Origin of the sequence: Pseudomonas taeanensis MS-3 (assembly GCF_000498575.2) — a bacterium.
Classification (GTDB): Bacteria; Pseudomonadota; Gammaproteobacteria; order Pseudomonadales; family Pseudomonadaceae; genus Aquipseudomonas; species Aquipseudomonas taeanensis.
Genome location: NZ_AWSQ01000002.1, coordinates 918,811 through 976,481, shown reverse-complemented (window position 1 = coordinate 976,481; position 57,671 = coordinate 918,811). Strand labels below are relative to the sequence as shown.

The window sequence follows — 57,671 nt, the reverse complement described above, 5'->3', positions numbered from 1 at the left end:
ACAGCTTCGATAGCTCTCTCCGCAAATGCAGCTGCTGCTGGATCACTTGTATAGTTAGCGTAAGATAACAGGCCACTAAGTCCAAATATGTGACCATTAAGAACCTTATAGCTTTCAATAGAAGAATGTGCAACCTCTTCGATCCATAGCCCGCGCCCATCACTTGTTGTCATCCCCCCCACTTCCATCGGCAAACTTAATTTATTTAAAACCCTCTTTGCAAACTCTAAATATTTACTATCTTTGGTCACATAGTGCGCACGAGAAAGCACACCGAGCACCCGCCCTGACGTCATCCCCGAATACCAGCCCGAGGGAGCAGCATAATGATGATTTTCAAATGGATAAGGCCAGTAACTTCCTTGACTATCCGACTCAGAGGAAGAAATAAGATAATCCACCTGCTTAATAAATTTATCCTTTAGTCCTTCATCCCTACTGATCAGATAATCCCGGTAAAGCGCATTAGCATATGAGGCAACAAATGTTGGATTATTATACTTCCCTAAACCATTATAGCGACTACCATAGTCAAAGTATAAAATGCCATCCTCTCCAATACCATAGGGTGGCGAAGCGTATTCAGATGCACTCGCAAAAGGCGTGAAGGGATCGGGCTCAGGCTCAGAAGCAGATAGCGCCCGCTCAACATGGGAAAATTGAAAAACGAAAACAATCAAAACAAAAACAATTGACTTTAGCCATAACGGCTTTAAACCCAAACTAACAGTCATATACGCCACCCCTAAATTAATCACAAATACTTATGTATACAGAGAAAAGCTTTTTCTCCTCAGCGGACCAATTATACTTCCTACGCACGGCAGCCTGACCATTCTCGCCCATATTTTTTGCAATTGCGGGATTCTCAATAAAATAATCGATTGCACGAGCAATCGCCATGGGGTTTGAAGGATCAACGCACTGACCGCAATCATTTCCGCTTATTATATCCTTCCATAGAGGGAAGTCCGAGCATATGACGGGCACACCAGCACTCATATACTCAAACATTTTATTAGGCTGAGCATCGATATGATTGGGAAGGGGTAAGAAAGTAACTATTCCAGCTACAGAGCGATCCAATATATCACGCACACCTTCACGACTAACAAAGCCAAGCTCATCCACTTTACTCCAAGCTGATTGTGCCTTTAGCTCACACTCAACAGCCTGTTCAGAGAAGCACCCCCCCAACTGCAGTCTTGCGTCACTTTTTATAGCCGCCATTGCTTGGACAACTTGACGAATCCCCCTAATACTGGCAATACCACCAATATAACAAACCTCATTTCTTTTCCGAGACCAATCTACCTCCCCAACAACCAACTCGCCTAGCAAGGGAAAATTATTGATATCTACTGAATTTTTGTTAATTGCAAGAAATTTATCCCGAATATACGGCGTAGCGGTAACGACAGCATCGAATCGTTTGCAAGCCCAAGCCTCATAAACCCCAAACACCCAGGAAAGTATAATCCTAAGTGGTTTATTCAAGTACGGCTTACTCAGCAACTGCTTCGGCACATCTTCATGTGCATCGAAAATCACATGTTTACCCATGCGTTTTAACTTCAACCCAGAGGGGATAAGTTCTGGATCGTGAAAGTGATAGATATCCGCATCGATAGAAATTGCTTTATTTAAAACCCGAGCAGTCACGTTTCGGATTCGGTCAATCCTTCCCTTTGCGGGACCTACGTCATGGATACGTACTCCATCCCGCGCTTCGTCACCTTTACCATCGGCGACTACCAATGCTGTCTCGTAGCCTGCATTGGCGAGGGAGCGGCATTCCTTGAGAAAAATCCGAGTGTCGTAACGAGAGTGGACTGACGTGAGATGGCAAACTTTCATTGATAACTCGCAAGCAAAGGACGCTATCGAAATTCATGAACGGGATTGGATCAGGAGTAAATCCGGATTCGTCGCCCGGTAATACGGGCCAGCATTGACTGCATACCCTTGAGCAACCGATAGCGACCTTCCCACGTTGGGAATTCGTTGTGCCTATGTACGGGAGCTTTCAGCAGTTCATCGAACTGGCTGCGCGTAATCCGCAGTTTTTTGCAAAAGTAGGCGATATCAATCTCAAGTTCGTCGGCGTCGTAAAGCGGTTCGGCAAGCTTGGCCATCGCCTCATCCCGGGTCATTTGCCCCGAAACGATGAGGCTCGATAGGTGCGGGCGCCGTTTGTCATAGCCAAATTTTTCGGGAAGATAGTAATTCTGAAACACCTTGGTGAACTGTGATTCGCCGTGCTTGCGCGCATAAGGCTTGTATCCAACGGTTCGTTGCAACTCCTCAAGAGCCTTGGTTTTGTCGTAAGGCATATAGTTCAATGGGCGGACGGTGCGCATCTTCTTAACAAACGGGTACCAGATGTAATACTCGAAGAAGCTGATCGTCTTATAGCTGTGCAGCTTGCGCTCACCATATTTCCGCTGAATCGCTTTGAGATTGATCGCATCCATGGCACTGCCATGCCAAGCTTTCGGGAATATCCCCTCGGTTGCGAGATTACCGCCAGAGAGGATGTAGCGAATCCCATTTTTGGTGGCAAAGTGGTAGAGGCTCGCGAAGAAGATGTGATCCTGAGGTACGTCCTGGTTGGCGATACCCGCACGCAGATACGCCAGGTGCAGATCGCGCATGTCTTCCCAGTCCACGACGTGGGTATGCAGGTCGTAATTGCAGTGCTTGACGAGTGCCTCGATATTGGCCACCGCAAGTTCGCTGTTCCACCCGGCGTCGACGTGGACGACGAGAGGACGCAAGCCCCATTCGTGAATCTTGATCGCTAGATAGGAGCTATCAACGCCTCCACTCAAGCCAAGGATGCAGTCGTACTCCTGGTCGCGACCTGCAGCCTTGATCTGCTCGACAGTAGCGGCCCAACGCGCAGCACCTTCCTCATTGGGAAACCAGTTCTGGAGGGTGACAGTGTCGAATTCGATACAGTGATTGCAAACGCCGTCTGCATCGAAGGTGATTTCTGGATCAGAAGTATCCATCACGCATCGGCTGCATATTTGGGCTTTGGTGGTAAGCGTTCGCATAGTAGGTTACCCAGAGTTTATTCGGTAGAAATGAGTGGGGAAGACTTGTCAGGGTTCGACGAGCCTATGATGGGAGCAGGAGCGCGCATTGGTTCGTTCGCCGGCGCCTGAAAAAACCACAAGCATGACAAGCATACCAATGCCAGAAGATACCAGCGCGGTTGTAGCCGCTTGCTCGGTGAGCAAAATTGCGTAGGAGAAACCGAGATACACCAAGGCGGGATTTTGCCTGCATGCATAGGTTGCGTCGAGCAGAGCAAAGACGCACGCAACAAGCAGGATTGTGAGTGCATACATGGGAATGCCTCCCGCTGCGAGTTGGTAGATAAATGCGTTGGTGTTGGCGTTCAAGCCAGGGAAGCCGAGAAACCCTTCACCGACGAGGAAAGTGATGGGGTCCGGTGAGCTTATGCCCTGCAGCGGCAGCCAAGCAGGCGTTGAGCCCAACGTCATAAATTCGAAATACGCAGAGCTCAGCCAAGCAGGGACACTAAACGCACGACGAATAAAATAGTCGCCAACAAGGGAGTAACCGAAAAAAAAGTACTCAAAAAGAAACAATATGAATGCCGTGAACAAGAGAATGTAGATCGTCCTCACCATTGCATGGACTTTCCCCCTACGTGCAGAGTAACCAATTACCGAAGCGACGGCGATGAATAGAAGTGGTGCCTTGAGACCAAGAAGATAGAAAAAAGTAAGTCCACAACACAGGGAAAAAGCTAACAACCAAGCCCGCCGTTGCCAACCTGCGACAAAGGCTAAGAAAGGCGCGAAGCCGTTTACAATCGCAGCATTCAAATATGCCAAAGGCGTACCGGCAGAGAAAACATCTCTGCCTTGAATTCTGCGTTCATAGGACGTTGCCAGGTCAAAACCGGCCGAGGCTGTCGGGCTCGATAACGCGAGGAACATGCCTGTAACGCAGAGGAAGGCTAGTAGAAAAACAAGTGCCTTTTGGGTGATTAATCCCGGGACTCTCAGAGGCGGGATAACCACGCTCACTATACGAACTACAAAGAATGGCCCAGCGAGGGCAGAGAAAAAAAGCATGAAGTCCTGAAGCGATACCGGATTTCGGATCGGAAAAAGTGTTACATATGGTAAAAGTACAAATAACCCATACAGAAGGGTAAAGAAATCCGATGGCCTTCGGATTGCCGCCGGCATTAACATGCCTATGAAAAATATCGCCGTTATCAACGCTATTACGTAAGGCAAGTCGATAGAAAACGTACGATACCCCATATATTCGTTCGTTTCGGCCAGCTGAAAGTTGTAAGCCATGAGAAGGCCAGCGGCTAGGAGAAAGAGGCAACTCAAAGCACCTCCACGAGCGAATGATGATGACATTTAATTAATAGTCCGTACTAGAAGTCGATGTTCTTAGGATAATTAATTAGCACAGCTCGGTGCTTGCCGTGAAATACAAACATACTCCCCGCGGCGACTGCTGAGGCACCGCCCTCACTAACCGCCTGTGAAAGATGCTCTACGGTGCCGGCGCCGCCACAGACCACGACAGGGACATTCACCTTCTGCGTGATACTGCGGATGAGTTGCACGTCATAGCCCGCCATCATGCCGTCGCGATCCACATTGTTGAGGAATATCTCACCTACACCTGCCGAAATCAGGTTCTGTATGTGCTCATCGAGACCGATCTTGGCATCGATAGTCGCTGACTTAGTGACCACACGATACCCGCCGAACAGGGTCTTCTTGATATCCACAGCGCCGACGACCGCCTGGCTGCCAAACATATCTACGGCTTCGCGAATGACATCCGTTGATTCGATCGCGGCCGTATTGATGACGACCTTCTCGATCCCTGAGCGAATCAGCCGACGTACCTGCTCGAGGTTGCGGATACCACCGCCATAGGCCATCGGCATAAAGGCCTCGCCAGCCATTTCCTCGATCAGCGCATAGTTGGGTTCCCGACCTTCGCGCGATGCATCGATATCGAGGACGACGATCTCATCGACCTCCTTGTCACTGAAAATTCGCATCGCGTTGATTGGGTCGCCGACGTATACCGGCTCCTTGAACTTCCGGGTCTTCACTAGTCCGTTACCGCGAATGAGCAAGCAAGGAATGACACGTGCACGGTACATTCAATCACCTTTCACAAACGAAGCGAGAAGTTGCTTGCCAAAGCGATGGCTCTTCTCGGGGTGGAATTGAACACCTGAGATGTTCCCGCGCGATACGCCCGCTGCGAAGTCAATACCGTAGTGCGCGAGCAGAAGAATGTCATCAGGATCGGCCGGCTCCATGTAGTAGCTATGCACGAAGTAGAAGCGCGCCTCGGCCTCCATGTTCCGAGTCAGGCGATGACTAACTGAGCTCGGCCGCACCTGGTTCCAGCCCATGTGAGGTACGCGCAGATTGGGAATCTCTGGGAAGCGGCGAACACGCATGTCAAGCCAGCCAAGTCCTCGCTCTGTTCCCTCGGCACTTTCGCTGCCAAGCATCTGCGCGCCAACGCAAATACCCAGCAATGGCGTACCTTGTTCGAGTACCTTGCGCTCCAGCACGGGTATCAGTCCGCTTGCACGGAGGTTCTGCATACAGGCATCGAACGAACCATTGCCCGGCAGGATGATACGCTCGGCGTGCTCGACCTCTTCCGGTTGAGCAGTGATCGTGCATCGGACCCCGAGTCGCAGCAGCATGTTGGCCACTGCGGCGATATTTCCGATGTCGTAGTCGATGATTGCAATCAACTTCTTACTCCCAGGCTGAAACGATACGACATTGCAAGATAGATAACGTAGAGCATGCTGTATCCAGCACTGTATGTCTGCAGCGCAAGCTGATGATTACTCGGAATGCTCAGGCTGGTGACGGTCATGCCTAACAAGGCGATCTGCCAGAACAAATCCACATGTTGTTTGCCCGCGATGTAAACCATGTAGCTCAGCGGGCTGGCAATAAATCGCAGAGCGAAAAGGGGTAGCAACCAAACGGCGATCGTGCCGGCACCACGCCAATCTTCGCCGAAAGCCAGCGCAAACAGCGATTCACTAGCCAAGACCATTACTGCGCAGAAGGCAAGCGAGCCAAACGCCAGCACCTTGAAGGTTCGGAGGTAGTCGCTACGGCATTCACCGCGCTCCCGGAAACTGGTGGCAGCATGGCGCTTGAAAACATCGAGCACCGATTTACCGAGCAGGCCGATTGGTGCACCCAATATCCGCATGGTCATGGCCAAGAGTCCGGCGGTTTCCGCACCGAATCGACTGGCCACGATCAGGAGCGGCAACTGGGCCGCTGCCGTATTGATCGCATCTGCAGGCAATGACAACAACGGAAAACGGCGTTGACGGCTCCAGAAACTTCGGATCGTCCCGATGGATTGACCGACGGGAAAGGTGCCGGCAGGCATCAGGTAAGCTGAACAAGCGAGTCCGACAATTACGCCCAGAAGGTGTGCAATGGCGAGCGTGTCGGCGGACGCGTGGAATACCCCCGCGATGATCTGAATCAACGTAACCGCCCCTGCCTGCGCGATGCGCATCAGCGACAGTTGACGATAGCTACCTTCTGCTGCAGCCCAGGATTGCCAGGTTTGTGCGGCAGCGATAGCCAGTGCAGTCGGCACCGACGCGACAATCAACACAGATGGAAAATCATCGATCACGCCAGGCGCAAACACCGCTCCTATAGCGAGCAAGATGGCGGCAGCGCAGGCCACCAGGCATGCTGTGGCCAACGTAGAAACGACGGCGAGCCGGCGTGGTTCCCCGTCAACCTCGACCGCTAGAGCCGTTTCAAAACGACCAGTCAACACCACGCCAAGCAGCAGCACTATACCGAGCCAGGCCGAGAACACGCCAAACTCGGCTGGCGCGTATAGCCGAGCAATTACCAGCGACCCGATAATCGGAATAATCTGGGCTAGGGCAGTACCCGTCAGCACCGAAGCCACGCTTTTCCAGTAGCTACTCATTAGCCAAGGCCTGATGTAAACGGCTATTCAAGAAGGCTGTTGATGCTTGCGCAGAGAGCCTAAACAAACGAAAAGGTACTCCCACAATTAGTGGTGTAATTACCTGCAACTTTTCGCCCCATCCATTATTTCAATCAGCCGCGCTACAATCATATGTATCTGATCTGTAGAAATATAAGGGTGCATTGGCAGGCTCATCACTCGGTTGGCAACGGCATCCCCAACAGGAAGACTCGCATGCGCGTCACTGACCGCTGGCTGGCGGTTGAGGGGAATGGGGTAATGAACAGCCGTCGGAACACGAACAAGCTTCAGACGTTCCTGAACCAATTCACGATTTCCCAACTGGATGGTGAACTGTGCCCATGCACTCTGGTTGTGCACCTCAATGAAGGGCGCGACGATACCGGCTTCATCCAGAAGAGTGACGTAACTGCTTGCGACCTGCTGCCGCAGCTGGATTTCCTCCTCGAAGATTTCCAACTTCGGCAGCAAAATCGCCGCCTGCAACGTATCAAGCCGGCTATTCACACCAACCCGAATATGGTGATAACGGCGATCCTGACCGTGCCGAGCAATCTGCCGCAGAACTTTTGCCAGTTCGTCGTCGTTGGTGAAAATCGCACCCCCATCGCCATAGCAGCCTAGAGGCTTGCTGGGGAAGAAACTTGTGCAGGCAATGGTAGTCAGGTTGCAAGAGCGCTTGCCCTTGTAGGTGGCACCGAAACTCTGCGCGGCATCCTCTATCACCGGAATACCATACTTGGAGGCAATAGCGTTGATCGCATCGAAGTCAGCACATTGGCCATACAGCGACACCGGGATGATCGCCTTGGTACGCGGGGTAATGGCCGCCTCAAGCAGTTGCGGGTCGAGGTTGTAGGTGCGCGGATCAATGTCTACATAGACTGGCTTGGCACCGAGCAAGGCCACGGTTTCAGCGGTGGCGATGTAGGTGAATCCTGGCGTGATGACTTCATCGCCGGGACCTATCCCTAGAGCCATTTGCGCAATTTGCAGTGCATCGGTGCCGTTGGCGCAAGTGATGCAATACTTGGCACCGACGAAGGAGGCAAGCTTTTCTTCCAGTTCGGCCACTTCCGGGCCGAGGATGTACTGGCCATGGGCTAATACGCGCTGAATACCAGCGTCGATCTTGTCCTTGATACGGACTTGTTGGGTTTTGAGGTCGATGAACTCGATCATTTATTGCGCATCCACTTTGTTCAGGGTTGTGCCATTCAATACATAACGAGAACCAGTGTGCTGGCAGGCAACTTCGCCCTCCCCGGCCACCGGCAAGGTCAGTTGCTCGCCGAACTCGCTCATCCAACCAATCTGGCGTGCCGGTACACCCACCATCAGGGCATAGGCTGGTACGTCCTTATTGACTACCGCACCTGCACCGACGAAGGCGAACTCACCGATGGTTACACCGCAAACGATGGTGCAGTTGGCGCCCAAGGTGGCGCCTTTCTTTACCAGGGTGTCACGGTACTGATCCTTGCGTTCGACCAGTGAGCGCGGGTTGTACACATTGGTAAACACCATACTTGGCCCACAGAACACGCCCTCTTCGAGAGTGACGTTGTCGTACACCGAGACGTTGTTCTGCACCTTGCAGTTATCACCGATCACGACTTTGTTGCCGACGAAGACGTTTTGACCGAGGGACACGCCCTTGCCGATGCGCGCGCCGCCACAGACGTGGACAAAGTGCCAAACACGTGAGCCTTCGCCGACCTGGGCGCCATCATCGATGATGGAGCTGGAGTGCTGATAATAAGACATGATTTAAGACCTACAAGTTAATTGTCAATCTTCAGTAAATTTTTCTGAAAAAAACTAGCCGCATACTGCCCGTATCGACGCGCCCCCGACTCGTTCAGATGATGATTATCGAGGTATATCAAAAGATTATTTTCAAACGGTGCACTTGCAAAAAACTCGCTTTCAGAAAAATCTAAAAATTGAGCACTGGATACATCATGAACAGCCGCTTCAATTTTTGAATTTGCAGATTTCCATTCGTTGTTCTGAGTTACCTGCACTGGTAGTCCGAGCGCAATAAAACGATGAATACGAAGAAAATTGGTGTCAAACATCGGGATTTGTGCCAAAACAAAAACTCTTTTGTTTTGCTCTGCAGCCGCCTCAATAAACCGAGAAAAAGCTAGCATAAATTCATCGCTTTGGGTTTGATACTGCCACATTCCAGCGAGAACAATTACGTCGGCCTCTGCCATGAGCGCGTCAACCGTCTCTATCTGAGAGCGACAACTATCTTGAGCCCACAGCGGAAGGCGCTCTACATCGAAACCGGTTATCGGCACACAACTACTTGCCGTAATCACACGGAACGCCATTTCATTTTTTACGCCAACCGCATCAAAAAAATAATTCAACTGAGCCGCATGGCTATCACCAATAACCAACACCCTAGGGCTTGAACCTGGATAGCCTCGCGTGCAGTCACCCACCACTTTTCCATGACAGATCTCATCACTTGGAGCATAGCGGGTCATTTCTACTGGCAATTTATCTACGACAGCTACATTTACTTCTTTTGAAACACCTATCACAGCAAAAACACAAACAGCAATGGCCAGCATTTTTTTCTGTACCGTACGGATCCCCTGAACATGCCTTACTGGTAATTCCACCCAGCGATAGGAAAGCCAGGCAACTACCAAAGAGCTAATTACAAATACCGCCAACCAAACCATCTGGAGCTCATATTGGCCTGTGTAATAGCGAATGAATGCCAAAATTGGCCAATGCCACAAATAAAGCGAGTATGAAACACCACCCACCCACACCATCGGCTTTGCAGCAAGTAGCGTACTGACCGGCCCGTGACGCGCCGCGATCAGCAACGCAGTACCTATGCACGGAAGTAGCGTCCACATTCCGGGAAAATGCTGCACATCAATAAATACAACACTCAGAGCTAATAATAGCGCACCGCCCGCCCCTATTAACGATTTATACCGCATTGGCAGGCTGTTCTTGGGAGGTAGTAACGCCACAAACGCGCCAATCAAAAATTCGGGGAAACGAGCAACAAGCGAAAAATAGACTGCCTGTTCACTCTTATTGAAAAGTTTATACTCAGACCAAGCTAATAAACCTATGCCCAACAAAACGAATACAGGTCTGAGCAACCTAGCCGGCAAAAAACAAACAAGTACTGGCAGAAAAAGGTAAAACTGCATTTCAATGGCCAGCGACCACGTATGAAGAAGGGGCAACTCATGCGCTCTTGGTGCAAAATAACTTCCAAATCCTTCAAAATACGAATTACTTGTAAAACTTAAAGCAGCCTTAAGGCTATCTTTGAAAAACTTGAAATCAGCAGGTAGAAAGAGAACCGCTGAAACTAGTGCTACCACTGCAAGCATTAAAAAATACGCAGGTGCAATTCGTTTAACACGTCCCCAGTAAAATCCCTTCCAGTCAAAATTTTCTTTCCTCCCAACAATGAGGGAAGTGATGATGAAACCAGATATCACAAAGAAAACATCGACCCCAACGAAGCCGGATGGCAGCCAAGCTTTATTGACGTGGTAGATGATAACCGCCAGAACAGCAACAGCGCGCAGCCCTTGCACATCCAGCCTGATGTTTTTCTCAGCGAGCATTGCAGAGGAGTTGATAGATGACACAGGGATTATTTTCTGCTTGTTCAAGTTACCGACTCAATCCATCGCTCTAATTGACACGGCAAGGATGGCTATAGAATCCAAGCCATCCTCGATTGTCGTTACTTAGTCAGTGATACCAGAAATGGATGACCTTCATCGTTCTGTACACTGACGATGGCAGCGGAACGAATAGTATTCACCGTCTCCACGCAATGCCGTGCATCTTCGATGCCGTAACCACGACCCGCGAGAATCTCCTGGTAACTGGTGGTGTGCAGATCGGTGAAGCCTTCGGAGAACTCCATTTCTTCACCATTGACGGTGATGGAACGGTAGGTTGGCTTCTTGCCCTTCACGGACTCAGGCAGGTCGTTGGCGTCGATGGAGAGGAACCAGCGCACGCGAGCCTTTTCGTATTCCAGGTAGCCAGCAGCTTTGTACTCTGAAACGAAGTGCACGACATTACGCTGCAGTTTGCCGAAGATGAAGTGCAGCATGTCGTAGAAGTGCACACCGATATTGGTGGCCACACCGAACGATTTTCGCGGATCGCCTTTCCAGCTCTCCATGTACCATTTGCCACGCGAGGTGATGTAAGTCAGCTCGACATCGTATTTATGTTCGCTGTTTTCGCGGGCGACCTTGTCTTTCAGATTGAGGATGGCCTGATGGTGGCGAAGCTGCAAGATGTTGTAGAGGCGTTTGCCAGTTTCCCTCTCGACCAAGGCCAGTTCATCGAGGTTTCCCGGGGTGGGGACCAGCGGCTTTTCGCAAATAACGTCGCAACCCAGGCGCAGGCCGGCAACGATATGCGAATGGTGCAGGTAGTTGGGCGAGCAAACGGCGACATAGTCGAGCGCGCTGGCCGGATCGCGCTTCAGGCGATAAGCGTGTTCCTGGAAGCGTTCGAACTCGGTGAAAAACTCGCTTTGCGGCGAGATGCTGTCGATGATACCGACCGAGTCGTTGATGTCGTAGGCAGAGACCAGCACGTTGCCGGTGTCTTTGATGGCGCGCATGTGACGAGGAGCAATGTAACCGGCAGCGCCGATCAGGGCGAAGTTTTTCATAGGTGTTCCTTGAATTACATCAATACCCGGCAAATTACTAATCGAACCGGCCGGGCAATCTTATCGGGGGAGCCGTGATCAGGCTTTGATGATATGCGGGGCCGGCGCGCGGTACTTGCCGCGGCTATCGACGACCAACTTGGCATGTTGCTTGATCAGATCGTAATCAAACTTATCGTGATCGGTGGCCAAGACCACAGCATCAAAGCTGGCGAGGTTGTCGGCCGTCAGGGCTTCGCTGCTCAGCTCGAAGTGGTGCTCGCGCATCTTAGGGAAGACCAGAACGTGCGGATCACTGTAGGCAACGATGCCGCCCTTGGCCTCGATCAGCTCCATGATTTCCACGGAGGGCGATTCGCGCATGTCGTCAACGTTCTTCTTGTAGGCAATTCCAAGAACGAGCACTTTGCTGCCCTTCAGCGCCTTGCCGCTATCATTCAGACCATCCATCAGCTTGCTCAGCACGTATTCGGGCATGGCTTGGTTGACTTCACCGGACAGCTCGATGAAACGAGTGTGCAGGCCATATTCGCGGGCTTTCCATGTCAGGTAGAAGGGATCGATGGGAATACAGTGGCCACCCAGGCCAGGGCCTGGGTAGTAGGCAGTGAAACCGAACGGCTTGGTCGCGGCGGCGTCGACCACTTCAAAAATATCGATACCCATACGGTCAGCAACGATCTTCATCTCGTTGACCAGACCGATGTTGACGGCACGGTGGATATTTTCCAGCAGCTTGGTCATTTCCGCAGCTTTGGTTGAGCTGACCGATACAACCTGGTCGATTGCCTGCTCGTACAGAGCAATACCGACTTCCAGGCAGGCTGGGGTATGACCGCCGATGACTTTCGGGATGGTACGGGTTTCGAAGTCCGGGTTGCCCGGATCTTCACGCTCGGGCGAATAGACCAGGAAGATGGATTCGCCGACCACCAAACCGCCTTCCTGCACGCGCGGCAACAACTCTTCTTCAGTCGTGCCTGGGTAGGTGGTGCTCTCCAGCGAAACGACCTGACCGGCACGCAGGTACGGTTTGAGTGCGTTGGTGGTGTCTATCACAAAGCTCATATCCGGCTCGCGGTATTTATTCAGCGGCGTCGGCACGCAGAGAATCAGTGCATCGCACTCGCTGACACGGCGGAAATCGGTAGTGGCCTCGAAGCCGCTTTGGCGAGCAGCCGTGATTTTATCAGCGGGGATATGCTCGATATAGCTCTGACCGGCGTTGAGCTTGCTAACCTTGCTTTCATCAATGTCTATACCCAGCACACGAAAGCCAATAGCGTTGTAGCGCAACATCAAGGGTAGGCCGACATAGCCGAGCCCTACGATACCAATGAGGGCTTCTTTGGTTTTGAACTTGTTAACGCTGGCGAGTTTCTGCTGGGGCATCAAAGGACTCCGGTGTTTCGAACTTGGATGGAAGGGTTGTTCTGTTCTTTAAGCTTGGGTATGTTTTCGCCATATTCAGGCGCAGTAGTGGATCAGACTCGCTACCGCCCCAGGGTTTACCGTTGGTTTCCTGAGAACGTCACACTCTTCAAATTTCACTGGCGTTGCCAGGGCGTACCTTGAACTCGGCGTATGTCTAGGTCTATTCAGTTTTTGACGATGCTCACCAGCGGCATGTTGTTTGTTGCTGGCGGTTGAGCATGTTGGGCAGCAGTAGCACGCGCTGCTCGCCATCTATAGCGACGAAGATGGCGTCCAGCTCGGTAAATCAACCTTCAGTAATACGTACACTATCCCCAGCATCGAGGGCCGGTTTAACGGGTGCTGTCGTGCGATGTTGGAGGTGCGTGATCAAGCTGTTGTCGAGCCGCAGCGGCATGCCGCCGAAACCTACCAGGCGGTTAACACCACGGGTCGAGCGCAGGGGAGCACAGTTGGCATCGTCTGCCAACTGAATGAAGGGATAACCGGGGAACAGCGATTCGGCGATGATTTGCCGACGGCCACGCACGATCCGCTCACAGCCGCGCTGCGGCCGACAGCAGGGGTAGCCCTGGCGTAGCAGGTTCTCTTCTGCACGCTCATCCTGGCGAGGCTTGCAGTGCGAGAGGTACCAGGCCGGGGCCGTCCTTGCAATGCTGGTGGTATTCGTAGCGCTTACATTCATATGGGTAACAAGCAAATCGGCGCAGCATCTGCAGACCGACAGTTCACTCCTATGTGCAGCTGGCTGGATTGGGCCGGGTGCAGGATTCGTTTCAGCCTAGCCAGCCGTCGGGATGGGTAGGAAGGACTTTTGGCTGCTGAGGCCACATTTATATGTGTAATCAGGCACCGGTTATGTGGCGGCCTGCTGGATCGCCAGCAAGCTGGCTCCTACAAAATCGGGTGTTTACGGCTTACCGCATTTCCCACATCCGTGTGGGTCACAAGCTAGCGCCTACAGTCAAGCATCGTTAGCTCCACTCGGAATTAACAGCTCCACGTTACGCTGGGCCTGCCTGTAGAGTGCCTTGAGGCGCTCGCCGAGTTCATGCTTGGCGCTGGTTTCGCCATGGACAATGCATACCTGGCTGGGCCAGTCGCGCATGCGCGTCACAAAACCGAGCAGGCCTTTCTGGTCTGCATGGGCCGAATAGCCGCCTATGGTATTGATTTTTGCGCCAATCGTGTAGCGCTCTCCGTCTAAATCCACGTAACCACCGCATCCTCCATACATCTGGATGGCTCGGCCAGGCGTGCCTTGCGCCTGGTAACCGATGAAGAGTACGTCATGTCGGGGGTCGTGGAGCATGGCTTTCAGGTAATTGACAATTCGACCGCTGCTGCACATGCCGTTCCCGGCGATGACGATGGCCGGACGAGCGGTTGCTGTCAGGTGGCGCACCATGGCCAGGTGCGCTTGGTGGCTGTCGACGGTCAGCAGTTGCTCGAAGCCCAGCGGATTACGCCCCTGCTTTACGCGCTGCAGCGCTTCGTTGTCCCAGAAGGGTTTCAGCTCGCGGTAGACCCGGGTGAAACGACTGGCTAGGGGCGAGTCGAGGATGACCGGGAGTTGTGGCCAGTTGGTTCCGGTTTTGCTGTCGCTGCCAGTTTTACCCCTCACCCCGGCCCTCGGCTCGGGCATCCTGCTTCGCCCTACCTCCTGCCTCCATGCAGTCGTCTCCCCAGAGGGGAGAGGGGGATTCCGAGTGGCATCGAGTTTTTTGCTGTGGATGATGTCTTCCAGTTCGTAGAGCAGTTCCTGGGTGCGACCGATGCTGAAGGCGGGGATCAGCACGGTTCCGTTATTGGCCAGGGCTTGTTCGATGACGCCTTCCAGGCGCTTGCGCCGGGTGCGCCGATCTTCGTGCAGGCGGTCGCCGTAGGTGCTTTCGATTACCAGGATGTCGGCACGGTAAGGTGGCTTGGGTGCGGGCAACAGCGGCGCATGCGGTGCCCCCAGATCGCCGGAGAAGACGATACGTTTCTTCTCGCCGGACTCGGGGTAATGCAGATCGATCTCGACATAGGCCGAGCCGAGGATATGCCCAGCGCGCTGCAAGCGGATGCGGCATATCAACGTCTCAGTGTCTTGCAGGGTGAACCAGGTCTTGTAGGGCAAAGCGATGATGCGCTGCTCGATCAGTTTGATGTAGCGCTCGACTTGTTTCTGATCGCGACTGAAGCCAAGCTTGAAGGCATCCTCCAGTACGATGGGCAACAGTTTGGCCGATGGTTCGCTGCACAGGATTGGCCCCTTGAAGCCTGCGGCCAGCAGGTAGGGAATGCGCCCGACATGGTCGATATGCACGTGGGTGGCGATCAGTGCCTTGATCGTATCCAGGGAAAACTCGATGGCCAGGCGATCGGCGCCGGATTTGCCTTCGGCCGAGGTTTCCGCGCCCTGGAACAGACCGCAGTCGATCAGAAGACTGTGCTGGGCGTCCATCAGAAGCTGGTGGCAGGAGCCGGTGACGCCATCTTTGGTGCCATGGTGCAGGATGTCGGGGTAATCCACTTGATTGATCTCTGTTAGTCCATTAACGATGACCGACCTGATGGAGCGTGCCGGGCGCTGTCCATTGCTTGTGGCCAAGTGTCGGCCTAAATAACGAGCAAAACTTGTTCGCTTCATGAACCCGTGTTGGGCGCGATGCACGCACCCAACGATCGCAGATGCTCGGTCAATAACTTTGCGGAAGAAATTTTCCACAAAAAACCTAGCAGGGCACCCGGCTTAAATAGCCAGATTATTTGCGCGGGAGTTACGGCGCAACAGATTACGCAGCAGGGCTATAAACAGACCCAGCATACCGCCGAGCACTAGGCCCAATGCCAGGATCAGCGCCTTCTTGGGTTTGATCGGGCGCAGAGGGTCCACGGCGACCTGGTCGATAGACGCCAGTTTGAGATCGGCTACGTCGAAACTGAGGTTGCGCAAACGTGCGGCCTCCTCACGCCAGATGGCTAGGTCCTTGAGGAACAGGTCTTCGTTTTCACGCTGGTTGAGCACTTCGATCTGCCGATTGTGCGTCAGCAGTTGTAGTTCCTTGGCGATCTGCGCGATGCGCGGTTCGGTGAAGTCGTCGGAGCGGCGTTGCAGCAGTGCATTTCGCTCAGCTTCCAATGCTTCGCTGCCCATGAAGTAGAGCGGTATCTGCTGGTTATTGACCTCGGTGCGGATCACGCTACCTTGCGCCACCCGCTCACCCTCCCCTAGTGCGGAAGGCGTGGTGGGTTTGCTGATGTTCAGCGCCTTGGCGATGCGGATCGCTTCATCCAGTTGGGTGATGCGGTTGTCGCGGCGGGTCTTCAGCTGCTGACGCAAGGCTTTAAGCTCGTCTTGCAACTCGGCACGCTTGAGGCTATCGGCTTCGAGCAACGTGGCAATCTTGGCTTCCTTGCTTGCGCCGTAGTTGGCGCGGGCCGCGGCCATTTTCGATTCGAGTTGATTCAAGCGGTTCTGGATCAGCGTTTGCAGATCCGAAGATATCCGCTCGCGCTCCGACTGCAGCGCAAACTCAACCAAACCATTGGCGAAGGCAACGCCATCGACATTGTTGGGATAGGTCAACTGAATACCCACATAGGCGCCCAGGCTGTCGGTTTTCTTCGGGTCGGGCTGGAGCATCTTGAAAGCTTCCTGGTTGAAGCTTTCGAAGGTTTGCTCAAGGCTACGGTTGGGTTGACGCAAGGCCTCAAACAGGCTCTGGTTAGCACGAAAAAACTCCAGACGGCTGCCATAAGACTCCAGGACAGCCCCGACGCGCTGCATGGCTTGCGCGGGCGTCAACTCATAAACACCGGTGCGATTCAAGGCATCGAGGTCTTTGATCGCCGCCGGGCGCAGTATGCTTTGCACTTGGTATTCAGGGGTTGCCAGAAAGGCGTAGGCCGCCGCCATCATGCCGACCAGCATGGTTACTAAGGCTATCAGTAGCTTCTGTTCCCAGAGCGAGTGAAATAACGCGATCAGGTCGATTTCATCACTGGGGGTTTGTTGTATCGGGGAGGAGATCGCATTCACGGTCAAGATCCATCTTCAAAAAGGGCGTCACTGATTCGCTCACTGGGGGGGACAACGATCCTTGGAGGTCTGTTGTTGTCCGATTCAGCCGGTACTCGCGCAGGAGCACACGGTTTGAAGGGCTTGCGCCCATGCCACTGACAGCGATTCCGCGGCATTGTGCCTGCGCTGTACGACATTACAAGTCTTGACAAACAATTTGGAGTTACTGACAGACGGACGGGAACTTTGTGATGCAGATCATAGTCACCTCGCCCTGAGGCTTTGGCTGTAGGGCGTACTCGCGAAGCAGTACGCCCTACGATTTTTCGGTTTGCTTGGGGCGCAGAAATGCTGCGAAGACTCCGAACAAGTCCTCCAGCTCAGCTTGTAATCCTCCCAGGTCAAAAGCGTTGCCCCGGGAACAGCATCGACCGACAGGTAAGGTCCAATACTATCGGCGGTGCCTACCAGATCGCTTTCGCAGACAAGCCTGCTCCCACAGGGAAGGCATGCTGGTACGGCTACGATGTTGCTGCACTCCCGCTTGCTACACGGTTGAATTTTTCGATGGTCCCCGCGTTCTGCGTGGTAACCATGGCCAGGACACTCTACGTTGTGTGTCGGGACGCGCAGCGTCCCGGGCGGCATACCCACTCGGAGCGTGGGAACGATCAAATGCGGTGGCTGCCGCTCTTGTACGAGGGCCGCCCAGTCGCGATGCTTTGGCTTTGAGGCGGACGTTGTCCGCCATCGCCGCGGGTCGCGTGCCCCACATGGATGTGGGAAATGCCGCTAGCCCGTCGGAAACAGGCGCGGCCCTCCTACATAAGGTCACGCGACCCGTGAAAGTGGGGAGTCAATGGCGTGCTGCTGCGCGAGTACACCCTACGATTCTTCGGCTTGCCTGGGTCGCATCAGGTTGCGCAACAACGCTACGAAGACGCCAAGCATCAGGCCGGCGACTCCGCCCAGGCCGATGACAAGCGCTTTCTTCGGTTTGATTGGTGCGAGTGGTGCGAGTGCTGGCTGGTCTAGCCGAACCAGCTTTAATCCGCTGGTATCGAACTTGATTCCTTTGAGTTGAGCCGCTTCTTGGCGCCATTCCGCCAGATCCTTTAGGTAGAGGTCTTCATTCTGGCGCTTCTCGAGGATTTCCACTTGCCGATTATTACCGAGCAACTCCAGCTCCGTCTCGATCTCAGCAATCCGTGGTTCGCTGAAATCGTCCGAACGGCGTGCGCTTAAAGCTTCGCGCTCGGCCTTCAAGGCTTCGCTGCCCATGAAGTAGAGCGGAATCTCTCGGCTATTGACTTCGGTGCGCACGACCTGACCCTGGCGCTGCGCATCAGCCATGGCCGAAGGGGTGGTGGGCTTCTCGATGCCAAGTGATTCGGCTATCTGAATGGCTTCATCGAGACTTTTGATCCGGTTCTCTCGACGCGTTTTCAATTCGCCACGCAAGGCTTGCAACTCGTCCTTCAACTGGGCTCGCTGCAAAGCATCCGCCTCGAGCAGAGCGGCTATTTGTGCCTCTTTGCTCGCCTCGTAGCTGGCCCGCGCTGCTTCGACTTTTTGCTCTAGGCTGAACAAGCGATTGGCTATTAATACTTTCAGATCGGAGGCAATTCGCTCCCGCTCAGCCTCCAGCACGTAGGTAACCAAGTCGTTGACCACTGCCACACCCTCCACACCCCGAGGGTAAGTCAGCGATATACCGACGAACTCGCTCAAGCTGTTCGGCTTCTTCGGATCGACTTGCAGCATGGTGAACGCAGCACGATTGAACTCTTCAAAGGCCTGCTCCAACGAACGGCCCGGCGTGACCAATCCGCCAAAAAGCGCCTGATTGTCACGAAAAAAGGCAAGGCGGTTCTCATAGGAGGACAGCCCTGCCCCCGCGCGACTCAACGCCTCGCCCGGGGTCAGCTCGTAGACACCAGTTCCGTTCAGCTCATCGAGGCTGCCCCGATCCACCGGACGCAGCACGCTCTGCACCTTATAGTGCGGCGTGGCCAGGAAGGCATAGGCAGCCGCCCCCAAGGTGATCAGGCAGGCGACGGCTAAAATCAGATATTTTTGCCTGAACAATGATTGGAGTAGCTCGACCAGATCGATTTCATCGTCGTTATAGGTGGGTTGCTGTGGTTGATCACGCATAGGTCGGTTAGGGTCCGTCAAAACAGAGGTCTATCGCATGACATGCGATCACTTTTAAACCCCTTCCTTGGACGCTCTGCCCATCTTGTACAGGTAGTAGCAGGTGCATCCCTTGTACCCAGCTGGGTGTGACAATCACCTGGCAAATTTGTTCACCGCCGGAAGGAATCCAGGGTTAATTCTACCGCGCCTAACCAACCATCCCCCTCCTTTTTATACAAAGCCACTGGCAGCTTACTCGTGCTCCCTGCAACTATTGCCTCGACAGCATGGGCAGGTAGGGTGTGATGGATTTGTAGGAGCCAGCTAGTGACCAACATGGGTGTGGGAAATGCAGCAAGCAGTAGCGACCCCATAGATGGGGGAGGTAGTAAAAATGTCGGGAACATTTTCGAGAACGGCTTCTGCCTGGCGATACGTTCGCCCAGACTGTCGCTGTGGTTTGCCGGCAAGTCGATACCTACATGAGCTGCACGGTCAAGAAATAAAATTGCGCTATGGGGCGGCAAGCCGCCCCATAGCGCAATTATTGATATCTCATTCTGTTTTGTTGGCAGCCTCCTTACACTGCCAGGATAAAGTCTGTTTGGGTGATGGTGGTCGTATCGTTGATACCCACCAGACGGATGGAACCTCCACCGACCGACACCAAAGTATCCGCCCCGACATCGGCGATAGTTACGTTGGCGGCGAAGTTCGCCGCAGTCACCCCCAGTGCGGAGATATTGAGCAAATCCTGGCCACCGACCGGGTTGGGGTCGAAGTCCATGATCCGGTCATTGCCGAAGCCAACGCCGAACATGAAGGTATCGTTGCCAAGGCCACCGATTAAGGTGTCGTTGCCAGCGCCTCCAATTAGCAGATCGTTACCTAACCCACCATCAAGACGATCATTCCCTGTCAACCCACTCAGCGTATCGTTCCCAATACTCCCTAATATCGAGNNCGTTAAGCACATCGTTCCCTGTCGTGCCAACGATCAGATTGACTACTACCGACGTCGCCACCGACGTCACGGTCTCCATGGTGCCGAGGTCGTCGGTGTAGCTGACCACAACGCGCAATTGCTGCCCGGTTAGTGCCAGGGTCGGGGTGAAGGTCGCGGTGGTTGCGCCAGCGATATTGCTGAATACGCCGCCATTACCCGACTGCCACTGGAACGACAACACCGGGTTGGCCGGGCCATCTGGATCGGTGAAGGCTCTGGTTGCCGTCAACACCTGCCCCACATTCGGCGTGGTATCGCTGATCAGCATGGTGCCGACCGGCGCATCGTTGACGGAAACCGCCGAAACCGGGGCGGTTACTGCCGAGAACACGGTTTCCAACACACCGTTTGCATCCTTGTAGATAGCTTTGACCCGCAACTGTAATCCCGCGACGTCATCAGTAACGCGGAAGGTCTTGCCAACCGCTGTTTCCAGACCGACTCCGGTCTCGGTTGCGATGTCTTCGAACAGGCCTGTGCCGGTGAAATCAGCCTGCCAGGTGTAACTCACAGGCCCAGTTACCCGACCCAGACCAGGGTTGTCGGCATCGGTTACGCCCTCGACCCCTGCGCTCAGTAGCGAGCCGACTTCCGGGGTGTTGTCGTTAATCGATGCCAGACCTACGGCTTCGTTGTTCAAACCAGCAACCAGCACTGCTGATTGATCGTTGAACTGCAAGCGTTCGATGCCGCTGAGCTGGTCTATTCCGTCGGTGCCGACGTTGTCGATAACCGTGAAGTTACCGTTACCTCTATCGAGAATGGTGTAATCCGCCATGAGGCCGGTATACGCGGCCGTATCGAAGTTGAAACCGCCGGAGCCCGGCAGGATCTCCCGGACGATCTGCAGTTGCCCGGGGTTGTAGAAGCCGCTAAGCATCAACGGCACCAGCGGACGCATGCTGTCGAAGGTGGCGATCTCATTGCCGGTCGGCAGGCCGTTGGCGTCGACGCCGGCGCGTACGCTGATGCGTACGTTGAGCCACTTGTCGCCGTCGATGATGTCGTCGCCGGCCCGACCCTCGATGATGTCGCTGCCATCGCCACCGAGGATGATGTTACCGGCACCGAAGGAAGTGACGGGGGTAATGCCATCACCGATGGCGTTATCGAGCACCGCCTGCAGGCCGCTGATCAGGGCAATATTGGTCAACACACTACCCTGAGCGCCGGCTGTCGCGATCACCGCTGCGTCGGCATCATCGCCATGCAGGATGTCGCTGTGCTTCGAGCCCGACAGACCTTCCACTTCCTTGAAACGCGCCAGGATGCCGGCCGCTACCGGTCCTGGTGCTGCGTTGGCGGCGCGGACATTAAGGTCGATGTCCACACCGCTCAGGTCGTCCTTGAAGGTGGCCCAGTCGAAACCGGAGGAACCGATGTACTTGTCGCCCGGGCCAGCGCTGCCGACCATGATGTCGTCGCCGCCTTCGCTGTTCATGATGTCCGGGCCACCGCTACCGATATAGACGTCGTTACCGACTACGATATCGAGACCAAGCGGGTCGAAGTTGTCGCCAGGGCTACCATCCAGGAGGCCGCCTTCGAGCCAGTCGTCGCCTTCGTTACCGGCGTTCTGTTCATCCGCATTGCTGCCGAGGATGAAGTCATTGCCCGGACCACCGAAGGTCTCGGTGCTGTCTTCACCGTTAATGATGAAGTCCTGACCGAAGCCGCCGAGGTTCAGGTTGATTCCGTTACCGCTGGCGATGACATCGTTGCCGTCGTCGCCCTGGATATTATCGTCACCGCCTGAGTCGGTGATGATGTCATCGCCGGCGCCGCCGCGGATCATGTCGTTGCCAGCGCCCCCTTCGAGACGGTCATTGCCGGCATCACCCCAGAGCGTATCGTCGCCGATACTGGCGATCAGGGTGTCATTGCCGTCAGTGCCGCCGAGTACCACGTGCTCATCACCGGTGTAGTGCAGATAGTTGGCATCCGGCCCTGCGGTATTGGGGTTGTCGCGCATCACGTCACCGATCGGATCGGCACTGCCCAGCCCATCGTTGAACTGCCGGCTCTGATCGGCTTCGAGAGTCAACCCAGGGGTCTGGAAGATCAACCCCGGCAAGTGGGTTGCACTGGTAGCATTCGCCACCATCTTGGCGAACGAGTTGTTCTCCAGTTCAGTGACGAAGTTCAGTCCAGCGGTACGATCCAGATAATAGAAGCGATCGCCGTTCTGCAGCGCCTCCAACTGGGTCTCGAAGACAAAGTTGAAGGTCGAGCCGAGCATGCCACCGAACGGCATGATGGCTTCGGCGAGACCGCCGATCCAGAAGTCGATGGCATCGACGCCAGTGGTGGTTACGCCATTAGCCAGATTGGCATAGGCGCCCACACTGTTGAGGAAGTCCAGGCGATCACCCGGTATAGCGTCGGCATCGAACGTCCGCTGGTCCAGCTCTCCGGCATTGATTACAGCGGTGCCGCCCAGAACCAGTGCGGTCGCCACCGCACGCATTTCGGCCAGCGTATTGACGTCAGCCGCCAACAGTTCGGCATGGGTGCCATAAGCGGCGATGAAGTTGATCAACGAGGCTGAATGCTTGAGGTTCTGCAGCAGATCGACCCAGCTGGTGTAAGGCTTCAGCTGGCTGTCGCCGGTCATGTTGTGGAACTCGCGCCGCGCCGCATTGAACGATGGGATACCGGTATCACGACCGCGGGCGATGTTGATCGCGGCCAGGTCGAGCGGCAGGCCCACCAGATTGCTGCGCAGCGCCTCGGTAACGAACTCGTCAATCGAGTTACCCACCTGACGGGTCAGTCCGCGTGCGATGGCACCGGCGGCTTCGTCTGGGGTCGGACCGCTATCAACGAACGCCAACGGATTGAGGAAGGCTGCGATCAGCCCCATCTGCTGATTGCCCGCTTCTGTCGGGTTAGAGTCACCCACAACATTGAAGTTGACGTCGAGGCGATCGACCGTCTCGGTCAGCATCGAGTGACCGAAGCGGTACACGGTGTGGGCGAACTCGGCGACGATCGATGCATCGATGTCGGCGTCATAGCCCTGGGTCGGGCCGGTGAAGACGTCGATCTGCGGTTGCAGGGTACGCGCGAACTCCTCGAATACCAGATGCTGGTACTGCATCTCGGTGCTGAACTTACCCACCTGGAACAACCGCTCGCCGTTCCACACCAGTGCGTCGATCTCGGCCTGGTTGGCTGGCAGTGCCGCAATCGGGCTCGCCAGCCACTCATTGATGAAGGCGACATCATTGCTCGCCAGCACGACGTCCTTGGTGTGCTCGACCATCCGATTGTGCTCGGAGTGGAAGATATGGTGCACGGCAGTCAGGCCAATGTTCTCGTTGACCCGGCCATCACCGGCGATGTAGTGGGCGTCGAGCAGTTCGTTGTCGTAGGTACCCGGCTCGGACAAACCAACTACAGAGTCGGAGTCGGCCATCAGCATGTTGCCGGCCTGATCCACAGGCACTGCATTGTGGGCGATGTCGATCAGGAACTGATGTCCGGTGCGTACGGCATCGGTCAAGTCGATCGGCGCCAGTGGATTACCTTCGACCAGCACGTCATCGGCCGTACCGGCCAAGCCATCCAGTCCTTTCATCACCACTTGCGGGAAACCATTCGGTCCCTTGATGAAATTACCGTAGTCATCGGTAGCCAGCAGCGGGATATCGAGCACATCGGCATCGGTCAGGTTGATGCCAAGGATGTCGCGTGCCTGCGCCTTGACCACTGCCCAGGTGGCCATACCACCGATTTCCGAGTCATCCCCGGTGCCGAAGATGCCATCGGCGCCGATATCACGATTGGTAATCAAGCGTCCGGTTGCAACCGGTTCACCGGCTGTATTGAACTCATAAGCGCGCAGGAACACTTGTTGCGAGGGATGCGAGCCATAGGTCTGGTTCTGGTCGACGAACGGCGAGGTGGTATTGCTCTGCTCATGAATATCGTCGGCAGTACCCAGAATACCGTCTGGCCCTGGTTGGTTGGTGGCCCGCGTCATCACCATGAAGTTGGGGCCATCATCTGCGGTGTTGGGGATGCCATCGACGCCCGCGTTGAACAGCGGGTCATCTGGCTGCAGCGGGATAAACACCGTGCCGCCACCCTTGGTCACCAGATCAAGACCGTGATCGAAGAACTGGCCAAAGAAGGTCATCCACGGGTTGAACGGCGCGGACAGACCTTCATCCGGGGCCTCGTTAGGAATGAAGAACACCGGCTTATCGTCGGCAGTGCCAAACACCCCGTCCAGGCCAGGACTCATGATGCTCTGCGAGCCCAGATTCGCTGCAGCAGCGGCAACCGCTGCCGGGTTATTGATGGTCTGGTCGACAATCAGGTTGCTGATAATCCGTGGTTGCGAGTCCTGCACGATGCCACTGGTCTGGCTATATGAAGTGGGATCGCCAACACTTTGACCGCCGGGGCCGTCCATATCGACCGACAGATTCTCGGCATCGTTAAATACCGGGTCCAGCATCCGCGGGAACACCGTGTCCGCCGCGCCGAACTGGCTCTGCCCGGCATACAGGTTATTGAGTTCCCCCGTCACAGTGCGTAGACCTAGCGGCGAACGCTCATGCGGCAACAGGGATAACAAGTCCGCGCCTGCTGCATGCTGCTCGGAAATCTTGATCGAATCGAGGATGAACTGCAGGTCCGAGCGAATCAGGTGGATACCTGGACTGGTGGTGCTGGACTCGGCCGGCAGCGGAGCCACAGGGCCGGGCGCAACGCCAGCCAATACATCGGCGGTAGGCGCCGAGAAGACATTCTCCAATACACCGTTCTGATCCTGGTAGACCGCCCTGGCCCGCAGGTTCAACCCTTCCAGGTCGGGGGTGACTTTGAAGGTCTGACCGACCACCGGCAAACCACCGGGACCGACGATGTCCTCGAAGAAGCCATCACCAGGCACCAGTTCAACCTGCCAGTAGTAGCTGACCCGACCGGTAATCGCGCCACCAGCCGCATTGTCGCCATCGGTTACACCGGCAACCGAGGCGACGAGCGTTTGACCGGACGTAGGAGTACCGATGATCTGCACTTGGCCCAGCGGAGAGAAATTGCCGTTCTGGTTAGTGCCTGCAATTTCCTCAACAAAGTTGCCGGTGACAGGGTCGCGAACCAAAGCACCATCACCAAACTGCAGGCGCTCGATGTTGGTCAGCCGATCGACCCCGTCGCCATCTTCGAAAGTATCAGTAACGGTGACGGTCCCACTCGCGTCGACACTCACGATGTAATCGGCCACATTGCCGGTGAACATGGCAGTGTCGTAGCCGCCTGCGCCGTCCATCAACTCACGCACTATCACCAGCTGGCCAGGGTTGTAGGTGCCATTGAGCATGAGCGGGACCATGTCCTTCATGCTGTTGAAGCTGGCGATTTGCAACCCTGTGCCATCATTGTTCTCGCGCACGCTGATGCGCACGTTCAACCACTTGTCGCCATCGATCAGATCGTCGCCACCACGGCCTTCGATGATGTCACTGCCATCACCGCCGAGAATGATGTTGCCGGCACCGAATTGATCGTCGGCATTACCCAAAATGCCGTCGGGACCCGCAGCGGCGCTACCGAGGAACGCCCGCAGGCCAGCGATATTATCGATGTGATTGTTGGTCAGTACGCTGCCGTAGGCACCGGCGGTAGCAATCACTGCAGCGTCGGCATGATCGCCACGCAGGTAGTCGCTAAAGGCAGAACCCGATAGCCCTTCCACTTGTGCATATTTGGTAGTCACTGCAGCAAGCGCCGCGGCAATCGGAGTTTCATTGAAGGCGTTGGCGAAGAAGTCAACGTTCACGCCGAAGCGGCTGTCCTTGAAGGTGGCCCAGTCGAAGCCGGACATGCCTTTCATCTTGTCCGGGCCGGCGCTGCCGACCATGATGTCGTCGCCACCCTCGCCGATCATTTCATCGAAGCCGCCATCACCGAGGAAGACGTCGTGACCGATCACTGCGTCGTCGCCGAAGGGGCTGAAGTTGTCGCCAGGTGCACCGTCCTGGGTACCGATCTCGATCCAGTCGTCGCCCTCGTTACCAGCGGTTTGCACGTTCATTTTGCTGCCGAGGATGAAGTCGTTGCCCTCACCGGCAATCACCTCGGAGAAATCCTCACCAGTGACAATAAAGTCGTTGCCCTTACCGCCGATGATCAGGTTTTCGCCCTGACCGCCGTGGATCACGTCGTTGCCGTCGCCACCCTTGAGCACATCATCGCCACCCATATCGGTGATGATGTCGTCGCCCGCCCCTCCCTGGATTTCATCGTTACCGTGACCACCCTCGAGACGGTCATTACCCGCATCGCCATACAGAGTGTCGTCACCGATGCTGGAAATCAGGATGTCGTCACCATCAGTGCCGCCGAGCACCACGTGCTCATCGCCGGTGTAGTGCAGATAATTGCTATCGGGGCCCACGGTTTCTGGGTTATCGCGGATCACCAACGGTATCAGCGGGTCACCGCTGTCGGGATCTGCACTGCTGCCATCATTGAACTGCCTGGCTTGATCGACCTCAAGAATCAAGCCCGGTGTCAGGAAGACCACTCCCGGCAGGCGTGTTATATCGGTGTTGTTCATGATCAGTTCGGCGAAGGAATTCTGCTCCAGTTCGCCAACGAAGTTGAGGCCGGCCAGGCGGTGCAGATAGTAGAAGCGGTCGCCATCCTGCAAGGCCTCGAGCTGGGTCTCGAAGACGAAGTTGAAGGTCGAACCAAGCATGCCGCCGAACGGCATTTTCGCCTCGGCCAGGCCACCTATCCAGAAATCGATAGCATCCAGGCCAGTGGTGGTCACACCATTAGCAGCGCTGGCCCAGGCACCGGTGCTGTTGAGGAAGTCGAGACGGTCTGCCGGCGCGCCCGCACCGCCGAGCACGATAGCCGAAGCCGCCGCACGCTTACCGTCGAGCGTGGTTTCGGCGGTGATACTGCCGTGGGTACCGTAGGCCGCAATGAAGTTGATCAGCGATTCCGGGTGCTTGATGTTCAGCACGAAATCGCCCCAGCTGGTGTAGGGCTTCAGTTGGGAGTCACCGGTGCCGGCATAGAACTCACGACGTGCAGCGTTCAAGGACGGCACCCCGGTATCGCGGCCACGGGCGATGTTGATCGCAGCGAGGTCCAGTGGCAAACCGACCAGATTGCTACGCAAGGCTTCGGTGACAAATTCGTCGATTTCGTTACCGACCTGACGGCTTACACCACGGATGATGGCGCCAGCCGCCTCATCGGGCGTGGGGCCGCTTGCGGCAAACTCCAATGGATTGAGGAAGGCTTCGATCAGGCCGATTTCACTGGAGGCGAAATTCGGGTCCAGACGGTCGATGGTCTCGAGCAACATCGAGTGGCCGAAGCGGTAAACCGTGTGCGCGAACTCGGCGACGATTGATGGATCAATGGTGTCATCGAAGTCGATGAAGGCATCGATTTGCGGTTGAATAGTGCGCGCGAACTCCTCGAACACGATGTGCTGATACTGCATCTCAGTGCCGAACTTGGCGGACTGGAACAGACGCTCACCGTTCCACTCGAGCGTCGACAGGTCAGCGGGTATTGCCGCGACTGGGGTCAGCAACCACTGGTTGAGGAAGTCCACATCGCCCGACTCAATGAGCACATCCTTGGTTTGCTGAACCAGGCGATTGTGTTCGGAGTGGAAGATGTGGTGCACGGCGGTCAGGCCGATATTCTCGTTAACCCGGCCATCGCCTGCGATGTAATGGGCGTCGAGCAGCTCGTTGTCGTAGGTGCCCGCCTCGGACAGGCCGACCGCATTGTCGCTGTCCGCCAGCAGATTACCGCCGGCATCGAAAACTGGCACCGCCTCATGGGCGATGTCGATCAGGAACTGGTGATTGGTACCTATCGCGTTGTCCAGGCTGATACCCAACCCGCCATTGGCCGTAGGGTCGCCTTCGACCAAGACGTTGCCCGCCATCACCACTTGTGGATAGCCGTTGGGGCCCTTGATGAAGTTGCCGTACTGATCGGTGGCGAGCAGCGGCACGTTGTCGAATTGAGCATCGGTCAGATTGATGCCAAGGATGTCGCGCGCTTGCGCCTTGACCACTTTCCAGGTGGCCATGCCACCGAGTTCCACATCATCAGCTGTACCGAACTGGCCATCAGCACCGAGGTCGCGATTGGTGATCAAGTTACCGGTCGGAACCGGCTTGCCTTCAGAGTTGACCGCATAAGCGCGCAGGAACACCTGCTGCGAAGCATGCGAGCCATAGGTCTGGTTTTGGTCGACAAACGGAGACGTGGTGTTTTCATGCTCCACGGTATCGTCGGCAGTGCCGAGTATCCCGTCTGCGCCAGGTCCGGCAACCTGTGTGGCACGGGTGAGCACCATGAAGTTGGTCGGGCTGCCCGGCACGAACAGTGGGTCATCCGGCTGCAGCTGCATGAACACCGTGCCATTGCCGCCCTTGGTCACCAGATCTAGACCATGATCGAAGAACTGGCCGAAAAAGGTCATCCACTGGTTGAACGGCGCAGAGAGCCCCTCGTCTGGGGCAGTGTTCGGAATAAGGAAAACATCCTTGTCGTCGGCCGTGCCGAATATGCCATCGAGACCAGGGCTCACGACAGTCGAAGCACCATCATTACCCGCCGCTGCGGCCACTGCTGCCGGATTACTGGCGGTCTGATCGACGATCAGGTTGCTAATGGTGCGCGGCTGCGAGTCGAACACCAGACCACTGGTCTGGGTATAAGACGTTCCGCCTTCTGCATTATTGAATACCGGTGTAAGCATCCGAGGAAACAAAGTGTCGGCCGCACCAAAATCCGTACGCCCTTCAATCAGGTTGTTGAACGACCCATCGACGGTACGTAAACCAAACCCCACTTCGGTATTGGGCAGTAAATCGATAAGGGGCGTGCCTGCGGCATGGGCTTCAGATATCAGAATCTGCTGAAGAATGAATTCGAGGTCGGATTTGATGAAGTTGGCCATGATTGCTTCCTCAATGCTGACTGCAGCCGGTCTAAATTCAGGCTGCAAGAAATCACCTCCGCATTTTTGCGAAGAGACTGAAAACTCGGTTTTTTCGGGCGATGCCCTCAGCCACACCGCGCTCAATGACTCGCGGTCTTCAGTGGTCAGCGATTGAGGACGATGTCCCTAGAGTGCTCTAGCCGCTCAGGCGGAGCTGTATATCAGGCGGGGGGGTGGTCCACGAAGGTGGTCCAATAACACGAACTTGAGGCATACCGCCATCATGCAGGCGAGCTTGGCTCTGTCCACGGTGTTACTCCTGAGTTGTGTGCTGGCAGAAACAGATGACGGCGCCCTCTCACCCTCGCCGTACATCCATCAAAAAGCAGATCACTCTCATTTCACGATTTTTTCACGCTCTTTTCACACTCTCTAGAAAAGTTCCACACCGAGGCATTGTCAAGGAATCGACACCAAAAAGTATAAAAACATACTGGCTCAGTATTTTATTGTTTTTAATAGGTTTTTATAGACTCAGCATATTCAGCCCAATGCACATCAACGATATCTGGCTAGCCTCCAAACGGCGTCCGTTATACGTTTTCCTGCCGGCAGCTCGGGCCGGAAGAGCTGAACAGCAGTCATATTCCAAACCGCAGACACTCGATGAGTGCTCACCCTTGTAGCCAGGTCGAGACAAGTCGCCCGTGCTCCTGCGTTGGGGGGGGGGTGAGAAGGATCAGCCGATAGCCTCGTGGGCCGAGTCAAAAACGACGGCACGGCCATCACAGTGAGTTTCAGCGTCACTAAATGATCGTGATTGCTCCGACTCAGCAGTTGAGACCTAACTCACAGCAGCGAGCTCTGTAAGTGAACCTTGCGGAATCACTCGAACGACTAGCAACCAAGCTGTATCTCAGCGGAATTTCACAGACGTGGAGTATTCACGCTGAAAAGAGGAATGCGGCATTGCGCCGCATTCCGCATCTACTTGTGGCTGGCTCTGCTCTGGTGGCCTCCTCACACCGCCAGGATAAAGTCTGCCTGGGTGATGGTCGTCGCGTCGTTGATGCCCACCAGGAGGATGGTACCGCCACCGACCGACACCAAGGTGTCCGCTCCAACATTAGCAATGGACACGCTGGCGGCGAAGTTAGCCGCGGTTACACCCAGTGCGGCGATATTGAGCAGATCCTGGCCTCCGACCGGGTTAGCGTCGAAGTCCATGATGCGGTCATTGCCGAAGCCGGCTCCGAACACGAAGATATCGTTGCCGAGGCCACCAATTAAGGTGTCGTTGCCAGCGNNCCACCATCGAGCCTGTCGTTGCCAGCACCGCCCTCTAGCCTGTCATTCCCTGCCAACCCATTAAGCACGTCATTACCACCCAGCCCCTGGATCTCATCAGCGAACGCCGTGCCGTTAAGCACATCATCCCCCGGCGTGCCGACGATCAAATTGACTACCACCGACGTCGCCAGCGAAGTCACAGTCTCCAACGTACCAAGGTCATCGGTGTAGGTAACCCTGACCCGTAGCTGCTGTCCGGTCAGTGCCAGAGTTGGAGTGAAGGTCGCAGTGGTGGCTCCGGCAATGTTGCTGAAGACGCCACCGTTACCCGACTGCCACTGGAACGACAGCACCGGGTTAGCCGGACCATCCGGGTCGGTGAAAGCCTTGATCGCCGTTAGCATTTGTCCCACATTCGGGGTGGTATCGCTGATCAGCATGGTGCCGACCGGTGCATCGTTGACCTGAACCGGTGAAACCGGAGCGGTCACTGCCGAGAACACGGTCTCCAGCACGCCCCTGGCATCCTTGTAGATGGCCATGACACGCAAGGCCAGCCCTGATAAGTCATCAGTGACGCGGAAGGTTTTCCCGGTCGCCCTCTCTTCACCCACTCCTGTGGTGATGATGATGTCCTCGAACAGCCCGGTACCGGTGAAGTCAGCTTGCCAGTAATAGCTCACCGGCCCGGTGATCCTGCCGATGCCCGGGTTATCGGCGTCGGTCACGCCCTCGACCCCGGCGCTCAGCAACGAGCCGACCTCCGGCGTACTGTCGTTGATCGAGGCCAGTCCCACCGGCCCGGCATTCAGTCCCTCGACCAGCACGACCGCCTGGTCGTTGAACTGGATACGCTCGATACCCAGCAGGGTATCGACGCCATCGGTGCCGACGTTGTCGATCACGGTGTAGGTGCCGTTGACGTTCTCGACTATGGTGTAGCTCGAAGCCAGGCCCGAATAGTACGCGGTGTCGAAGTTGAAGCCGCCGGAGCCCGGCAGGATCTCCCGGACGATCTGCAGTTGCCCGGGGTTGTAGAAGCCGCTAAGCATCAACGGCACCAGCGGACGCATGCTGTCGAAGGTGGCGATCTCATTGCCGGTCGGCAGGCCGTTGGCGTCGACGCCGGCGCGTACGCTGATGCGCACGTTGAGCCACTTGTCGCCGTCGATGATGTCGTCGCCGCCGCGGCCCTGGATGATGTCGCTGCCGTCACCGCCGAGGATGATGTTACCGGCGCCGAAGGAGGTCACCGGGTTGATGCCATTGCCGATGGCGGTGTCTAGCAGCGCCTGCAGGCCGTTGATCAGGGCGATGTTGGTCAGCACGCTGCCCTGGGCGCCGGCATTGGCGATGATCGCCGCATCGGCATCATCACCGCGCAGGATATCGCTGTGCCGCGAGCCGGACAGCCCCTCCACCTCCTTGAAGCGGGCCAGGATGCCGGCGGCTACCGGTCCCGGTGCGGCGTCGATGGCGCGCACGGTCAGATCGATTTCCACGCCACTCAGGTCATCCTTGAAGGTGGCCCAGTCGAAGCCGGAGGCGCCGATGTACTTGTCGCCCGGGCCGGCGCTGCCGACCATGATGTCGTCGCCGCCTTCGGCGTTCATGATGTCCGGGCCACCGCTGCCGATGTAGACATCGTTGCCGACCACCAGGTCGCGACCCAGCGGGTCGAAGTTATCGCCGGGACTGCCATCCAGGTGGCCGCCTTCGAGCCAGTCATCGCCCTCGTTGCCGGCATTCTGCTCGTCGCCATTGCTGCCGAGGATGAAGTCATTACCCGGGCCACCGAAGGTCTCGGTGCTGCCCGTGCCGTTGATGATGAAGTCCTGGCCGAAGCCGCCGAGGATCAGATTGAAGCCATTGCCACCGTGGATGACGTCGTTGCCGCCGTCGCCCTGGAGGTTATCGTCGCCGCCACGATCGGTGATGATGTCGTCGCCGTCGCCGCCGCGAATCATGTCGTTGCCGTCACCGCCCTCTAGGCGATCATTGCCGGCGTCGCCCCAGATGGTGTCGTCGCCGATGCCGCCGATGATGATGTCATTGCCATTGGTTCCGCCCAGCACCACATGCTCGCCACCGGTGTAGTGCAGATAGTTGCTGTCCGGCCCCGGGGTGTTGGGGTTGTTGCGGATCACCCACGGCAGCAACGGATCTCCACTATCCGGGTCAGCACTGCCTAGGCCGGCATTGAACTGCTTGCTCTGATCCACCTCGAGGTACAGCCCCGGAGTAAGGAAGATCAGCCCCGGCAGGTGGGTGGCACTGGTGTTGTTCATCACCATCTTGGCGAACGAGTTGTTCTCCAGTTCGGTGACGAAGTTCAGACCGGCGGTGCGATCCAGGTAGTAGAAGCGGTCGCCGTTCTGCAGGGCCTCCAGCTGGGTTTCGAAGACGAAGTTGAAGGTCGAGCCGAGCATGCCTCCGAACGGCATGATGGCCTCGGCCAGACCGCCGATCCAGAAGTCGATGCGATCAACGCCGGTGGTGGTCACGCCGTTAGCCAGATTGGCATAGATGCCGGTACTGTTGAGGAAGGCCAGGCGGTCGCCGTCATTGGCGGTAAAGGTTCGTTCGGCCCCACCTACGCCACCGGAATTGATCACCGCACTGCCGCCCAATACCAGTGCAGTGGCCACCGCGCGCTTCTCCGCCAGGGTGTTGACGTCGGCGGCCAGCAGCTCGGCATGAGTGCCGTAGGCGGCGATAAAGTTGATCAGCGACGCCGGATTCTTCAGGTTCTGCAGCAGATCAACCCAGCTGATGTAGGGCTTCAGCTGGCTATCGCCAGTCATGTTGTAGAACTCGCGGCGCGCCGCGTTGAACGACGGAATGCCGGTGTCACGTCCCCGCGCCAGGTTGATGGCGGCCAGATCCAGCGGCAGGCCGACCAGATTGTTGCGCAGCGCCTCGGTGACGAACTCATCAATGGCATTGCCGACCTGCCGAGTCACGCCCCGGGCGATAGCGCCAGCCGCCTCATCCGGTGTAAGGCCGCTTGAAGCGAACTCCAGGGGATTGAGGAAAGCGGCGATCAGGCCGATCTCGCTGCTGAGGAAGTCCGAGTCCATCCGATCAATGGTCTCGGTCAGCATCGAGTGTCCGAAGCGATAGACCGTGTGGGCGAACTCGGCAACGATGGCCGCATCGATATTGGCGTCGTAGCCCTGGATAGGCCCGGTGAACACGTCGATCTGCGGCTGGATGGTGCGCGCAAACTCCTCAAACACCAGGTGTTGATACTGCATCTCGGTGCTGAATTTGCCGACCTGAAACAGCCGCTCGCCATTCCACACCAAGGCATCGATCGCGGCCTGGTTGGTCGGCAGCGTGATGATCGGGGTCAGCAGCCACTCGTTGATAAAGGCCACATCATTACTCGCCAGCACTACATCCTTGGTGTGGGCAACCATCCGATTATGCTCGGAGTGAAAGATGTGGTGTATCGCGGTCAGTCCGATGTTCTCGTTGACCCGTCCGTCACCAGCGATGTAGTGGGCATCGAGCAGTTCGTTGTCGTAGAAGCCCGCGGCCACCGGGCCGCCGGCCACGTCATCGGCATCCGGCGTCAGCGCGGCTCCGGTCTGTTGATTGATCGGCACGGCATTGTGGGCGATATCGATGAGGAACTGGTGACCGGTGCTGACGGCGCTGGCCAGGCTGACCGGCGCCGCCGGATTGCCTTCCATGAGAAAGTCATCGGCGGTTCCGGCCAGACCATCCGCCCCCTTCATCACCACCATCGGGAAGCCGTTCGGTCCCTTGATGAAGTTGCCATAGGCATCGGTGGCCAGCAGCGGCACATCGAACACCTGGGCATCGGTCAGATTGATGCCCAGCAGGTCGCGGGCCTGGGCCTTGACCACCGCCCAGGTGGCCATGCCACCGATCTCACTGTCCGCGTTAGCCCCGGTACCGCCGAAACGGCCATCGGCGCCAAGGTTCCAGTTGGTAATCAGGCGTCCATTAGCCACCGGACCATTGGCCGACATGTCATAGGCGCGCAGGAACACCTGTTGCGAAGGATGCGAGCCATAGGTCTGGTTCTGGTCGACGAATGGCGAGGTGGTATTGCTCTGCTCGTGGATGTCATCGGCGGTGCCGAGCATTCCATCGGGCCCCGGCAGGTTAGTCGCCCGGGTCAGCACCATGAAGTTGGTCGGGCTGCCCTGCACGAAAAGTGGGTCATCCGGCTGCAACGGAATAAACACCGTACCGCTGCCGCCCTTGGTCACCAAGTCTAGGCCATGGTCGAAGAACTGGCCGAAGAAGGTCATCCAGGAGTTGAACGGTGCGGACAGCCCTTCGTCCGGGGCCACGTTGGGCAGGAAAAACACATCCTTGTCATCGGCCGTGCCGAACACCCCGTCCAGCCCCGGGCTCTTGACCAGCTCCGAACCCTGAAGCAGAGCAGCCGCCGCTGCAGCCACCGCCGCCGGGTTGTTGGGGGTCTGGTCGACGATCAGGTTGCTAATGATGCGCGGCTGCGAATCCAGCACCGTGCCGCTGTTCTGCTGGTAAGAAGTGCCGTCCTCGGCCGGGTTGAACACCGGATCGAGCAGACGCGGGAACACCGTGTCGGCAGCGCCGAACTGGCTCTGCCCGCCCAGCAGATTGTTGAACTCGCCGGTGACCGTGCGCAGGCCCAGGGTCGAACGCTCATGAGGCAGCAGCGACAGCAGATCCGCGCCGGCCGCATGCTGCTCGGCGATCTTGATCGAGTCGAGGATGAACTGCAGGTCAGAGCGAATCAGGTGAATGCCCGGACTACTGGTGCTCGACTCGGCCGGCAGCGGTGCCAGCGGCGCCGGTGGCAAGCCGGCAGCGACATCTACGGTAGGCGCCGAATAGACATTTTCCAGCACGCCGTGGGCGTCCTGATAGACAGCCCGCGCGCGAATGTTCAGCCCCTGCAGATCCGGGGTGATAGTGAAACTCTGGCCAACTGCCGGAAAACCGCCAAAGCTGAGGATGTCCTGAAAGAAACCATCGCCAGGGACCAGCTCGACCTGCCAGTAGTAGCTCACCCGACCGTTGACCGCGCCCGTCGGATTGCTGGCGCTGACGTTGTCGCCGTCGGTCACCCCGGCGACCGAGGCGACCAGGGTTTGCCCCACTTGCACCGTACCAATGATATTCACCTGGCCCACCGGGGCGGTATTACCGCCCAAGGTCGAGCCCGGGGTCTGCTCGACCAGCGCACCATTGACATAAACGAAGGCGCGGTCGTTGAACTGCAGGCGCTCGATATGGGTCAGGCGGTCGACGCCGTCGCCGCCAGCGAAGGTGTCGGTCACCGTGATAATGTCGTCGCTGAAATTACCTGGTGTGCCGTTGTTGTTGATCGAGATCAGGTATTCGCTGAAATTGCCGCTGAACATGGCGGTATCGAAACCGCCGTTGCCGGCAATCAGCTCACGCACAATGACCAGTTGCCCAGGGTTGTAGGTACCATTGAGCATCAAGGGCACCATGGGCTTCATGCTGGTGAAACTGGCGATCTCATCGCCACTGCCATCTAGATTGGCACGCACGCTGATGCGCACGTTCAGCCACATGTCGCCGTCGATCAAGTCGTCGCCACCACGCCCCTCGATGATGTCACTGCCGTCACCGCCGAGGATGATGTTGCCGGCGCCGAACTGGTCGTCGGCCGTGCCGAGGATGCCATCCGGGCCGGCCGCGGCGTTGCCAAGGAAGGCCCGCAAGCCGCGGATCAGGTCAATATGGTTGTTGGTCAACACACTGCCGTAGGCGCCGGCGGCGGCGATCTGCGCCGCATCAGCATTATCGCCACGCAGGTGGTCGGCGAAGGCGGACCCCGATAGCCCTTCCATCTGGGCAAACTTGGTGGTGACCGCGGCGATAGACGGCGACAACGGGGTCTCGTTGAAGGCATTGGCGAGGAAATCCACGCTCACGCCATAGCGGCTGTCCTTGTAGGTGGCCCAGTCGAAGCCGGACATACCTTTCATCTTGTCCGGGCCGGCGCTGCCGACCATGATGTCGTCGCCGCCCTCGCCGATCATCTCGTCGAAACCGCCGTCACCGATGAACACGTCGTGACCAATAACAGTATCCTGGCCGAACGGGTCGAAGTTGTCGCCGGGCGCGCCGTCCTGGCTACCGATTTCGATCCAGTCGTCGCCCTCGTTACCGGCCATTTGCACGTTCATCTTGCTGCCGAGGATGAAGTCGTTGCCTTCACCGCCAATCACCTCGGACACGTCCTCACCGGTAACGATGAAATCGTTGCCGCGACCACCGATGATCAGGTTCTCGCCTGGGCCGCCATGAATGACGTCGTTGCCATCGCCACCCTTGATGACGTCATCCCCCCCCATGTCGGTGATGATGTCATCGCCATCGCCGCCGTCGATGACGTCATTGCCATGCCCGCCCTCCAGACGGTCGTTGCCGCCGTCGCCATAGAGGGTGTCGTCGCCGATGCTGGCGATGAGGATGTCATTGCCGTCGGTACCGCCGAGCACCACATGCTCGCCGCCGGTATAGCGCAGGTAGTTGCTGTCCGGCCCGGGCGTCGCCGGGTTGTCGCGAATCACCCAAGGCATCAGCGGTTCACCGCTGTCGGGATCGGCACTGCCCAGGCCGGCATTGAACTGACGACTCTGATCGACCTCGAGGATCAGTCCCGGGGTCAGAAAGATGTTGGACGGCAGGTGGGTGGCATCGGTGTTGAGCATCACCAGCTTGGCGAAGGAATTTTGCTCCAGCTCATGGACAAAGTTGAGTCCGGCCAGGCGGTGCAGGTAGTAGAAACGGTCGCCATTCTGCAGCGCCTCCAACTGGGTCTCGAAAACGAAGTTGAAGGTTGAGCCGAGCATGCCGCCGAACGGCATCTTCGCCTCGGCCAGGCCACCAATCCAGAAATCGACATTGTCCAGCCCGGTGGTGGTCACCCCGTTCGCCAGACTGGCCCAGGCGCCGCTGCTGTTGAGGAAGTCGAGGCGATCGGCCGGTGCGCCGGCGCCGCCGAGCACGATGGCCGTGGCGGCCGCACGCTTGGCCTCCAGCGTAGTGGCGCTGGTGATGGTCGAGTGGGTGCCGTAGGCGGCGATGAAGTTGATCAGCGACTCCGGGTGCTTGATGTGCTGCACGAAGTCGGCCCAGCTGGTGTAGGGGCGCAGTTGACTGTCACCGGTGCCGGCGTAGAACTCGCGGCGCGCCGCATTCAGCGACGGCACACCGGTATCCCGACCGCGAGCGATGTTGATCGCAGCCAAGTCCAGCGGCAGGCCGACCAGGTTGTTGCGCAGCGCCTCGGTGACGAACTCATCGATCTCGTTGCCGACCTGACGGGTGACGCCGCGGATGATCGCACCAGCCGCCTGGTCGGGGGTCGGGCCACTGGCGGCAAACTCCAGCGGGTTGAGGAAGGCCGCGATCAGGCCGATCTCGCTGGAGACAAAGCTCGGATCGAGACGGTCGATGGACTCCAGCAGCATGGAGTGGCCGAAGCGGTACACGGTATGCGCGAATTCGGCGACGATCGACGGGTCGATGGTGTCGTCAAAGTCGATAAAGGCATCGATTTGCGGCTGGATGGTGCGGGCAAACTCCTCGAACACGATGTGCTGGTACTGCATCTCGGTGCCGAGCTTGGCCGCCTGGAACAGCCGCTCGCCGTTCCACACCAGGCTCGACGGATCTACTGGGATCGCTGCAACAGGGGTCGAGAGCCACTGGTTGAGGAGAGCCACATCGCCCGACCCGAGGAGCACGCTCTTGGTCACATCCACCAGGCGATTGTGCTCGGAGTGAAAGATGTGGTGCACGGCGGTCAGGCCGATGTTCTCGTTGACCCGACCGTCACCGGCGATGTAGTGAGCGTCGAGCAGTTCGTTGTCATAGGTACCGGCGGCCACCGGGCCGCCCGCGACGCTGTCGGCATCCGGAATGAGCGCGGCGCCCGTCTGCTGGTTGACCGGCACGGCATTGTGGGCAATGTCGATGAGAAACTGGTGGCCAGTTCGTACCGCATTGCTCAGGTCGATCGGCGCCAGCGGATTGCCTTCTACCAACACATCGTCGGCAGTGCCGGCGATACCATCGGCGCCCTTCATTACCACCTGTGGATAGCCGTTCGGCCCCTTGATGAAGTTGCCGTACTGGTCGGTGGCCAGCAGCGGCACGTTGTCGAAGTCGGCGTCGGTCAGGTTGATGCCGAGCAGGTCACGGGCCTGTGCCTTGACCACCTTCCAGGTGGCCATGCCGCCAATCTCCGCATCGTCGCTCGTACCGAACTTGTTATCCGCCCCCAGGTCACGATTGGTGATCAGCTTGCCGGTGGCCCCCGGTGCACCGCTGCCATTGAGCGCATAGGCGCGCAGGAACACCTGGTGCGAGGGATGGGAGCTGTAGGTCTGGTTCTGATCGACAAACGGTGAAGTGGTGTTTGCATGCTCGTGTCGGTCATCGGCAGTGCCGAGGATGCCGTCCGGCCCCGGGTGATTGGTGGCGCGGGTGAGCACCATGAAGTTGGTCTGACTGCCCGGCACGTACAGCGGATCGTCCGGCTGCAGAGGCATGAACACGGTACCGCTGCCGCCCTTGGTCACCAGGTCCAGGCCATGGTCGAAGAACTGACCGAAGAAGGTCATCCACTGATTGAAGGGCGCAGAAAGCCCCTCATCCGGGGCGATATTGGGAATCAGGAACACCGGCCTGTCGTCTGCTGTGCCGAATATGCCGTCCAACCCCGGGCTCATGACCAAGGCCCCACCGTCATTGCCCGCCGCCGCAGCGACCGCCGCCGGATTATTGGCAGTCTGGTCAACGATCAGGTTGCTGATGATGCGCGGCTGCGAGTCGACTACCAGCCCGCTGATCTGCGCATAGGACGTCGACGTAGCTGGTAGCGGCCCGGGACCATCCGGATCAAAGGACTCTGCCGAACGGAATACGGGCGTCAACAGACGCGGAAATACCGTGTCGGCAGCGCCAAATAGACTCCGTCCCTCGATCAGGTTGTTGAACGAGCCGTCCACCGTACGCAGGCCAAAGGCCACTTCGGTATTCGGAATCAGATCGCGAAGGTCGGCGCCAGCCGCATGGGCTTCGGAGATCAGAATCTGCTGAAGAATGAAGTCAAGGTCGGATAGGTTGAAAGTGGCCATGTCTGTTCCCTCGATGCTCAATGCACAAAAACTCGAAACAGGAAGCCACGTGCATGCGTAACCTCGCGCAAGCGTGGCTCAGCGTTGTCATACAGAAAGTCTGTGATGTGAGGGAAAAGGCCGAGCGACGCTCCTCACCGATCGCCTAAGCGGATCAGTGCCCAATGAGGGTTGGCTTTGTCCCGTCAGCGCCGAACGAACATTCGGCGTTGAGCCTCAGATGCCTGGAGGCCCGTGGAATTGTGGGTCGAAGAAGTGGCCTAGTGTTGCCAGCCTGGCTGGCCCGTGACCCGAAGTGCTGCTCATGGTGCTTCTCGGACATTAGTGGCTGGCACAAGCCACCGCGCCCTCTCCTGCGCAGCATGCTTCGCCAGCGATCACTCACACCTAGACTAAAGACGCGGGCACAAGACATGTCAATATGCTGACCATATTTTTTTAAGACGACACATACCAGATAAGCCATTGATTTAATTGCTATTTATAAAACAAATATAAAACAACTCATTTTTCACATCTTGCCGATGAGTTTTTGCCTGTTGGCTAGCCATAGCCAAAAGCTCTACTCCTCATGCCTGGAGTAAACATGATCACCGATATGCTGGCTTGCATTGAGATCATTGATTGAACATGGCCGGTTGGCAGGCACAAGCGATCCAGGCTCTGGATGAGCTGCTAATCGCAGCAATATGAAGGGACGGTGTGAGTGAGGACGGTATTCTTAGGGGCACGCTGAATCGACTTACAGATTTTGGCGAAATACTTGGACTCCATCCGCTGAGTTTTCTGATAAAACGGGGACCTTCACGGATGCCGAGTACGCCGGCCAGCACTAGCCGACCTGCAAAGAGCTGTTCCTGATCGAAATGGATCGGGTGGTGCCAAGGAAAGGTTTATTGTCTTGATAGAGCAGCCATACCCGAAGGGCTAAGGTCCTCGTTCGACCTATCCACTGATGGCGATGCGGCGTATCCATCTGATGCAAAACTGGTTCGGCTACAGCGATCTTACGATGGAAGAGGCGCTGTATAAGACCATCATCCTGCGCCAGTTTGCTGGGCTGAGCCTGGAGCGCATCCCCGATGAAACCACCATCCTCAACTTCCGTCGACGTCAATGTCACGACAACAACAACCCAGGGCGGGTTGTGCAATGGACCGCTGTATTTGGAATGAACTATTTGTCCACGCGCCGATAAGGGCGCGTTAAATAATCAGTTCGGGAAAGTGCACGGCCACGTTTTTCGGAATTAAAAATGCGGTGCGGAGCCTAGCTCCACACCGCATCAGTTTATGCCCGACTCCGAGTTGGGAGCCTCACACCGCCAGGATAAAGTCTGCCTGGGTAATGGTGGTCGCATCGTTGATACCCACCAGGCGGATGCTATCCGCTCCGATAGTAACCAGGGTGTCCGCCCCGACATCGGCAATGGTTACATTGGCCGCGAAGTTAGCCGCGGTTACACCCAGTGCGGCGATATTGAGCAGATCCTGGCCTCCGACCGGGTTAGCGTCGAACTCCATGATCCGGTCATTGCCGAAGCCGGCTCCGAACACGAAGATATCGTTGCCGAGGCCACCGATTAAGGTGTCGTTGCCAGCGNNCGTTAAGCACATCGTTCCCTGCCGTGCCGACGATTAGATTAGTCACCACCGACGTCGCCACCGACGTCACGGTCTCCAGCGTGCCAAGGTCATCGGTGTAGCGGACCAATACCCGCAGCTGCTGCCCGGTCAGTGCCAGGGTCGGGGTGAAGGTCGCGGTGGTTGCGCCGACGATGTTACTGAAGACGCCACCGTTACCTGACTGCCACTGGAACGACAGCACAGGGTTAGCCGGACCGTCCGGATCGGTGAATGCTCTCGTTGCGGTCAGCAGTTGCCCCACGTTCGGGGTCGTGTCGCTGATCAGCATGGTGCCGACCGGCGCGTCGTTGACCGCAACCGCCGAAACCGCAGTAGTCGGGGTCGAGAACACGGTCTCGAGCACGCCGTGAGCATCCTGGTAGATGGCCTTGACCCGCAGTTGCAGCCCGGCAAGGTCGGCCGTTACCCGGTAGGTCGGCCCGGACATACGTGTCACCTGCCCCAGGACTATGACGGTGATGTCTTCGAAGACACCGGTGCCGCGGTCGACCTGCCAGAAATAACTCACCGGCCCAGTAACCCGACCGATACCGGGGTTGTCGGCGTCGGTCACACTCACCACATTGGCTGCCAGCAGGGAGCCGACTTCTGGCGTGCTGTCGTTGATCGTGGCCAAGCCCACGGGTTCGGCATTCAGGCCGTTGACCAGCACAACCGACTGGTCGTTGAACTGCAAGCGCTCGATACCGCGTAGCGTGTCAATGCCGTCCAGGCCGACATTGTCGGTGACCGTGTAGGTGCCGTTGGCATTTTCGTCAATCGTATAGTTCGCCAGCAGGCCAGTGAACATCGCGGTGTCGAAACTGAAACCACCATTGCCCGGTAGGATCTCCCGGACGATCTGCAACTGACCGGGGTTGAGGTTACCCGCGAGCATGTCCGTGACCAGTTCGGTCATGCTGTTGACGCTGCGGATTTCAGGCCCGGTTGGTAGGCCATTGGCGTCGACGCCAGCGCGCACACTGATGCGTACGTTGAGCCACTTGTCGCCATCGATCAGATCGTTGCCGCCGCGACCCTCGATAATGTCGCTGCCATCGCCGCCGAGGAGGATGTTGCCGCCGTCGAAGAAGGTCTGACCGGCCCCCAACATATTGTCGAGGAAGGCCTGCAGGCCATTGATCAAGCCAATATTGGTCAGCACGCTGCCGTAGGCACCGGCCGCGGCTAGCGTGGTCGAGGTGGAATTATCACCATGTAGAATGTCGCCGTGCGCCGAGCCTGACAGCCCCTCCATCAGTTGGAAGCGAGTCAGAATCGACCCAGCACCCCCCGGTACCGGTACTTGATCGAAGAGGATATTGTCCATATCCACCTCGACACCACCCAGCGCATTCTTGAAGGTGGCCCAGTCGTAACCAGAGCCACCAATGTAACGGTCACCCTCGCCAGCGCTGCCGACCATGATGTCGTCGCCGCCTTCGCCATTGAACTTGTCGGGACCGGCGTCGCCGATGAACACATCGTTACCGATCACGTTGTCCCTGCCGAATGGGTCGAAGTTGTCGCCTGGCGAGCCGTCGGCGGTGCCGCCCTCTAGCCAATCGTCGCCTTCGTTACCCATATCCTGTTCGTTGGCGCGGCTGCCGAGGATGAAGTCATTACCTCCACCGCCTGAGGCTTCTGATGCATCCTCGCCGGTGATGATGAAGTCCTGTCCAAAACCACCGAAGATCAGATTAAGGCCGGGGCCACCCTGAATCACATCGTTGCCATCGTCGCCGTGGATGATGTCATCACCGCCGATGTCAGTGATGATGTCGTCGCCGGCGCCGCCAAACAGGTTGTCATTACCAAAACCACCGTCGATCCGGTCATTGCCGCCGTCACCGTAGACCGTATCATCGTCACTGGAACCGGCGATCAGAATGTCATCGCCGGGCGTGCCGCCGAGCACCACAGTTGCTGCACCGGTATAACGCAGGTAGTTCGAATCGGGGCCAGGGGTCGCTGGATTATCGCGGATCACCAACGGGATAAGCGGGTTGCTGCCCAAGGGATCGGCATTGCCCAGACCCGCGTTGAACTGCTTGCTCTGGTCGACCTCAAGAATCAACTCAGGGGTCAAGAACACCAGTCCCGAGAGGTGAGTGGCATTGGTATTGGCCATGATTAACCTGGCGAACGAGTTGTTCTCCAGCTCGGTGCCGAAATTGAGCCCAGCGGTGCGGTTCAGGTAGTAGAAGCGGTCACCATCCTGCAACTTCTCGAGTTGGTTCTCGAACACGAAATTGAAGGTCGAGCCGAGCAGGCCACCGAACGGTTGCTGCTTCTCGGCCAAACCGCCAATCCAGAAGTCGATTGCATCGACACCGGTGGTGGTGACCCCCGCTACGTTGGCATAGATACCCGCGCTGTTGAGGAAGGCCATGCGGTCGGCATCATCGGCGGTGAAGGTGCGCTCAGTACCGCCCACCCCTCCCGCGTTGATCACCGCGCTGCCACCCATCACCAGAGCGGTCGCCACTGCGCGCATTTCGACCATTGTGTTCACATCAGCCGCCAGCAGCTCGGCATGGGTGCCGTAGGCGGCGATGAAGTTGATCACCGACTCGGCATGCTTGAGGTTCTGCAGCAGGTCGACCCAACTACTGTAAGGCTTCAGTTGGCTGTCGCCAGTCGCGGCGTAGAACTCTCGGCGCACGGCGTTGAACGATGGAATGCCGGTATCGCGACCACGAGCAATATTGATCGCGGCCAAGTCGAGCGGCAGACCGACCAGGTTGTTACGCAAGGCGTCGGTGACGAACTCGTCGATTTCGTTGCCGACCTGACGGGTCACGCCCCGCACGATGGCGCCAGCAGCCTCATCAGGGCTCAGTCCGTTCGGGGCAAACTCCAATGGGTTGAGGAAAGCCGCGATCAAGCCGATTTCGCTGGAGGCGAAGTTCGGATCGAGGCGATCGATGGTCTCGAGCAGCATCGAGTGCCCGAAGCGATACACCGTATGTGCAAACTCGGCGACGATCGAAGCATCAATTGCAGTGTCATACACCTGATTAGGCGCAAAGAACGGATCGATGAGTGGCGAAATCTTGCGCGCGAACTCCTCGAACACCAGGTGTTGGTATTGCATCTCGGTGCCAAACTTCGCCGCTTGGAACAGCCGCTCGCCATTCCATTGCAGGGCATCGATCTGCGCCTGGGTGGCCGGCAGTGAGACCGGCGCGGTGCCAGGCAGCAGCCACTCGGCGAGGAAGGTCAAATCATTCTGGGCGAGGACGGTTTCCTTGGTCTGATCGATCAGCCGGTTGTGCTCGGAGTGGAAGATGTGGTGCACGGTGGTCAGGCCGATGTTCTCGTTGACCCGGCCGTCGCCGGCGATGTAATGCGCGTCGAGCAGCTCATTGTCGTAGGTGCCCGGCTCGGACAACCCCACTACGCTGTCGCTATCCGGCATCAAGACACCTCCGGCACCGAACACCGGAACCGCGGCATGGGCAATGTCGACCAGAAACTCGTGGCCGGTGCGCACCGCATTGGTCAGGTCGATCGGGGCCAGCGGGTTGCCTTCCACCAGCACGTCATCGGCGGTCCCGGCAATGCCGTCGGCGCCCTTCATCACCACCTGCGGGAAGCCATTGGGCCCCTTGATGAAATTGCCGTAGAGATCCGTGGCGAGCAGCGGAATGTTGCCGACATCGGCATCGGTCAGGTTGATGCCGAGGATGTCGTGCGCCTGCGCCTTGACCACCTTCCAGGTGGCCATGCCGCCGATCACGCTATCGTCGGCGGTGCCGAACTGACCGTCGGCGCCCAAGTCGCGGTTGACGATCAACTTGCCGGTGGCGACCGGCGCACCGGCACCATTGAGCTCATAGGCGCGCAGGAACACCTGTTGCGAGGCATGCGAGCCGTAGGTCTGGTTCTGGTCGACGAATGGTGAGTCGGTGTTGCTCTGCTCGTGGATGTCGTCGGCGGTGCCGAGGATGCCGTCCGGACCCGGCAGGTTGGTGGCGCGGGTCAAGACCATGAAGTTGGTCGGACTGCCGGGGACGAACAGCGGATCGTCCGGTTGCAACGGGATGAACACCGTGCCGCTACCTCCTTTGGTCACCAGGTCCAGGCCGTGGTCGAAGAACTGGCCGAAGAAGGTCATCCACTGGTTGAACGGCGCGGTGAAGCCCGCATCTGGCGTCACATTGGGGATGAAGTTGACCAGAGTGTCGTCGGCGGTACCGAACACGCCATCCAGGCCGGGACTGACGACAATCTGCGAGCCGGGATTGGCTGCCGCCGCGGCGAGCGCCGCCGGATTATTGGCGCTCTGGTCGACGATCAGGTTGCTGATGGTCCGCGGCTGCGAGTCCTGTACGAGGCCACTGGTCTGGTTATATGAGGTAGGCGTTACACCATCGCCGCCCAAAGTGGGTGACAAGGGTTGCGCGTCTTTAAACACTGGATCGGTCAAGCGCGGGAACACCGTATCCGCTGCACCGAAGCCGCTTTGCTTGGCTACCAGGTTATTGAAGGAGCCATCAACAGTACGTAAGCCATACGGTACTTCGATGTTCGGCAGCAGGTTAAGCATGTCTTCGCCGGCTGCTTGCCGCTCCGAAATGCGGATCTGATCGAGAATGAAATCGAGGTCAGAGCGAATGAAATGCACGCCGACACCACCGCTAAAGACCTCAGTAACAACAGGCGCCGGTGCGGGCGGTAGAGTGGGCGCATCGATAACCGCCGCGGTCGGCGCCGAGAAGGCCTGCTCCAGTACGCCGTGACCATCGGTGTAGACCGCCCTGACGCGCAGCGCGAAACCGGTGAGGTCCGCTGTCACCTTGAAGGTAGGACCCGTTACGCTGAGGAAACCGCCGCCGAAGGCTGATTTGATGTCTTCATAGATACCGCTGCCCGGCACTGCCTCAAACTGCCAGACGTAGGAGATACCTCCGCTGATCGTCCCGCCCGGATTGCCAGCATTAATATTGTCGCCGTCACTGACGCCAGTCGCCGACACACGCAACAACTGCCCCTTGGCCGGGGTGTTGTCCACGGTATTAGTGGCGGCATCGAGGATGGTCAACTGCCCCACCGGCTCGGCGTTCAGGCCCGGAGTCAGCACCAGCGCCTGATCGTTGAACTGAATCCGTTCGATATTGCGCAGCGTGTCGACGCCGTCGCCATTGATCAGGGTGTCTGCAACGGTATAGGTGCCGTTGGCGTTTTGCGTGACGATGTACTCCGACATCAAACCGGTGTACACCGCCGTGTCGAACCCCCCGGATCCCGCGAGGAGTTCACGGACGATCACCAGTTGTCCGGGGCTGTAGGTGCCATCGAGCATAAGCGGAACCATCGGCTTCATGCTGGTATAGCTGGCAATTTCGGCCCCGCTACCGTCGATATTGGCCCGTACGCTGATGCGCACACTCAGCCACTTGTCACCGTCGATCAAGTCGTCGCCGCCACGACCTTCGATGATGTCGCTGCCATCGCCGCCCAACAGAATATTGCCTGCGCCGAACGAGGTTTGCCCGGCACCGAGCATGCTGTCGAGAAACGCCTGCATGCCGTCAATCAGGGCGATGTTGGTCATCACGCTGCCATAGGCACCGGCGGTGGCGATAAAGTTCGCGTCGGCATCGTCGCCAATCAGCACGTCATTGAACTTCGAGCCCGACAGCCCTTCGATCTGTTCGAAGCGATCCAGGACAGAAGCGTTCGACGCCGGCAGCGCCGGTACATTGACGAAGCGGAAATTCATGTCGGCAAACACGCCGGTGGTATCGCTCTGATAGGTGACCCAGTCGAAACCGGACATGCCGCCATTGCGATCCTCGCCCTGGCTGCCGACCATGATGTCGTCGCCACCCTCGCCGATGAATTCGTCGAAGCCACCGCCGCCGATAAACACGTCGTTACCGATGATCTGATCCCTGGCGAACGGGTCGAAATTGTCGCCGGGCGCACCGTCCTGGCTGCCAATCTCGATCCAGTCGTCGCCTTCATTACCGGCCATTTGCCCGTTGACCTTGGCGCCAAGGATGAAGTCATTGCCGGGGCCACCGAACACCTCGGAGATGTCTTCGCCGGTGACGATAAAGTCATTCCCGGTGCCACCGAAAATCAGGTTGAGACCGTTGCCAGCATGGATGACGTCGTTGCCTTCGTCGCCATGGATCACATCGTCGCCGCCAATATCGGTGATGATGTCGTCGCCGCTGCCGCCGCGCAGTATGTCGTTGCCGTAGCCACCCTCGAGGCGGTCATTGCCGGCGTCGCCATAGAGCGTGTCATCGTCGCTGTCGCCGGCGATCAGGATGTCATCGCCAGCCGTACCGCCGAGCACTACGGTAGCTGCGCCGGTGTAGTGCAGGTAATTCGAATCGGGCCCCGGTGTGTTGGGGTTGTCGCGAATCACCAGCGGTTTCATCGGGTTGCCGCTGAGCGGATCGGCATTAGCCGGCAGGTCATCGGCGGTGCCGACAATGCCATCTGGCCCGGCTATCACGCTCGGATTGAACTGTTTGCTCTGATCGACCTCAAGAATGAAATCCGGGGTCAGGAAGATGTTGCCCGGCAGATGCGTGGCGGTGGTGTTGAGCATCACCAGCTGAGCGAAGGAGTTGTTCTCCAACTCGGTGCCGAAATTGAGCCCCGCGGTACGCGACAGGTAATAGAAGCGGTCGCCGTTCTGCAAGGCTTCCAACTGAGACTCGAAGACGAAGTTGAAGGTCGAACCTAGCAGCCCGCCGAACGGCATCTGCTGCTCAGCCAGGCCGCCGATCCAGAAATCAACGGCGTTGAGACCGGTGATGGTCACGCCTCCTGGGCCGTTGGCCCAAGCCCCGGTGCTATTGAGGAAGTCGAGCCTATCCGCCGGCGCACCGGCGCCGCCGAGCACGATGGCCGTGGCGGCCGCACGCTTGCCGTCGAGTGTGGTTTCGGCAGTGATCGTCGAGTGGGTACCGTAGGCGGCGATGAAGTTGATCAACGACTCCGGGTGTTTGATGTGCATCACGAAGTCGGCCCAACTGATGTAGGGCTTCAGCTGGCTGTCCTGGGTCATCTCGAAGAAAGTGGCGCGCGCCGCGTTCAGTGATGGAATGCCAGTGTCACGACCGCGCGCGATGTTAATCGCGGCCAAGTCGAGTGGCAGACCAACCAGATTGTTACGCAAGGCCTCGGTGACAAACTCGTCGATCTCGTTACCGACCTGACGGGTCACGCCACGCACAATGGCGCCGGCAGCTTCGTCAGGACTCAGCCCGTTCGGATTAAACTCCAGCGGGTTGAGGAAGGCCGCGATCAGGCCTATTTCACTGGAGGCGAAATTCGGGTCGAGACGGTCGATGGTCTCGAGCAACATCGAGTGCCCGAAGCGATACACCGTATGCGCAAACTCGGCAACGATCGACGGATCGACCTGGGTGTCGTAGCCATTCGGCGCGAGGAAGATATCGATTTGTGGCGAGACAGTCCGGGCAAATTCCTCGAACACCAGGTGCTGATACTGCATTTCGGTGCCGAATTTTGCTGCTGCGAACAACCGCTCACCATTCCACTGCAGGGCATCGATCTCGGCCTGAGTCGTCGGCAGTGAAACCACTGGCGTCAGCAGCCACTGATTGAGAAAAGCCAGGTCATTCGACTCCAGCGCCACGCTTTTGCTCACCTCGACCAGTCGATTGTGCTCGGAGTGGAAGACGTGATGCACAGTAGTCAGGCCGATGTTCTCGTTGACCCGGCCATCGCCGGCGATGTAGTGCGCGTCAAGCAATTCGTTGTCGTAGAAACCTGCGGCTACCGGTCCACCGGCTACGTCGTCTGCATTCGGCGTGAGCATGTTACCGGCCTGATCCACTGGCACGGCGTTATGGGCGATGTCGATGAGGAACTGGTGACCCGTGCGCACGGCATTGGTCAGGTCGACTGGAGCCAGTGGATTGCCTTCAACCAGCGTGGTGCCATCGTCGGCATCACCGAGGATGCCGTTGGGCCCTGGGGTACGTATCACTACCTGTGCATAACCGTTCGGCCCTTTGATGAAGTTGCCGTATTGATCGGTAGCCAGCAGCGGCACGTTGTCGAAGTCGGCGTCGGTCAGGTTGATGCCGAGCAGATCACGGGCTTGCGCCTTGACCACCTTCCAGGTCGCCATGCCACCGATTTCCGTATCGTCGGCAGTGCCGAACTTGCCATCGGCACCCAGATCACGATTTGTAATCAGCTTGCCAGTGGCCACCGGCGCACCGGAACTGTTGAGTTGATAGGCGCGCAGAAATACCTGTTGCGAGGAATGCGAGCCGTAAGTCTGGTTCTGGTCGACAAAGGGCGAAGTGGTATTTTCCTGCTCGTGGATGTCGTCGGCGGTGCCGAGGATGCCGTCCGGCCCCGGCATATTGGTAGCCCGGGTGAGCACCATGAAGTTGGTCGGGCTGCCCGGTACGTAAAGCGGGTCATCCGGCTGCAACGGCATGAACACGGTGCCGCTGCCGCCCTTGGTCACCAGATCCAGACCGTGATCGAAGAACTGGCCGAAGAAGGTCATCCACTGGTTGAACGGCGCGGTCAGACCGAAGTCCGGCTTAATGTTCGGAATGAAGTTGACCAGGGTGTCGTCGGCAGTGCCGAAAACACCGTCCAAACCGGGGCTGACAACGACCTCGGAACCTGGATTGGCAGCCGCAGCCGCCACCGCCGCCGGGTTATTGGCAGTCTGGTCGACGATCAGGTTACTGATGATGCGCGGCTGCGAGTCGACCACCAGTCCGCTGGTCTGAGCGTAGGAGGTGCCCGCCTCCGCCGGGTTGAATACTGGCGTGGTCAGACGCGGAAAAATCGTGTCAGCCGCGCCGAAGCCGCTCTGCCCGGTCAAGAGGTTGTTGTAAGTCCCATCGATGGTGCGAAGGCCCCAGGGCACTTGTACGTTCGGCAGCAAATCGAGAAGATCGCCACCAGCGGCATGCGCTTCGGAAATGAGGATCTGCTGAAGAATGAACTCAAGATCGGATTTGATGAAGGTGGCCATGGCTATTACCTCAATGTTCAAGGCGCAGAAGCGCAAAAACAAAAAGCCACGGGCGTGCATCGACCTCGCAAAGGCGTGGCTCAGCGTTGCAATTCAGAAAGTGACGAGTGCCAGGAATAGGGCCAAACGCTCTCTACACCGATAGCCTGTGCTGATCAGCGCCCAACATGGTTTGGCTTTATCCCATCAACGCCGAAACAAGTTCGGCGTTGAGCCTCAGGCATAGGGTGGTCCACGGAGTTGTGGATCGAAGAAATGCCCTAGCAATGAAAGCTGTGCTTTCAGGTGACGCGAAACACTGTTCATTGTGTGTCTCTTCCGTCGGTGGCTGGCATAAGCCACTGCGCCCTCTCCTGCGCAATATGCTTCACCAGCAATCACTCACGCCTTGAATAAAGTACCGGCAGAAGGACCTGTCAATATATCAACCATTAAAAACAAGAAACTAATCTAGCAACTATAAGTTATTGATAAATAAATTTATTTTTTAATAAAAGAAAATAACGAATTTTTCACATTTTACTGACAAAAAATTCACGAATAACTAACGAAAATTTCACAAACACCCAACTAAATCCGACACTCTCACTACTTTCGGCAGGGTTAATAGCGCTGGAAGTCGATACGTCGACTTATTAGTGAAACAAGTGGGTCTGATTGATCGATTTGTACGCATAAGCGAGCCGACTCGAGTGGCCTTAACTCTATTTATGCCGAGCGCTAAACATCGGGGGATTGCCTAGGCTGATGAGTGACTTGTTATTCAGATGCCATTGCAGGTGGCTGCCTACAGTCCCGTAGGCTGAGTTAGACGCGTGCGCGGTTGCTCACTCAAACAGCCGTATCTGGCGCGGCGTAACCCGGTATTGGCTGCGCCAGTACCGACGCCGTGCTGGGTTACCCGGCGTTCGGAAAATGTAGTGCCTGAACCACGCTGGCATGCGCCGCTAACCCAGCCTTGTATCTCGACTATTGCTTCCCAAAGAGGCGATAGTCCCCGACTGATCATCGGGGGAGAGCCTGGAAGACGTACCCAGCCTCAGGCCACGAGCCTGTTTCGTAGATAGTGCTCCGGCCCTCCACACTCACTCGCAAAGTCCGAACGGTATCTAGGGCCTACCCTCGGTAAGAGCCCGCATTCACAAGGTTGGGCAGGGTGCAGTGATGATCGCTATCAATCGATGAAGGAGAGCTCATGTCCAGTATCGTTGGCATCGATATCGCCAAGCACAGCTTCGATATTGCCACCCTGCAAGCCAATGGCAAATTCCGCACCAAGAGCAAGTTGAGCAATGCGGCGGCGGGGTTTCAGACGCTCCAACAGTGGCTGAGCAAATACGCCGAGCCGAGCGCTTGGGTCGTGATGGAAGCCACCGGGGTCTACCACGAGGCCTTGGCGGAGTACCTGCACCAACTGGGTTACCGCGTGTGCGTCATGAATCCTGCGCAGATCGCCAGCTACGCCCAGAGCCAGTTACAGCGGGTCAAGACGGATCGAGTCGACGCCAAATTGATTGCCGACTATGGCCAGCGGCACCTGGACAAGCTGCGGGCCTGGCAACCCGAACCGCTGGCCGCGCGGCGGTTGCGAGCGCTGGTACGTCGACTGGAAGACCTCAAGGAGATCGAGCAGATGGAGCTCAATCGCCTAGAGGTTTCGGACGCCAGCGTTCAGAGCTCTATCCGCTCAGTGCTGCAGCATGTCCAGGAGCAGATTGCCGATACCCTGAAGGCGATCCAGGATCACATCGACAACGATCCGGACTTGCGCGCCAAACGCGATCTACTGGTCAGCATCGACGGTATCGGCGATAAGACGGCGGCCTTGCTACTGGCCGAGTTGGGCGACCCCTTGGGGTTCAAGAGTGATCGGGCGATCACCGCGTTTGCTGGGCTGAATCCGAAGCTGCAGGACTCCGGCAAACACAAAGGCCATGTGTCTATCTCTCGCATGGGCTCCGCCCGCCTGCGCTCCGGGCTGTACATGCCTGCGGTCGCGGCGATGATCCACAACCCGGCGATCAAAGCCCTGAAGGAGCGCCTGCAAGCCCGGGGAAAGGCCGGCAAGCAGATCGTCTGTGCGGCGATGCGCAAACTGCTTCACATCGCCTATGGGGTGCTCAAATCAGGTGAGCCATTTGATGTCAAAAAGGCCCTTGCCCGCTGAGGGGCAAGACGGTATCTACAAGGTGGCTGCGTTTGCCAACCAGTGCCTTGTTTGTACTGACGTCTGAGTTGGGGGGACAGTTGTTGCGGAGATCCATCAAGAACCCAGCGACGCCAAGCACCACAGGCACCTAGCGTCGCTGGCAAACACTTACTTGCCGCGCTGCGCGTCCACACTGTAGGCGCCAGCACCTTGCACGTAGAGCAGCAGGAAACCGCCCGCCAGAGCCACGTTCTTCATGAACATGATCATCTGCATTTGATCGCTCCAGTTCATATGAAAGATCACCGCCGACGCCACGCAGAACGCGGCAAGTGCCAATGCAACCCAGCGCGTCAAAAACCCGATAATCAGCGCCAGCCCCCCCCCAAGCTCCAACAAGATCACCAGGGGTAACAGTGCACCAGGCACACCCATGCTCTCCATGTAACCCTGCGTTCCGGCATAACCTGTGATCTTGCCCACTCCGGCCAACACAAACATATGGGCAAGCATCAGCCGCGCGATCAAGACGATTGCATTATTCATAGAACCTCCTGTTGAGAGAAAACTGCTTCATCCAGCGTTTAGCATTGAACTCACTCACCGAGTGGCCCCGAGGGGCGTCTGAGCGGGAAACCTGCAACTCGTGAAACATGCCCCAATACTGGCGGGATGCTTCCATTCGCGCTCTGGTTTGACCTTAGCAACGGCCAACAGGCCTCGCCACTTCAGGCCAGATTAGCTGTCATCTCAGCGGCGCCTCGGCACACCCCGCCGCAAGACGCGTTGTTGGGGCTTGCGGCCCATCGCGCGAACCCCGAAGCTAGGCCCATCAGCCACTGAATGGCGAGGACTGGCCTTGGACTGGCAAACACTGCTTAACCGCGAACGACTCGGTAAACCGGCGCACAGCGTCGACGAACTGGGCCGCACCCCGTTTCATAAAGATCACGACCGCATCATCTTTTCCGGCGCCTTTCGCCGCCTGGGACGCAAGACTCAGGTGCATCCGGTATCGAGCAACGACCATATCCACACGCGCCTGACCCACTCGCTGGAGGTCAGTTGTGTCGGCCGCTCGCTGGGCATGCGCGTCGGCGAGATGATTCGCGCGGACCTGCCCGACTGGTGTGAGCCCAGCGACCTGGGCATGGTCGTGCAATCGGCGTGTCTGGCCCATGACATCGGCAACCCGCCGTTTGGTCATTCGGGCGAGGATGCGATTCGCCACTGGTTTCAGCAGGCCGCCGGACGCGGCTGGCTGGATGCGATGAGCGATACCGAGCGCAATGACTTTCTCAGCTTCGAGGGCAATGCTCAGGGCTTTCGGGTGCTCACCCAGTTGGAATATCACCAGTTCGATGGCGGCACGCGGTTGACCTACGCGACCCTCGGCACCTACTTGAAATATCCCTGGACCGCCCGCCACGCCGAGGCGCTCGGCTACAAGAAGCACAAGTTCGGCTGCTACCAGAGTGAGCTGCCGCTGCTCGAGCAGATCGCCCACAAACTCGGCCTGCCGCAAATCGAAGAGCAGCGCTGGGCGCGCCATCCCCTGGTGTATCTGATGGAGGCGGCGGACGATATTTGCTATGGCCTGATCGACCTGGAAGACGGCCTGGAAATGGAGCTGCTCGACTACAGCGAAGTCGAATCCCTGCTGCTCGGCCTGGTCGGTGATGACCTGCCGGAAACCTATCGCCAACTCGGCCCGCAAGACTCCAAGCGGCGCAAGCTGGCGATCCTGCGCGGCAAGGCCATCGAACACCTGACCAACGCCGCCGCCCATGCCTTTGTCGAACAGCAAGACGCGCTGCTCGCCGGCACTCTGCAGGGCGACCTGGTCGAACACATGCATGGCCCGGCCAAGCGCTGCGTACAAAGCGCCAAAGCCATGGCCCGGGAGAAAATTTTCCAGGACAAACGTAAAACCCTGCATGAGATCGGCGCCTACACCACCCTGGAAATTCTCCTCAACGCCTTTTGCGGCGCGGCTCTGGAGCAACACGGCGGACGCACGCCATCGTTCAAGCACCGACGCATTCTTGACCTGCTCGGCAACAACGCGCCGGACCCGAGCTGGCCGTTGCACCACTCATTCCTGCGCATGATCGACTTCATCGCCGGCATGACCGACAGCTACGCTACTGAAATGGCACGTGAAATGACGGGGCGTTCGAGTCCGATGTAACGAATGAAGGGCTATGCACCCATGATCTGTAGCGCCGAGCCGCAGCTTTTGTAGGATGGGTTAGCCGCGAAGCGGCGTAACCCACCAGCGGGGCCGCGACGGACACGGCTCACAACAGTGCTACCTAGCAGCTGCGCGTTCAGCAGGGATGGTGGGTTACGTCTACGGCTAACCCACCCTACGAGGGGGCGGGCAAGGTGGTGCCCATAGCCATTTTTATCGCAGCATCAGTGATGCATAGCACAGTACGGATAGGCTCTAAGCGATGAAAAGTATCCTGCGACAAACCCTGACCTGGCATGCCGGTCCACTCGCCTGGGGACCGGCAATGGTGGCAGGTTTCGGCTGCGCCCTGCCCTTGCTGCTCGGCCTGTTCAGTGCCCACTCGGGTTTTTTGTGGGCCTCGGCCGGTGCGTTTCTAGCCGCTCAAGCCAACCCATTACACCGTTTCGGCATGCTGCGCATGTTGCTACTCATTGGCCTTGGCGCCTGCAGCGCCGGATTGGGCTTCTGGGCGGCAAACCAGCCGCTGATCAGCCTATGTCTGTTCGCTGCCTTCGGCTTCCTGCTGGCCTGGCTGCAACGCTTCGGCACCGAGTCCGCTAAGCTGGGCCTCGGCCTTGCAGTCTGTTTGTGCCTGGGCCAAGGCCAGCAGGGACTCGGCAATCTACATAACCCCTATGCAGTGGCGATGTTGTTCATCCTCGGCGGGCTCTGGGTAATGCTGTTGGCATTTGGCCTGCGAGGTATGCACGGCCTGCGCATGTGGCCGTACATGCCGCGCTTCATCAGCATCCTCAAAGTGTTGAAACGTCACGCCAAGCGTCTACAGCAGCGGCAGTGGCGCCTGCATGCGCTGGGCTGCACCCTGGCCTTTTCGCTTGCCGGTCTGATCGTCAACCTGACGGGACTGCAGCGTGGCTATTGGTTGACCTTGACCGTGGTCACCACATTGCAGCTGGAGTTTCAGGGCAGCCTGGTACGCGCCCTGCAATCGAGCCTGGCCAGCTTCGGCGCCGCTGGACTGTTGATCTTGTTCGGCCATAGCCTGCAAAACCCAGCGCTGCTGGTCGCCAGTCTACTGCCGTTGATCGCACTCAGTCGGGCGGTACAGGCCAATCACTATGGCCTGTTCGTGATGCAAACCACCCTGATCTTCGTCCTGCTCGCCGAAAGCCTGTCGCACGACTGGAATCTAGCCGAAGTACGCCTGCTCAATGCCCTGATAGGTGTAGTCCTGGTGTTGTTTGTTGCCCTGCTGATGCACGGCCTGCGCCAGTTGCTGGATAAGCGTGCGAAGCGCCGGACGGCCCTCCAGCGGTAGCCCTGAGCCAATAGGCATAGCGCAACCCGCTGGCGGCTTGGTGGTACAGACTAGTAACTCATCTATCCGAAATCGCTTTTTAGTCGGCAGCTTTGCCGTCCGTTCACTATGCTTCCTGGGACCACAGCGCAATCCATGGAGTGACGCGCTATGCCCATCAGCACTCGGCCCCGCACTCGCCGATTCCCACTCCACGTCCATATCAGCGTTCTGTTTACCTTACTGTTGCTGCTGACCGGTGTGGCGCTGGGGCTGTTTAACTACCAGCAGACCTCACAGATCATCTTTTCCAGCAGCGCCAAGCTGTTCGAACGCATCCAGCAGGATGTGCAGCGGGATATCGAGCATACCTACCAACCGATTCGTAACCTGCTCAGCTTGCTGAGCCACGGCGAGCGCATTCACGGTCTCGATCGCCATGAACGCATGCAGCTGCTCCCCCTGCTCGCCCAGGCCCTACGCGACAATCCCAAGCTCGCCTCGTTGTACCTCGGCTATGAGGACGGCGACTTCTTTATGGTTCGCCCGCTACGCAGCGAAGCGCTCAAGAAAGCCTTCGACGCGCCAGCCAATGCAGCATTCCAGGTATGGAGCATCAACCGTTTGGGCCAGGCACGCCCAGACTCCGAGTACCTGTTCTTCGACGACAACCTGCAGTTGCTCAGCTGGCGCCAGAACCTCAAGGAGTCTTACGACCCACGCGCTCGCCCCTGGTACAACAGCGCGCTGCTCAGCGACGAGCACTACACCACGGCCCCGTATGTATTTTTCTCCAGCAGAGAAGTGGGCACCACCATCGCGTTGCACAGCAATGACAAGACCGTACTGGGCGCCGACCTGACCCTGGTCGATCTTTCCGCCACCCTGGCGCAACACCAGGTCACCGCCAACAGCCAAGTCATCCTGTTCGACCCCGCGGGCAATGCCGTGGCCTATCCCGACAGCACGCGTCTGGTGCAGCACAACGACAGCCCTCATCAGGTCCCAGCGCGTGACCTCAGCCCGGCGCTGGACGCACTGCTGGCGGATGGCCTGGCCGGTCCACAGCAGCGGGTCATACAACTGCGCAAGAAGCGTTGGGTGACGTCGCTCAGCCACTTGCAGGAGGGCGGCCCCCAGGGTTTGTATCTGGCCTTACTGGTGCCGGAAGAAGAGCTGTTGGCTGACGCTTATCGCATCCGCTGGCAAAGCGCGCTAGTCACCCTGAGCATTCTGCTGCTGTGCCTGCCGCTGGGCTGGCTGGCCTCGCGCATCATCGTCAGGCCCCTGCGTGGACTGGTGCTGGAATCCGAGGCGATCCGCCGCTTCGACTTTAACTACCCCGCCAGCGGTCATTCACCGGTGCTGGAAGTCGACCAGCTGGCCGAGTCCATGACCCGGATGAAAGAGACCATCGCCAGCTTCCTGGAGATCGCCGCCAGTCTGTCGGCCGAAACCCGCTTCGATGCCCTGCTCAAACGGGTCCTGGAGGAAACCGTGGGCATCAGCCAGGCGCAAGGCGGCTTGATTTACCTGGTCGACGCCGAAAGCGGACGCTTGGCGCCACAGGCGCTGATCCTCAATGGCAAACAACACAGCCTTGCGCGGCACGGCATCTCCGCCTACGAAAAAGAGGGTCAGCCACTGCCCGACTGGCTGCAACAGCCGGCAAGCGGCGGCAAGAGCACGGTCACCACTATTGGTTTCGATCAGGCCGG

The 57,671-nt window shown here is 57.6% G+C and carries 22 protein-coding genes and 4 pseudogenes (2 of these 26 only partly in view); 5 read left to right on the top strand and 21 right to left on the bottom strand.

The genetic code is table 11. The features are described 5' to 3' along the window. The 19 genes and pseudogenes from TMS3_RS24640 to TMS3_RS12355 all read right to left on the bottom strand — a co-directional run. Nucleotides 1-734: the 5' end (the start) of a D-glucuronyl C5-epimerase family protein gene (locus TMS3_RS24640; protein WP_152985499.1), read on the bottom strand. 919 nt of this gene lie to the left of the window's left edge; the window shows 734 of its 1,653 coding nt (coding positions 1-734); the start codon lies at nucleotides 732-734; its stop codon lies beyond the left edge, outside the window. Nucleotides 735-750: 16 nt separating this feature from the next. Then, on the bottom strand, nucleotides 751-1,857 hold the full coding sequence (locus tag TMS3_RS12440; RefSeq protein ID WP_025165603.1) for a glycosyltransferase family 4 protein: 1,107 nt from the start codon (nucleotides 1,855-1,857) through the stop codon (nucleotides 751-753). Nucleotides 1,858-1,907: 50 nt separating this feature from the next. After that, a complete protein-coding gene (locus tag TMS3_RS12435; RefSeq protein ID WP_029866321.1) occupies nucleotides 1,908-3,059 on the bottom strand; it encodes an N-acetyl sugar amidotransferase in 1,152 nt (383 codons plus the stop codon). Nucleotides 3,060-3,107: 48 nt separating this feature from the next. After that, the gene (locus TMS3_RS12430; protein WP_152985498.1) at nucleotides 3,108-4,346 is read right to left on the bottom strand and encodes a hypothetical protein; all 1,239 of its coding nucleotides are present in this window, start codon (nucleotides 4,344-4,346) and stop codon (nucleotides 3,108-3,110) included. Nucleotides 4,347-4,429: 83 nt separating this feature from the next. Continuing rightward, the gene (locus tag TMS3_RS12425; RefSeq protein ID WP_025165600.1) at nucleotides 4,430-5,176 is read right to left on the bottom strand and encodes an AglZ/HisF2 family acetamidino modification protein; all 747 of its coding nucleotides are present in this window, start codon (nucleotides 5,174-5,176) and stop codon (nucleotides 4,430-4,432) included. Then, a complete protein-coding gene (gene hisH / locus TMS3_RS12420; protein WP_025165599.1) occupies nucleotides 5,177-5,788 on the bottom strand; it encodes an imidazole glycerol phosphate synthase subunit HisH in 612 nt (203 codons plus the stop codon). Next, nucleotides 5,785-7,014 carry a lipopolysaccharide biosynthesis protein gene (locus TMS3_RS12415; RefSeq protein WP_025165598.1) on the bottom strand — a complete coding sequence of 410 codons (1,230 nt, stop codon included), beginning with the start codon at nucleotides 7,012-7,014 and terminating at the stop codon, nucleotides 5,785-5,787. Before TMS3_RS12415 ends, hisH begins: the two co-directional genes overlap by 4 nt. A 99-nt stretch (nucleotides 7,015-7,113) precedes the next feature. After that, nucleotides 7,114-8,220, bottom strand: a complete 1,107-nt coding sequence (locus TMS3_RS12410; RefSeq protein ID WP_025165597.1) for a DegT/DnrJ/EryC1/StrS family aminotransferase — start codon at nucleotides 8,218-8,220, stop codon at nucleotides 7,114-7,116. After that, nucleotides 8,221-8,805: a UDP-2-acetamido-3-amino-2,3-dideoxy-D-glucuronate N-acetyltransferase gene (wbpD, locus tag TMS3_RS12405; RefSeq protein WP_025165596.1), complete on the bottom strand. Its 585-nt coding sequence runs from the start codon at nucleotides 8,803-8,805 to the stop codon at nucleotides 8,221-8,223. Between the two features lie 17 nt (nucleotides 8,806-8,822). Beyond that, entirely contained in the window at nucleotides 8,823-10,703 is a 1,881-nt protein-coding gene (locus tag TMS3_RS12400) for an acyltransferase family protein (RefSeq protein WP_321163848.1), read from the bottom strand. Between the two features lie 74 nt (nucleotides 10,704-10,777). Then, nucleotides 10,778-11,728 carry a UDP-N-acetyl-2-amino-2-deoxy-D-glucuronate oxidase gene (wbpB, locus tag TMS3_RS12395; protein WP_025165594.1) on the bottom strand — a complete coding sequence of 317 codons (951 nt, stop codon included), beginning with the start codon at nucleotides 11,726-11,728 and terminating at the stop codon, nucleotides 10,778-10,780. A gap of 78 nt (nucleotides 11,729-11,806) precedes the next feature. Further along, nucleotides 11,807-13,120 (bottom strand): UDP-N-acetyl-D-glucosamine 6-dehydrogenase, encoded by a 1,314-nt coding sequence (gene wbpA, locus TMS3_RS12390; protein WP_025165593.1) that lies wholly within the window; start codon nucleotides 13,118-13,120, stop codon nucleotides 11,807-11,809. 206 nt (nucleotides 13,121-13,326) lie between these two features. Beyond that, nucleotides 13,327-13,847: pseudogene (gene rfaH, locus TMS3_RS12385) on the bottom strand (transcription/translation regulatory transformer protein RfaH). Nucleotides 13,848-14,126: 279 nt separating this feature from the next. Next, nucleotides 14,127-15,680, bottom strand: a complete 1,554-nt coding sequence (locus tag TMS3_RS12380; protein ID WP_025165592.1) for an MBL fold metallo-hydrolase — start codon at nucleotides 15,678-15,680, stop codon at nucleotides 14,127-14,129. Nucleotides 15,681-15,899: 219 nt separating this feature from the next. Further along, nucleotides 15,900-17,189, bottom strand: a complete 1,290-nt coding sequence (locus TMS3_RS12375) for a Wzz/FepE/Etk N-terminal domain-containing protein (protein ID WP_025165591.1) — start codon at nucleotides 17,187-17,189, stop codon at nucleotides 15,900-15,902. Between the two features lie 867 nt (nucleotides 17,190-18,056). Continuing rightward, nucleotides 18,057-19,328, bottom strand: coding sequence for a Wzz/FepE/Etk N-terminal domain-containing protein (locus TMS3_RS12370; protein WP_025165590.1), 1,272 nt, complete (start codon nucleotides 19,326-19,328; stop codon nucleotides 18,057-18,059). Between the two features lie 562 nt (nucleotides 19,329-19,890). Continuing rightward, a pseudogene (locus TMS3_RS12365) lies at nucleotides 19,891-29,272 on the bottom strand (peroxidase family protein). 1,002 nt (nucleotides 29,273-30,274) lie between these two features. Further along, nucleotides 30,275-30,514 carry a hypothetical protein gene (locus tag TMS3_RS26160; RefSeq protein ID WP_051394225.1) on the bottom strand — a complete coding sequence of 80 codons (240 nt, stop codon included), beginning with the start codon at nucleotides 30,512-30,514 and terminating at the stop codon, nucleotides 30,275-30,277. Nucleotides 30,515-30,540: 26 nt separating this feature from the next. Further along, nucleotides 30,541-39,690 carry a peroxidase family protein gene (locus tag TMS3_RS12355; RefSeq protein WP_051394224.1) on the bottom strand — a complete coding sequence of 3,050 codons (9,150 nt, stop codon included), beginning with the start codon at nucleotides 39,688-39,690 and terminating at the stop codon, nucleotides 30,541-30,543. Nucleotides 39,691-40,541: 851 nt separating this feature from the next. On the opposite strand from TMS3_RS12355, the pseudogene TMS3_RS12350 reads away from it, so the two are divergent. Continuing rightward, nucleotides 40,542-40,801: pseudogene (locus TMS3_RS12350) on the top strand (transposase); the annotation flags it as partial. Nucleotides 40,802-41,006: 205 nt separating this feature from the next. Here TMS3_RS12350 and TMS3_RS12345 read toward each other — a convergent pair. Then, nucleotides 41,007-50,310, bottom strand: a pseudogene (locus TMS3_RS12345) (peroxidase family protein). A 1,195-nt stretch (nucleotides 50,311-51,505) separates the two neighbouring features. On the opposite strand from TMS3_RS12345, the gene TMS3_RS12340 reads away from it, so the two are divergent. After that, a complete protein-coding gene (locus tag TMS3_RS12340; protein WP_025165588.1) occupies nucleotides 51,506-52,477 on the top strand; it encodes an IS110 family RNA-guided transposase in 972 nt (323 codons plus the stop codon). Nucleotides 52,478-52,627: 150 nt separating this feature from the next. Here TMS3_RS12340 and TMS3_RS12335 read toward each other — a convergent pair whose 3' ends face one another. Continuing rightward, nucleotides 52,628-53,005 (bottom strand): DoxX family protein, encoded by a 378-nt coding sequence (locus TMS3_RS12335; protein ID WP_025165587.1) that lies wholly within the window; start codon nucleotides 53,003-53,005, stop codon nucleotides 52,628-52,630. 313 nt (nucleotides 53,006-53,318) lie between these two features. Here TMS3_RS12335 and TMS3_RS12330 point away from each other — a divergent pair, with 313 nt between their 5' ends. The 3 genes from TMS3_RS12330 to TMS3_RS12320 form a co-directional block, all read left to right on the top strand. After that, nucleotides 53,319-54,650: a deoxyguanosinetriphosphate triphosphohydrolase gene (locus TMS3_RS12330; RefSeq protein ID WP_025165586.1), complete on the top strand. Its 1,332-nt coding sequence runs from the start codon at nucleotides 53,319-53,321 to the stop codon at nucleotides 54,648-54,650. A 265-nt stretch (nucleotides 54,651-54,915) separates the two neighbouring features. Further along, on the top strand, nucleotides 54,916-55,974 hold the full coding sequence (locus TMS3_RS12325) for an FUSC family protein (protein ID WP_025165585.1): 1,059 nt from the start codon (nucleotides 54,916-54,918) through the stop codon (nucleotides 55,972-55,974). 150 nt (nucleotides 55,975-56,124) lie between these two features. Further along, nucleotides 56,125-57,671, top strand: the 5' portion of a protein-coding gene (locus TMS3_RS12320; RefSeq protein WP_025165584.1) for an HD domain-containing phosphohydrolase. 1,411 nt of this gene lie beyond the right edge of the window; only the first 1,547 of its 2,958 coding nucleotides appear in the window; its start codon is at nucleotides 56,125-56,127; the stop codon falls past the right edge of the window.

What these genes read in the sequence shown, in the direction of transcription:
- TMS3_RS12435 (WP_029866321.1), bottom strand. Translation starts at nt 3,059, where the DNA reads ATGCGAACGCTTACCACCAAAGCCCAAATATGCAGCCGATGCGTGATG.
- wbpD (WP_025165596.1), bottom strand. Translation starts at nt 8,805, where the DNA reads ATGTCTTATTATCAGCACTCCAGCTCCATCATCGATGATGGCGCCCAG.
- TMS3_RS12370 (WP_025165590.1), bottom strand. Translation starts at nt 19,328, where the DNA reads ATGCGTGATCAACCACAGCAACCCACCTATAACGACGATGAAATCGAT.
- wbpB (WP_025165594.1), bottom strand. Translation starts at nt 11,728, where the DNA reads ATGAAAAACTTCGCCCTGATCGGCGCTGCCGGTTACATTGCTCCTCGT.
- TMS3_RS12410 (WP_025165597.1), bottom strand. Translation starts at nt 8,220, where the DNA reads ATGATCGAGTTCATCGACCTCAAAACCCAACAAGTCCGTATCAAGGAC.
- TMS3_RS12415 (WP_025165598.1), bottom strand. Translation starts at nt 7,014, where the DNA reads ATGAGTAGCTACTGGAAAAGCGTGGCTTCGGTGCTGACGGGTACTGCC.
- TMS3_RS12430 (WP_152985498.1), bottom strand. Translation starts at nt 4,346, where the DNA reads ATGGCTTACAACTTTCAGCTGGCCGAAACGAACGAATATATGGGGTAT.
- wbpA (WP_025165593.1), bottom strand. Translation starts at nt 13,120, where the DNA reads ATGCCCCAGCAGAAACTCGCCAGCGTTAACAAGTTCAAAACCAAAGAA.
- TMS3_RS12440 (WP_025165603.1), bottom strand. Translation starts at nt 1,857, where the DNA reads ATGAAAGTTTGCCATCTCACGTCAGTCCACTCTCGTTACGACACTCGG.
- TMS3_RS12425 (WP_025165600.1), bottom strand. Translation starts at nt 5,176, where the DNA reads ATGTACCGTGCACGTGTCATTCCTTGCTTGCTCATTCGCGGTAACGGA.
- TMS3_RS12325 (WP_025165585.1), top strand. Translation starts at nt 54,916, where the DNA reads ATGAAAAGTATCCTGCGACAAACCCTGACCTGGCATGCCGGTCCACTC.
- TMS3_RS12340 (WP_025165588.1), top strand. Translation starts at nt 51,506, where the DNA reads ATGTCCAGTATCGTTGGCATCGATATCGCCAAGCACAGCTTCGATATT.
- TMS3_RS12335 (WP_025165587.1), bottom strand. Translation starts at nt 53,005, where the DNA reads ATGAATAATGCAATCGTCTTGATCGCGCGGCTGATGCTTGCCCATATG.